The organism is Pseudoalteromonas sp. Bsw20308, assembly GCF_000310105.2.
Lineage (GTDB): Bacteria > Pseudomonadota > Gammaproteobacteria > Enterobacterales > Alteromonadaceae > Pseudoalteromonas > Pseudoalteromonas fuliginea.
On sequence record NZ_CP013139.1, the window covers coordinates 865,069 to 906,103 of the forward strand.

Below are 41,035 nucleotides of genomic sequence, written 5' to 3' on the forward strand. Positions count from 1 at the left end.
TTTAATACCTTAATTAAGAGTAACCTTATGTTTAAACAATTAATTTTACTGTGCGCTTTAAGCATGCCGCTTGTAAGCTGCGCTGCTACAGCGCCATTTTCGGGCGAGATAAGTACGCAAGCACTGCTAAGCGACTACGACAAGTTTAACGAGCACTACAAGACGTATACACCAACAGCACAAGACATTGCCCTAATGCAAAAGCTAGAAGGCAAAGAGCTTATTGTATTATTTGGAACGTGGTGCCACGACAGCGAGCGCGAAGTGCCAAAGCTTATTAAGTTACTTGATGCATCGAAAGTACAACTTGCAAGCATTGAATACGTGGCCGTGGGTTACAACAAGCAAGACGATGCAGGCATTGCACAGGCTCACGACTTGCAATACACACCTACCTTTATTGTTAAACAAAATGGTAAAGAGTTAGTACGTGTAATTGAAAAGCCAACGGGTACGTTAGCACAAGACTTAACGCAGGGTTTGTAAGGTCAGCTTGATCGTATTTGGGTTTACTTATTTAGCTAATAGGTTTATAAGTTTGCAGGTGTGCTGCGATGAGTAGCCCCTGAATACTTTAATGTGTGAAGTCGAGGTTTGGTTTTTCCATGATGGGTTTGATCTCGCTAACATAAGTGAAGTGAAATATATCAGGCGCCGCTTGGAAATTTGCTCACTGGCGTCGTAGTACGCTACATCAGATGCCTCATGGCATGATATGTAGCGTATTGGTAATATTTAAAGTAAAATAAAATTATAAAACATTATTTTGGGGGCGTTATGAAAGCTTTGTTAGGTAGTTTAGCTAAGAAAATTAAAGGCGATCCCTTGGGAAGCGAGCAGTTAAGGGCTTTTATTTCTAGTAGTTCAAAAGATAGTGAAGTTATTACTTTGTCAAACGGCAAGAAGTACCGTGTTTCTACTTCTCCTAAAGAGAAAGCAGTTGCATGAATATAGCTTTTCCTGCTTTTTTTATTTTAGTACTAATAATTCCAGGTTTTATATTCCAAAATTCTTATGAAAAAGTAGAAAATACTAGCATAGAAAAAAAGCCATTTGATGTATCTTCATCCTTGGCTTTTTTTTATGCCTTAATTTTACATACTTTCCTAATTTATATGTTGGTACCTTTATTAGGTAATGAAATTAACTATGAAATTTGTCTAAAATTACTAACTGGTTCTAAATCTGTGTCGGAATCTGATTTAGAAATTGTAAGTGCTAGTATCCCTAAAATCATTTTATATTTTTCTAGTTCATTTTTACTCGCATATATTTTGGGAAAAATATTTCAAAAGCTAATTTTTCACTTTAATCCATATAAATCTTCCAGATATGCCTTCGATACTCCATGGTACTATGAGCTTACTGGAAAATTATCTGAAACTCAGGACGCAGAGTTAATCAAGTTATCTTGTTTAGTAGAGTCTAAAAATGTTTCCTTCTTATATTATGGTGTACTTGAAGACTTTTATCTTGATTCTAGTGGACAGCTAGATCGTGTTGTTTTATCTGATGCCATGAGAAGACCTATAGAGTCAGATAAATCTTCATCTACAGCTTCCCCAACTACGCGTTTTTACGAGATTAAAGGAGATAGGCTTATTCTCAAGTATGAAGACATTAAAAATATAAATATTGAATATCTTTATATTATTGAAGAAGAATAAGCAACCAACAAAACGTGTAGTAGCGCTGCTCCTTATTGGAGAACAAATGCGATTTATATATCGCGTATATACTTACTCATATAAAAATCATTCACTAAATAGGCTTTTCTCGAATGCTTGCGCAGCATGTGAAGAGGGTCTGTCTTTGTAGTGTAATTGGTATAATGGTCTTGATAACTCGACGTTACTTGGCTGTTTTAGCCGTGTTAATTTACCTAACTGCACTAAATCTTCAGTGACCACATTAGGCAATAACGCAACGCCCATCCCTTGTGCTACCGCTCTTGCTATAGCCTCGTTGCTGCCCAATTGCATACTGCGCTCTGCTATTACGCCATGCTCTGCTAATAACTTAACCGACATTTCTAAAGTACCCGAGCCAGGTTCGCGCAGTAGCCAAAATTGATTGTTTAACCATGCTTTTAAGTTTTTAGCGGGTTTTAAGTTACTCGGTATAACAACACTCATTAAATCGTTTTGCCAGTGCTTACTTAATATATGCGGCTCGGTAGGTGTGCCTTCAACCAGTGCTAAATCGATAGTGCATTCAAGTATGGCGTGCTCAATTTGCGCTGTATTAGCCACTTGTACTTCTACTTTTATATCTGGGTACTGCGCGCAAAATTTAGCTAAATAGGGCGGTAGCCAATAGCTGGCAATGGTTGTACTAGTGCCTATAACGAGCGTGCCACGCTTAAGCCCTGTGCGTGATTTAATATCTTCAATGGCGGCTTTTTCAATGGCAAAAATGCTACGTGCATGATCATACAAGGCTTGGCCGCCGTCGCTTAAGGTAAGTTTTTTGCCTTTAGATGCACGCTCTATAAGTTGAATATTTAATTGGTGCTCAAGCTCTTTTAGCGCTTTAGATACAGCGGGTTGGCTTATAAAAAGCGCCTCGGCTGCGCCTGAAAAACTACCAAGCTTTGCTACCGTATAAAACACCCTAAGTGCATGCAAGTTCATTATGCCTCTCAAATCACATAACTTTAAGTTATCGAATCATGATTTTAATGTATTGGAGTTATATTTTGCGCTTTCTTAAAATGAAGTCAACAGTTTAACGTTGTTCAATTGAGAGAATATTATGCTTAGCGCTATTAAAAATTTGGGTATTAATACTAAGCAATACGGCGATACGCGCTGGTGGTTAGGTATGCTGCTGGTGGCTGTTTTGGCGGGAGCATCTGTTGCATTAAGTAAGTTACCCGTAATGCAAAGTGCCCAGTTTAGCTCTTTAACGATTGGTATTGTGCTTGGCATTATTGTGGGTAACAGTGTGTTTTCGCGCATTGCTACGCAAACCGATGTGGGTGTTGATTACGCTAAAAGTATATTGCTTAAAGCGGGGGTTGTGTTGTTTGGGTTTAGAATTACCTTTGCGCAAGTAGCGGGCGTAGGCTGGGAAGGCTTATTAACCGATGTTGTAATGCTGTTAGGCACATTTATTTTGGCAGTGCAGCTAGGTAAGCGCGTATTTAAGCTTGATGAACAAACAACCATATTAATTGGCGCGGGTAGCTCTATCTGTGGCGCAGCAGCTGTAATGGCAACAGAGCCGGTTATAAAAGCACAGGCGCATAAAGTATCGGTAGCGGTGGCAACGGTGGTGGTGTTTGGTACGTTAAGTATGTTTGCCTACCCAATAATGTTTGAGTTTATGGGGTTGAGTGAGCACGCTTACGGTATTTTTGTAGGCTCAACCATTCATGAAGTAGCGCAAGTGGTTGCAGCGGGCACAGCTGTAAGCGCCAATGCTGCAGATACCGCCGTTATAGAAAAAATGCTAAGGGTGATGATGCTTGCACCATTTTTAGTGGGCTTATCGTTTTGGCAAAGTAAAAAGCATGCTAAAACAAACAATAACGTGCATGGCGGCGAGCAAAAAGCGGGTATTACAATCCCTTGGTTTGCGGTGTTATTTATTGTGGCAAGTGGTGTACATTCGCTATCAGTTATTCCTCAAGTCGCTACAAGCGCAGTTGTTTGGTTTGATAATATATTACTCACCATTGCGATGGTGGCTTTAGGCTTACGCACACATGTTGGGGTAATTCGCCAAGCGGGTATTAAACCGCTGTTACTGGCGCTGTGTTTATTTTTGTTTTTAACCTTGGGTGGTTACGCTATTAATATAGGCATTGCTGAGCGGTTTTAAATTTTTGATGAATAACTTGAATTCTGGTTAAGAGATTTAAAAACGCTATAAATAATAACGATATTTAAGCTTGTTTCTCTCTAGTTAGAAATTTTTGGTGAGAACAAGGCGACTTTACGCGTCAATAGCTGGCTTATTGCAAGTAAATTCAACGCAGTTAGCACTAAAAATAGCTGCTTGAGATAGATTTATTATCCAGAACTCAGGTTAACTAGATTGGCGGCTCAAATTGGCCAATCAACTTCGTTTAAGGTATCCAGCTGTGTGCTGGTATTTTTATTGCCTTGCCATTTATTAGTGTAAACAGCGTGCGGGTCAAGCTGTAACGTTTGTTTTTCAATATTGAAGTGCCTACCACCACGCGGATCTACGCCTACACCTGCTATATATTGCCAATTACCCCAATTAGCGGCTACATCGTAATCAATCAGTTGCTGTTCAAAATAAGCTGCCCCATAGCGCCAATCGAGGCCAAGCTCGTTCACTAAGCAGCTTGCTGCAATTTGCCTTGCTCTATTTGATATATAACCCGTAGCGTTTAGCTCGTTCATAATGGCATTGACTAATGGGTAGGGTGTAGCGCCATTACACCATGCAGCAAATCGGCTTGGCATAAATGTAGTGAGGGGTTTGGTTTGCTTTTGGCCTTTAAAGCTAAACAGGCTTTTACCTGCCTTAAGTGCATGCCATTTAAAATATTCTCGCCATAGCAATTCAAATTTAATCCAGTAGGTAGACTCGTTTGTTATTTGGTTATGTTCGTACGCCTCAACGGCGTTATAAACTTGCCGCGCACTTACACAACCAAAAGCAAGCCAGGTGCTAAATTTTGTGGTGTTATTAAAGCCATCAAGCTCGTTTCGAGTTATTTTATAAGTACTTGGCAGCAAGCCTGAAAAGTATTGCTTTAAATGTGTTTGCGCACTTTTAAACCCGCCATGCATTACGCCATTATTTGCTATACGCTCTAAAGGTTTTTTAGCGCACAAGGTTATTGGCTGAGGGAGCAAACCGTTTGGTAATGTTGAAAGTGAAATGGGGCTAGTGGCGGCCTCTACCTTTTTACGAAACGGGGTAAAGTGTTTAGGTAATTCGCTTAAATCAAACGGTAGGTCACTTTGTTTATAAAGCGTGTCTTGCTGCGTTCCTGTAAATTTTGTACTGGGGCAATGTGATTTGAGTAAGTTTATTTGGCGTTGCTCGTACACACCAAATTGCTCGCTGTATACAACTTCATCTATATTTTGCTCATTAATACGCGCTTTTAAAAGCGATACAGGTTCGCCTTCAAGTACATGCAGTGTTTGCCCGCGATCAATAAGCTCTTGTTGCAGCTCATACAAGCTTTGCATTAAAAACTGCTGTTTATGCACGCCATATGGCTTTTGTTGGTAGTTATTATTTTTAAACCAGTGTGGGTTTATAACAAATACAATATCTAGTACGCATTGCTGCGACACAAGGTCACTAAAAATAGCATTGTCGGTTAGACGTAAATCGTTTTGTAGCCAATATAAAATGCGTTTGCTCATAGGTTAGCTCAGGTTTTTGTAATCATTAACTTTACGAAGCAAAAGCGGGTAGAGATTAGTTTTGAGGTGTTTAAGAGGGTTTTAAAAAGAGGCGGCAAATAATACCGCCTCCTTTAATGTTAAATAGCTGATTTTTGCTCTGCTATCCAATCGTTTATTACGTCTTCTAATACTTCCATAGGCAGTGAACCTTGACCTATAACGGTGTCGTGAAAGCTGCGTATATCAAATTTAGCGCCTAGTTCTTTTTCAGCTTTTGCGCGTAGTTCGCGTATTTTTATTTCGCCCATTTTGTACGAAAGCGCTTGGCCTGGCCATGATATATAACGATCTATTTGATCCTCCACCGCACTTTGTGGCAAAGCAGTGTGATCTGCCAAGTAGTCAATAGCCTTTTGGCGGCTCCAACCAAACGCATGAATACCGGTATCAACAACAAGCCTCACAGCACGCCACATTTCGTAGCCTAAACGACCAAAGTCGCTGTAGGGGCTTTGATAAAAGCCGGCTTCTTTACCTAAGCGTTCTGTGTAAAGTGCCCAGCCTTCGCCAAATGCTGAGTGGCTAAGTGTGCGTCTAAACTGGGGTACATTTAACTCCATTGCAATGGCGTTTTGTAAATGGTGCCCTGGTATTGCCTCGTGAAGGCTTAGTGCTTCTAAATTATACAAAGGCTGTAGCTTAGGTGTTGAGGCCAAAAAGTAAGTGCCAGGGGAGCGGTTATCAGCAGGTGGCATATAAAACGCACCACGACTCGCTGAGCCTTTAATAGTAAAGGTGTTACGCGGTAAATTATTAAAGTAGGCTGGTAACTTGCCATACATTTTTTGCGTAATAAAGGCTGTTTTTTCAAGCAGGTCTTGCGCGTCTGTTGCGTAAAATTGCTCATCGGTTGCTAAAAATTCTAAAAAATCGCTGTATGTGCCATCAAAACCTACTTCATCAATAATGTTTTGCATTTGCGTTTTTATACGCGCGACTTCTTTTAAGCCAAGCTCATGAATTTGCTTTGGTGTGGCATTGGTTGTGGTGTAGTAATTAACTGCATATTTGTAATACTCAAGCCCGCCTTTAACGCTTGCAATACCCGGCTGGGCTCTACAGTTTGGCATGTAATCGTTTTCAAAAAAGTCGTAAAAATACTGATAAGCAGGGACTACTTTTGAGCTGATTAAGGCCTTTGCTTTATTTTGGTATGTGGCTTTTTGCTCTGCTGTAAACGTGTTTGGTATACGTGTAAAGGGCTCGTAAAGGGCACTGTTTTCAGGTTGCTTAACAATATGCGCGCTAATGCTTTGGCTGTAATTTTCAAAGGTTTTGCAGTAATGAGTAAAGCCTGTTTTTATACCTTCTTTCATTAAATCAATATTTTGCTGATTAAATCGAGGGTAGTCGGCAAGGCTGATTAAAAATGCGTTGTAATCGTCGGGTGTTAAAAATGCCATGTTAGCCGGTGCTTCGGCAAAATAAGTATGCCAGCCACTTAAAAAATTAACCGGAAAATACTTATCTTGATAAAGGTAGCTTTGCTGCTCTGTTTCTCGCTCATATTTAAATAAGCGGTAGTTCATTAGCTGCTCGTTGTTGAGCGTTTTTGGGTCAATGCTGGCTAAGCTTTTTAGTACGCTGTTGTTATAAGCTTGGCGCTTTGCAATGGCTTGCTCGCTCCAATTTGGCAATGTACCGCTGGGTTTCCAGCCGTCTGGGTCGGTACGAAAAAATATTTTTTCGGTTTTGGCATTTTGCCAATGGTTATCAATAATGGTTTTTAAATCAGTGTTACTGTCGGCTAAGCTTGGTAGCGATACAACCGCTAAGCATATAGCTAGAATACTTTTTTTAAACATAGTCATCCGTTATTGGCGAGTTAGTTATTATTTATCGCGCTTTTTTATTTTAATTTGTGCTCAATATAGTACCAAGTTAACTTAATCAATGCGCTTACTTTTATAACCAGTACCTCTAGGTTTTACTGTTGATTGAACAAATTTCACTGCGTAACTGATTGGCGTACTAGTTTATTGTTTTATCAGCGTTTAGAATGATTAAAACTTATTATAAAAAATGACCGTCATGTTTAATAAAGTAATTACCTTAATTGATGAAGCTAATAACCAAGACCCAAATAGTGAACAGCACAATGGACAACGCTTTCCTAAAGAAAGTTTATACGCCTTGCGCATGAGCGAAATGTTAACTCGTTTTAAACCAGATGCCGATGAACTCATGCAAATTGCAGTGCGCGGGCAGCATATACAACGCTGGAAGTCGCCACGTAGTGACTTTGAAATGAATAAGCAGGGCTATCATCAATGGCGCAGTGCACTTTATATATTTCATGCTAGCAGTGTTGTTGCGCTCATGAAGCAAGCTGGTTACGATGAAGCTGAGCAAAACCGAGTGTACGATGCAGTCGCTAAAAAGAATATTAAACGTAATCCAGACAGCCAGCTTGTTGAAAATGTGGCTAGTTTGGTGTTTATTGAACATTATATGCTTGGATTTGCCAATGCAAAACCAGATTACAATGAGGAAAAGTGGATTGGTATAATTCGTCGTACTTGGCAAAAAATGTCAGATGAAGCGCATGAGTTTGTACTTGCAGGTAATATTACATTACCCGCACCACTTGTTGGGCTTATTCACAAAGCGCTTGAGTAAAGTAGTATAAGTTAAGTATTAAAATAAAAAGGAGTTTTAAATGCATTGCCCACGTACAAATGCCTCTCTTGAGCCGTTATTAATTGGCGGTATTACTGTTTACACTTCAGCGCAAGGCGGCGTATTTTTTGATAACAGCCAAATTTTTAAATTTAGCTCGCCAGAGCTAAAGCATGGTCAGGTGTTGCTAAAGCATTTGAGTGAACATAGCGAGAGTGAATACGATGTATCGCTACGAATTAATTGCCCAAAGTGCAAAAAAATTGTAATGATGCGCAGGTATTTTTCGCCAGTAAAGGCCGTTGAAATAGATGAATGCCCAGGCTGTGCAGGAATATGGCTTGATAGTGGCGAGCTGGCAAAAATACACGAAAACCACTTAACACCCAAAGAGCGTAAGCTATTAGCTCATGAAATGGCAACCAATCATGGGTTTATAACTATTAAATCACCTACTTCTAGGTTTACGCCAACTAATAAAAATAAAAGTGCGCATGAAACCACCGTTGAGAACTTGGTTCGCTTAGCTTTACTTAGTTTGTGACTGTTAAAAACATATTAAAACAAAAACGGCGTACTAAAAAGTACGCCGTTTTTATTACAATAAACTAATTTTTAACGAATTTATTTATTACGATTTTCTTTAGCAAATGCACGTATTTTACGCTTTTGCGACAGTGTTACTTTATTAACACGACCAGCAAATGGGTTTTCACCTTCTCTAAATTCAATTTTGATTGGGGTGCCCATAATTTTAAGCGCTTTACGGTAGTAGTTCATCAGGTAGCGTTTATAACTATCTGGTAAATCTTTAACTTGGTTACCGTGAATAACAATACGTGGTGGGTTATAACCACCGGCATGCGCATATTTGAGCTTAACACGACGACCACGAACAAGTGGCGGCTGGTGATCGGCTTGAGCCATGTCCATAATACGACGCAACATTGCAGTACTTATACGTTTAGTTGCAGACTCATACGCTTCGTCAACAGATTCGAATAAATGACCAACACCTGTACCGTGTAGTGCAGATATAAAGTGTAGGCGTGCAAAGTCAATAAAGCCTAAACGGCGATCGAGCTCTGATTTAATACGATCTTTAACGTAATCGTCTAAGCCATCCCATTTGTTCACAGCAATAACCAATGAACGACCTGAGTTAAGGGCAAAGCCAAGCAAGCTTAAGTCTTGATCTGAAATACCATCGCGAGCATCAACAATCAATAACACAACGTTACAATCTTCGATTGCTTGAAGCGTTTTAATTACAGAGAACTTCTCAACTACGTCGCTTACTTTTTTACGTTTGCGAACACCGGCTGTGTCAATTAACACATATTCTTTTTCATTTCGCGTCATCGGAATGTAGATAGAGTCACGTGTTGTACCAGGCATATCGTATACAATTACGCGTTCTTCACCGAGTATGCGGTTAGTAAGTGTAGACTTACCAACATTAGGACGACCAATAATAGCAAGCTTTACAGGTTTGTCTGCAAATGCCTGGTGATCGGTGTCGCTGTCTTCATCTTCTTCGTAAAGATTAATAAGCTCTTCGTCATCGCCTGTTACGTCTTCGTCTTGTGCAGCTAATTCAGCAATAAGCGGCTGAAGTGTTTGCTCAAGTAATAACGTAATACCACGACCATGGGATGCTGCAATATGATGAATTTCACCTAATGATAATTGGTAAAATTCAGCACAGTTTGAATCTGCATCAATACCATCGGTTTTGTTGGCAACAACAAAACACTTTTTATCTTGCTTGCGTAAGTGATTAGCAATTGCTTGGTCAGCTACGGTCATACCTACACGAGCATCTACTAAAAACAGAACAATGTCGGCTTCTTCAATGGCTAGCAGAGATTGATCTGCCATTTCGATTTCGATGCCTTCTTCTGAGCCATCAATACCACCCGTATCTACCACGATAAATTCATAGCCATCATAACTAGCTTGGCCATATTTTCTATCTCGTGTTAAACCAGGGAAATCGGCTACGAGCGCATCACGAGTACGTGTTAAACGGTTAAATAATGTGGACTTGCCCACATTGGGTCGCCCAACTAGAGCGATCACGGGAAGCATAAACTACCTCTTTAAAAAACAACAAAAGGCTTCGCAGTGCGAAGCCTTACAAAAAATAATTAACTATTAGCAGGTTATACTAATAGTAGTAAGTTAGTTCGGTATTTTAACCGCACTAACTTCACCATCACGGGTGTATAAAATCAGTTTATCGTCGGCAACAACAGGCTCAATAAAAAATCCTGAACTGTCAAAGTCTTCACGAGATACTAGCTCGCCAGTTTCTTTATTTAACCAATGCAGGTTACCTTCTTGGTCGCCTATAGCTAAATGGCTACCAGCAACTGTAGGGCCTGTTAAGTACCAACCACGTAGAGCGGGTTGGCTCCAACGTTCAATACCTGAATCTTTATCCAATGCGTAAATAACACCATCGCTATCTACTACATAAATACTCTGTGCGTCCATTGCAATATCGCGGTAGCTACTGTATTCACGTTTCCAGACAATATTACCTGAGCGAATATCAATAGCTGCTAAGTTACCATTATAAGCAATAGCATATGCGTATGGGCCGCTAATAAGTGGTTGAGTATCTACGTCAACTAGGCGTTCAAACTCTGATGCACCTTTAGCTACCGCTATTTCTGCGCTCCATGCTGAGTAACCACTTTCTGAAATCAAAACGTTTAACTTGCCTGTTTCAAGGCCAACTAATACACCACCGTTAGCAACGGTTGGCGAGCTTTGTCCGCGCAATGTTAGCGGCGGTACTTCTTGTTCAAAGCTCCAACGCTGCTCACCTGTATCTGGGTGTAGCGCTAATAATTTACCAGACGCTAAATTAACAAAAACTAAGCCATCGCCAGCAGTTGGTTTTGATAGCGATTCACCAGGTACATTTTTACGCCAAACTTCTTCGCCTGTTTCACGGTCAAGGGCTATAATGAAGCCATGTTCAGAGCCAATATAAATCTTACCATAAGCTTGTAAAATACCGCCTGATAATTTTGCTGTACCGTTGTCACTCCATGGCCAAAATGATAAATCCTGACGCACGTCAGTTTCCCATTTTGTGTCGCCATTCGTAAGCGAAAGTGCTTCAACTTGGCCTTCACGGCTAGCAATGTATACAGTATCTTTATAAATAGCAGGCGTTAGACGAGAGAAATAATGCTCTACACCGTCACCAACTGATTCTTGCCAAACAACGTCAGTTTCAAACTGGTTTACAATTTCAGGAAGTACTAGTTCGTCTTCATCATCACTTGATGAACAACCCATCAGTGTTGCCATACATAGGGCAAGGGTTGCAGTCGTTAATTTTCTCATGCCTAAAACCTTAAGCCGCTGGGCTAGTTACTGCTAGGTCATCTAACTTAACTTGTAATAGTGGGTTACTGGTTAATCCACCTGCATCTACAGCTGCTTGATAAGCAGTGCGAGCCTGATCTTTATTACCTTGCTGAGCGTAAATATCGCCTTTAAGTTCGGCAACGTTTGCGTTAAATGCTTCTGGTAATGGTGCATTTAATGTATTTAATGCATCGTCATATTTAGTTTGTGCAATTTGAATGCGGGCTAAGCGTGTAATCGCAATTGCTTTTAGTTCTGTATTTTGCACATTAGATACGATCCAACTCAGTTTCTCGCTTGCTACATCTAACTTTTGCGCATCTACAGCATCTTTAGCAGCAACAAACGCGGCTAATGTTGCGTAGTTTGTGTCTTTATTTTCGCTGATAAACGTATCTGCTGAAGATAATACATCATCACCTTCAACAAGCTTAGTGAAAGAGTTTGATGCTTTCTCAGCTGTTGTGATTTGGTTTTGGTTATACGCTTTCCAGCCATACAAACCACCTAAGCCAACAACTATACCTAGTGCAAGTGAAACGCCGTTTTCACGGAAAAAACGTTTAATGGCTTCTGCTTGTTGTTCTTCTGTTGAATAAATATCCATGTTTACCTCTAATGTCAGCTTAGCCGTTAATAAGCTCAGCTAATAGCGTTTTAGCTTGTTCTAATTCTAATGTGACTTGTTCTTTACGTTCACGTAAGTATTTTATAGTCACAACGCCTTTTTCTAATTCATCTTCACCGATAATAACAGCAACAAGTGCATCGCTCTTATCAGCACGTTTTAATTGTTTTTTAAAGTTACCGCCGCCAGCATGTACCATAACACGTAAACCAGCTACGTCACGACGTAGTTCAGAGGCAATAATAGGTGCTTGAATACTTGCTTTGTCGCCCATCGCTGCTAAATATACATCAGCATTGCGACGAATGTCACCCACACACTCAATAGCCTGTAGCAATAATACTAAGCGTTCTAGGCCCATTGCAAAACCAACCGCTGGGGTTGCTTTACCACCTAGTTGCTCAACTAAACCATCGTAACGACCGCCAGCACAAACAGTGCCTTGTGCGCCTAAACTGTCGGTTACCCATTCAAATACGGTACGGTTGTAGTAGTCTAAACCACGTACTAATTTTTCATTAACCGTGTATGAGACGCCTGCAGCGTCTAAACGTTCACATAAATTTTCAAAATGTTCTTTTGATTCAACATCTAGGTGCTCAGATAATTTAGGTGCGTCGGTTAATATGGCTTGTACATCTGGGTTTTTGCTATCAAGTACGCGTAATGGGTTTGAATACATACGACGTTTTGAGTCTTCATCAAGCACATCTATGTGTTGTTCAAGGTAAGCTACTAATGCATCACGGTAATCGGCGCGCGCTTCGTTAGATCCTAATGAGTTAAGCTCTAAGCGTACGTGCTCAGTAATACCAAATGCTTCCCATAGTTGCGCTGTTAATAAAATAACTTCGGCATCTATATCGGCTGTGGCAATACCAAATGTTTCTAAACCAAATTGGTGAAACTGGCGGTAACGACCTTTTTGCGGGCGTTCATGGCGAAACATTGGTCCCATATACCAAAGACGCTGCTCTTGGTTATATAATAATCCATTTTCGTTACCTGCGCGCACACATACAGCGGTGCCTTCAGGGCGCAGTGTTAATAAGTCGCCATTGCGATCTGCAAAGGTGTACATTTCTTTTTCTACTATATCGGTTACTTCACCAATAGAGCGTTTAAATAAGTCGGTTGATTCTACAATAGGAAAACGAATTTCTTGATAACCGAACGATGCTACTGTCTCGCGTAAAATGCTTTCTACTTTCTGCCAAACTTGTGTGTCGCCTGGCAGACAATCGTTCATACCGCGAACTGCCTGAATTTGTTTTGCCACTGATAAATCCTAAATGCTGTTTATGTGTAATAAAAAATGCTTACACAACAAGAATGCTAAAAATTGACCCGCTATTATATACCCAAACTACCCCAAGATGCGACTTTCAGTTGGAATTAAAAGCGATTTAGGCAAGGCATTGATTGCAAATAATAGAGGTTCTATTGTTAAAATCAACAACGTAGTATAAATCGCTTTAAAACCAACCCATTGGGCGGTTCACAGATCGTTGTTACTTTTTAAAAGGGATTGCCATACTTGCAAAGTAACGCCTTGATATTAAATCCCTGTGAAACGCTGAGTTCTGTATTTTGAGGTGGTTTGGGTATCCACTTGCTATAAAGGTCAACGGCAAACAGCGTTGTTTGCCACTAAATACGGTATTTATTCGACTATTTTTATGTCGATAGGTGTTTGGTTTTGCTTTTGGGCTATAAAGTCACGTACATAACCTTCGAGTTGTTCAACAATATTATTGTTATCGATACGTGCTTTTTGACGCTCGCCATTAATATATAAGCCAGAACGACGGTTTGCACCCGCAAGACCTATATCACTAACGAGTGCTTCACCTGGGCCATTTACAACACAACCAATTACCGAAACCGATACAGGCTCAATAATATCTTCAAGGCGTTCTTCAAGCTGGTTCATGGTGCTAACTACATCAAACTCTTGGCGTGAGCAGCTAGGGCAGGCAATAAAGTTAATACCGCGTGAGCGTATACGCAGCGATTTTAAAATATCAAAGCCTACTTTGATTTCTTGTACTGGGTCGGCTGCAAGTGATACTCGTAGTGTGTCGCCAATGCCTTCAGCAAGTAACATACCTAAACCAACGGCTGATTTTACCGAACCTGAGCGCATGCCGCCTGCTTCGGTAATACCTAAATGCAGTGGTTGGTCTATTTCTTTAGCAAGTAAGCGATAAGCGCCTACCGCTAAAAATACATCTGATGCTTTTACTGATATTTTAAATTGGTCAAAATCAAGACGGCGTAATATATCTACATGGCGCATTGCTGATTCTAATAAGGCTTCAGGTGTAGGCTCGCCGTATTTTTCTTGTAAGTCGCGCTCAAGTGAGCCGCCATTTACACCAATACGAATAGGAATGTTATGCTCGCGAGCTGAATCGACCACGGCTCTAATACGTTCTTCGCTGCCTATATTACCTGGGTTTATTCGTAGGCAATCCACGCCGTATTTTGCCACTTTTAAGGCTATACGGTAATCAAAGTGAATATCGGCTACTAAAGGGATAGTGACTTGTGCTTTAATACTTTTAAATGCATCTGCTGCATCCATTGTTGGCACTGACACACGCACAATGTCGGCACCGGCATCTTGTATTGCCTGAATTTGTGCCACGGTTGCATCTACGTCCATGGTATCGGTATTGGTCATTGATTGCACTGCAATCGGTGCACCATCACCAATAGGTACATTACCTACATTGATACGAGTTGATTTTCTGCGTTTAATTGGAGATTCTGAAAACATAGCGACTACTCTGCTAGTGGTAATTTAAATTTAGCTAAACGATTTTTAGGAAAAGCCGAAATGTCGATAGGCTCACCATCCAAGGTAATACTTACAACGTCATGCTTACCTAGTACAACAGAAAAAGGAGGAGTACCGCTAACCGTCATCTGGTAGCCTGCTTTTTTAACACCAAAAGCGACTTTTTCACCCTCACCGTCATAAACTTCAACCCAGCTTTCATCGTTAAAGTTCATCACGATTGTACTTATACCTGGTGTTTTATCCAGATCAGTAGTTACTGTTTCTACGGGTTGTTCTACTGAATCATTTAATGTTTCGCTTTGCGGTTGTACCGTTTTATTAGTATCTGCTTGTTGTTCTTGTTCAAAAAAAGGAGATTGTGCTGCTTGTCGCTCACTCATAATTGAGTTCTCAACATTAATATTACTTGTTTGTTCTTCAATTGGCGTGGCATTTTGCCAAAACCAAAGTGCAGACGAACCAATGACGATCGCTAAAATAATATAACTCACGAACATTAATCGGCTGTCATTGGCTTCTTTTTCCGTTCGGCGTGAAAAGCTTTGCATGTTCGCGGGTTTGGCCGGCTCAGGTGGGGCTGGCATCATAGCTAGAATCGGCGTGCAATCAACTTTTAATTCTCGGCAATAGTTTTTAATATAACCTTTTACAAACGTAATAGGACCGAGTAATTGAAATTCATCGTTTTCAAGACGCTTTATTTGTAGTTCAGATAGTTTTAACGGCTTAGCAATTGCTTCAATGCTCACATTCGCTTGCTCACGATGTGCTTTTAGTATTTGACCAACCGTTGGTTGTTCGCTCTGTGTTTGCGTATTGTCTTCATTCATAATGTGTATGAGTCTGGATCCACTAGTAAAAGTCTATGCCCTGGCGTAAGTGCTATGTCAGGACTTAATTTATTCCATCGCATTAATTGATCAATTAATACACGCCGCTGGGTAGCTATTTCGTAAAGGGTGTCGCCAGCTTTAATTTCGTAATAAACATTAGGATCGTTTAGGTAAATTTTACTTCCATTCATTACCCGATCCGACTCTTTTAAACCATTCCATTGTAGAAGTTTTTGTAGTTTAACATTGTATCGCACCGAAATGCTAAATAGGTTTTCACCGAATTGAATTACATGAAATGGGATGCTTAAAGTTGGTACTTTAGGGTTAAGCATTGGTGGTTCAATGTGTTCACTTGCCTCATAACTCTTAAACTGTATGTCATTATTATTTTGGCGACTACTTTCAGCAAACACGTTAGTATCTTTCGTTGCAGTGTAAAAAACAACATCAGAATCATTCTGTTCTATAGGAGCCTTTATTACAGGGGGAGTTTGCTGCGAATTAAAGTTTGCATCTTTAGGGGCGCCAAAAGAAATTATTTTAATGCTGTCATTTGGTTTAGTTAATGTTTTTTCGGCTTGTTTTTGCGATTTAGGTACTTGTGTAGCGGCGACCGTTTTTTGCATCGTATTAGTTGAATTATGACCATTTGTTAAAGCAAGCATGATAGCCGATGTATCGGTTTTAGTACTTGAACTAGTTACTGTTGGTGTCGTTTCTTTTTCTGAAATAGATGATGGGGGCGCGCTTGTATAAGTATTTCCTTTATTAATTGGATTAACAGTACTTGCAATAACTGAACTTGCATTATCCATTTGAGTTTGGGGTGCTAAACTTATGCGTTTGTTATCGTTGGTAACTAAGCTTGTTGAATTATCTCTAGCAATGTGTTTTTTCCGGGTGATTTTTATTTTTGGTTTAACACTAATTTGTCCACCATTACTTGTTTCTTGTAATTCATCAAGTTTAGCTTTTCGGTATTTTTCTCTTAAAATTTCAAATTCGCTTAACCGTACTTTTTGCTCTCGAATTACGTATGCTTCATTACTCGTTGGGTAGGTCTGTGAAATAGTGGTCGCAATTTTTTCTGCATCTTCTATTTTACCCATTCGATTTTTTATTAAATAGTTAAGCATCAAAGCCCGAGATGAAACTTTGCCTGTATCGTCATAACGCTTTAAAAGCTCACTTGCTTTGTGTAAATCACTTTTAGCATAAAACAGTGCAGCTAAACTGATTAAAGTAGACGTTCTTTGCGAGCTGTGGTTCATGGCTTGTTTAAAATAACTTTCAGCATTATCAAAATCGTTAAACTCAATGGCACATAAAGCTAAATTTTCGTAGCTTTCTGCAACACGAATGTAGCTAGGGATTTCTATTGCTTTTAAAAATTGATCAGTGGCTCGGTCGTATTCATTTATGCCACATAAAAATACACCGTAGTTATTTAAGGTATTTGGATCGTCTGGTTTTATGGCGAGTGCTTTTTGGTAGGCTTTATCGGCCAGTGTATTTTCACCAACTTGTTGATAGTAATAAGCTAGAGAGTAATGAACCTCTGGTAAATTTGGTGCAAATTCGGCTGCACGCTCTAGATTATATTTAGCCTGAGAATTATTGCCTGTATTTAGGTATTGTAATGCTAGAGCAATGCGCGTTCGCGCTGCGCCTATATTATTAATTTTATTTTCGACGACGGGTTTGTCACTGCCGTTATAACTATTTTCGGTTACACACCCGCTTAGAGCGAGTGCCGATATAGTTAAAGCAAGTAAAGATCGCATTACCTTATCTCTGTATTTTAATCCATATCTTCTATCTTACCTAAAAGCCTTTATGTTGCATCATATATTTAAAAATAAACGAATTAATATAAAGGCTTTAAGTATTTTACTAAAAGTTATGCTTGATGAATGTTTACACTAATCGCATTATCATCACGCATTTTCTTTTTAGCTAAGCGCTTAGTACGATCCACTACATCACCCACTAGTTGTCCACAAGCTGCATCAATATCGTCCCCTCGAGTACGACGAACAATACAGGTAACGCCAGCTGCTTGTAATACCTTTGAAAAGCGATCAATACGGCTGTTACTTGAGCGAGTGTACTCATTACCTGGGAACGGGTTAAACGGAATAAGGTTTACTTTAGATGGTGTGCCTTTTAACGTTTGCACGAGAGCATGCGCCTGATCGGTGCTGTCGTTAATACCGTTAAGCATAACGTATTCAACTGTTACGTCTTTATTAGCTTTTGAACCGTCGATATAACGACGACACGCGGCTAAAAATTCTTCAATTGGGTACTTTTTATTAACGGGCACTAAAATGTCACGCAGTGCGTTATCTGGTGCATGCAATGAAATAGCCAGTGCTACGTCAATTTTCTCTTTTAGTAAATCAAGTGCAGGTACAACGCCTGACGTACTTAATGTTACGCGGCGCTTAGATAAACCAAAGCCCCAATCGTCCATCATTAGTTCCATTGCTGGCACTACGTTTTTAAGATTAAGTAAAGGCTCGCCCATACCCATCATTACAACGTTAGTTACAGGGCGCTTTTCGCTATGGCCATCAAGGCCTATATCTTTAGCTACACGCCAAACTTGGCCAATAATTTCAGATACTTTTAAGTTACGGTTAAAGCCTTGTTGAGCAGTAGAACAAAAAGTACATTCAAGCGCACAACCCACCTGTGATGATACACATAAAGTAGCGCGTTCTTTTTCAGGGATCCAAACAGCTTCTACTTCTTGGCCGCCTTCAAGAATAAGTGCGTACTTAATAGTGCCATCGCTCGCTTGTTGGCGAACGGTGATTTCTGGCGCAACAATTTCGCACTCAGCTTTAAGCTTTTCTTTAAGCTTTTTATTTACGTTGGTCATTTCGTCGAAGTTATCTACGCCAAAATGATAAATCCATTTCATCACCTGGTCACTACGAAACGGTTTTTCACCGAACGATGCAAATAGCTCGCGCATTGCATCTCGGTTTAAATCTAATAAGTTAATCTTTTTTTGCTCGGTCATGAAACAACCTCAATCGGTGACGGTGGAGATAAAATTTACGAGGACGAATTGTACACAATTCACTCACTTTAATCATTAAGTAAAACATTATTAGTTTACTGATTAATACTTTACGTAATGACTAAAAAAGGGCCCGAAAGCCCTTTTCAATATGTTAACGAATTCGAATTAACGAGTACGTGAACAAAGCTCTTCGTCAGCGAAGAAGTACGCGATTTCGCGAGCAGCAGATTCAACAGCATCAGAACCGTGAACAGCATTTTCGTCGATGCTATCAGCGTAGTCTGCACGTAAAGTACCAGCTAGTGCTTCAGCAGGGTTAGTAGCACCCATGATTTCACGGTTTTTAAGAACAGCGTTTTCGCCTTCAAGAACGGTAACCATTACTGGACCAGATGTCATGAAAGATACTAAAGCACCGAAGAAAGGACGTTCGCTATGTTCTGCGTAGAAACCTTCAGCTTTCTCTTGTGAAAGGTGAACCATTTTAGCTGCAACGATTTTAAGGCCAGCAGATTCGAAACGGTTGTAGATAGCGCCAATGTGGTTTTTAGCAACTGCATCAGGTTTTACGATTGAGAAAGTACGCTCTAAAGCCATCTTTATGCTCCAATAATTTTAAGTAAAAGTGTGAATATTAACGGGCGCGAATTATACGCGTTTTAAGTGAAAAATCCTAATTTTATTAAAAACCAGTTTGATTGCAGTTTTGTGATCTTGATCAAAAGCACAATGCTTGGCGGATTTATAATGCCGCGCTCGTAAATTAATTAATCATGCAACCGACTTATACTCGGTTCGATGTATGGAGCGCACATGTCACCCATTATTTCTTCAACGCCTTTTACTCCTGAACTATTATGCCCTGCAGGCACTTTAAAAAACATGCGCTACGCGTTTGCTTATGGCGCAGATGCGGTTTATGCGGGGCAACCCCGCTATAGTTTGCGTGTGCGCAATAATGAGTTTGACCTAGACACGCTGCAAATTGGTATTAGTGAAGCACATGCGCAAAATAAAAAGTTTTATGTGGTGTCTAATATTGCGCCGCATAACGCGAAAGTAAAATCGTATTTACGTGATATAGAGCCAGTTATAGCAATGAAACCCGATGCGCTGATTATGTCAGATCCTGGTTTGATCATGCTGGTTCGTGAAAAATGGCCGGCGATGCCTATTCACTTATCGGTGCAAGCAAACGCCGTTAACTTTGCAAGTGTGCAGTTTTGGGCGAAGCAGGGCATTGAGCGGGTTATTTTATCAAGGGAGCTGTCGCTTGAGGAAATTAGTGAGATACGCACACTTTGCCCAAATACTGAGCTTGAGGTGTTTGTACATGGTGCATTATGCATGGCGTATTCTGGGCGTTGTTTGCTCTCTGGTTATATAAACAAACGCGACCCAAACCAAGGTACCTGTACCAATGCATGCAGATGGGATTACGATGTTAAGCCAGGTGTTGAGAAAGAAACCGGCGAAATGGTGCATAAAATTGATCCCAAACAGGTTATTCCTACATTGGGAGAAGGGACGCCGAGTAACGATGTATTTATGTTAGAAGAGCAAGGCCGCCCTGGCGAATACATGCCTGCGTTTGAGGATGAACACGGCACGTATATTATGAATTCCAAAGATTTACGCGCTGTACAATATGTAGAGCAGCTCACAAAAATGGGTGTACATAGTTTAAAAATAGAAGGGCGTACTAAGTCATTTTATTATGTGGCGCGCACTGCACAAGTGTATCGTAAAGCAATAGATGATGCGGTTGCAGGCAAGCCGTTTGATGCGGATTTATTTAAAACATTAGAAAACTTAGCGCATCGTGGCTATACCGAAGGCTTTTTAAAACGCCACGCCCATCAAGATTATCAAAATTACGAATACGGTCACTCTGTATCAACTAAGCAGCAATTTGTGGGTGAAGTACTTGGGCGCTGCGAAAATGGCTTAGTTGAAATAGACGTTAAAAATAAATTTTGCACAGGCCACTCTTTAGAGCTAATGACGCCAAAGGGAAATATTAGTTTTGTGCTTGAATACATGGAAAACAAAAAAGGCGAAAGTATTAGCGATGCTAAAGGCTCTGGTCACATTGTAAAAATACCGCTAGATGAGGGCGTTAACTTAGCGCACGCTATTTTAATGCGTAACCTAGACGCGCACCAAGATACCCGAAATCCATTCAAAGAGGTCAGTTAGGATCCACTCTAATAACTGCTCAAAGCTATTTTATTAAATAGAGTGACGCTGAGCAGTTATATCTTCATCTGCTATTTTTTAGATACCATTTATGGAATTTATCTTATCATTAATGCTTATTTATAAAATTTTAAAAGCGAATATAATGGATATTCGTACTTAACACGTGTTGTTAAATCGCTCCTCACTGTTACCCCATTACTTTTTAAAGGAATCATTTTTGTATGTGGATAATTTTTGCATTACTCGCAACCGTTTTTTTTGGTGCTCGAGGAGTGCTGTATCAATGGACGTCGCAGAAAAAAATTAACCGTAACTTATTATTATTAGGTGTATTTTTTGTAGGATTTGTCATTAGTGCGCTAGGTACAGTGGTATTTGAACATACATGGTATGGCTGGGCAGACATTACGGTTGGGCTAGCGTTAGGGTTTGGCTCTTTTGCTGCTAATGGTTTGTTGCATAAGGGGTTTTCGGTTGGTAAAGCGTCTTTAATTAGTATTTTATCGGGATTAACGCCTCTGTTTGTCCTTTTATTTGCTTTTTTATTGTGGCAGGAGACCTTAACAACAATTCAATTAATTGGCTTTTTCATTATTTTTGGTGGCCTTTATATCATTCGTTATTCAAGCGATATTTCGTTGAACAACCTACAAGGTGCGCAATGGGGATTACTCGCTGCACTTGCCTTTGCATTTAATGATTTAATGGGTAAGCAATCAACACTTCTTGAGGCCGATACATTTGCAACGCTAACGTCTATGTTTGGTTTTGGTAGTTTTCTTTTTGCTGTTAGTTGGTTAGTAAAGCGTAAAAAAATGCTAGCAGAGCAAGGCACTTCTCAAGGGTATTGGTCTGCGAGTAAAACATTTTCATGCGGATTACTGATTGGATTAACAAACGTGGCAGGTATGGTGGCAATAATATCGGCTTTTGCAATTGGTAATACAGGGCTCGTGTCGGCAATTTCAGGGATGAACATTTTAATTATTTTGCTCTACTCACGCATCATTCTAAAAGAGTCTTTTACCCGCCAAGAAGTGATAGGATTAGCAACAGCATTTTTAGGTGTAATTGTACTTAGGCTTAGTTTTTAAACGTTTAAAGCTTTCTTTTTAAAAGCATACATTGCTACTTTTCGTTGAAGTGTTGCAATGTATGCTCTATTAATAGTCGTACCCGATAAGGTACTTGTTTTCTGTCGCGATAAAGCATAGAAAATGGCTGCCCTTCACTTTGCCAGTCAGGAAGAATACGTTTAAGCTTTGTGGCTTCAATAAGAGGCAATGCTATATAATCAGGAATGTAACTAATGCCCACACCAGACTCAACGGCTTGTTTCATCATTTGAATTTCATCAACTTCTAACCGGACATGCGTGTTTGGATTAAAACTGTATTCTTCACTCGTTTGCTGATTTTTTAACTGCCACGGAACTAACCCAACGCACGTAACTTTTGGGTGTTCTTCTAATTGCTCCGGATGAGTGATGGGATGATGAGCATAATTTGGGTGAGCACACAGCAGGTTATGAGTAAGCTTAAGTTCTCTAATAACCCAGTTATCAGTGGCTGGGTTTCTTACTCTAAACACGATATCAATCCCTTCTTTTCAATATCAATAAGATTATTTGAAAAGCGTAAATCTAATTGAATATCGGGATATTGCAGTAAAAATTCATAAAAAATAGCACTTAAAAAGTGTTTACCCATGTAAATGGGTGCAGAGATCCTAATTTTCCCTTTAGGTTGGTCTTTCTCATCACAAAGTGCTTGCTCAATACACTCTACTTCTTCAAATAACTTGCGGTAGCGGTCGTAATATAATTCGCCAGTATGCGTAAGTGTAACTCTATGAGCATCTCGATTTAGTAACGTAAATCATCGAGAGAATAAATAGCTGCCATCAGAACTACTTTATTATTTAGGCAATATTAACAGCGGTACTTTAAAATTTCACTAGAGATTAAGGGGTAAGAACTGAAGTTAGGCAATAAAATTTTATATAACTTTGATTTCATAATTCTTCATAAAGGTACTGGTAAACAACGTAACTCAATCTGTTCAGCAAATAAATTAAAAGTAGTTTTAAGTCATGCTTGTTAAAGCCATTGAAAATAGATTTACATCAAGTGCTTTATTTAATTAAGTGAATTTATACGTCGTCTTTTTTGATGAGCCCCTTAAGAATAATGAGAGGCTCCACACGAAAGTGGAGCCTCACTTTTATAATTTAGAAGCGATAACTTGCACCTAAATAAACAGTACGGCCATTTACCGTCGTATTGTATAAACGATCATTAGAGTCTGAATATTGCTCTTCTCGTTCATTAGTCAAATTACTGGCTTCTATAGTGAGCTTTAGTTTTTCATTAACCTGGTAAAAGGCTGATGCATCTATATATGTACTGGCATGAAAACCATTTTCGTCTTCATCGCCGTTACCCGCTTGTACCGATGCAATATAGTCACTTCTATAAGCTGCTGCAACGCGTGCGCCCCATGAATCAGAATCGTAATATACTGTAAAGTTACCCGAATGCTCTGACAGGCCAGGGAATGATTTATATTGATCAATACCTGAATTACCTACATTACGGTACAGTGCTTCACCATCAGCAAATGTATAATTAGCAATAACACCTAAGTTATTAAATGGGGCTGGTAAGAAGTCTAGGTCTCGTTGAAAAGCGAGTTCCCAGCCACTAATATCACTTTCATCTAAGTTTTGAGGCTGAATAACAGTAAAAACAGTATTTGCTGTTTGCGGATTACCGTTTTCGTCTACGTCGCCTAAAAAGCTAAGAGGATATCCGGTTTGACTGTATGGAATATCATATGTTTCGGTGATAATGAAGTTATCGATAGATTTATGGAAGTAACTTACGGCCGCGTACCCAATGTTTTCAAAATAATACTCGACTGAAAAGTCAAAGTTAACAGATTCGTAAGGTTTAAGGTTTGGGTTTCCTGAGCTGAGACTAAGGCCATTGGTTGATGTGGCATCATTTTGTACAACACCTGTTGGCACTAATGCACCGAGCGAAGGGCGGGTTAGGTTTTCCCCATAGCTTGCACGCAGTACTAAACTGTTATTACTATCCCAAACTAAATTTATAGCAGGCAAAAGTCCTGAGTAGGTGTTTTCAACATCAACTACTTCTCCATTTATTAAACCTACGGCGTTGGTTTTAGTATCGTAATGGCGTACACCAGCATTTCCCATTAAATAACCTGAGCCCAATTCCCATTCAGCTTCGTATTGCAAATAAGCCCCAAAGGTTTTTTCTTGTACGTTATCGGTAAAATCAGGATCATCTAAATTAGGATCGATGTTCATACTTGCTAGGGTGCCTAGTACATCGACACTTACCCATTGTTGTTTATTGTGCGCGGCATTTGTAAATGTCAGGCTTGAGTCGACTGTGTCATTAAGTACGCCATTTTCCCAATCGCTGCGGTTAACGTTATCAGATTTAGTTTCACCGTTTTCACTTTCAAACTTTTTATTAGAGATGCCGAACTTTATATTTGAAGTATTGTTAAGCGTGTAATTAAAATCTAATTTTATAGAGTCAAATGTATTGGTGATTTCTTCTTCAGATATATCAATTTCGTGATAGCGGAATAAACTACTGTCGGTAGGATCAAACCCATATGTATTTTCCCCATAATAAGCATCCTTGCGATAATCAATAGTTTCATCGCCAAATGTCTCTAGGTAAACTTTAACACTGCCTGTATTGAACTTGGTTTGTGAACGCCCAACTAAGGCGGTCATATTTAAATCTTCTGTAATTTGCCAATCACCATCTAATACAAACTGACTTATTTGGGTATCAGCATATTGGCTACGGCTTTCTGAATGAATAGCTGCATTTTCAAATACTGAATAAATAGCATCGTTATTTTCGTTTATTTCAAGTGTTGTGAGCTTTGAGCATATTTGCTCGTTATTGTAAGCCGGTCCAGTACAGCCAATAGCTGTTGAACTTGAGCCCCTATTTTGTAAGTGGTATTCACTGCGGTCATTATTCAGTTCACCATATAGAGCGTCAAAACCAAATTCAAGGTTATTACTTGGGCGATACTGCAGGGCAAGTGTTGTACCTAAGCGTTCTTGATCATTCTCAAATAACGAATAGCGACTACCGCGTGAAAAGCTCACTTCTTCGTTATTTATTTTGTCTTGTAGTTCACCTGAAAGATTTGAGATATCAGAGCCTGAAGCATTTTTTTTGCGCCAGCGATACGTATTGTAACCTTGCTCATTTACATCACGTTTGCTGTATGCAATTGAAAATAATGCGCCAAACTTATCATCCCAAGTATCTGAGATCAGAGCTGCAAAACGTGGACTAACATCATCAGTTTGTGAATTGTCACCAAGTTGACCTGATATTGCAGTATTAAAACCATCAAAATCAAATGGTTTCGCTGTATGAAGCCCAACAGTTCCGCCTATACCACCTTCATCCATTTCGGCTGAAAAAGATTTTTTTACGTCAACGCGCTGAAATAGCTCAGAAGCAAATATGTTAAAATCAAAGGCGCGTGATCTGCTGACTGAGCCTCGGCTATCCATTGCCGAAGAAGACGTACCCAAAGCCTCCATACCGTTAAGTTGTACTTGTGTAAAGTTTGGTCCTAAACCTCGTAATGAAATTTGTCGGCCTTCGCCACCTTCTCGGGTAATCGCAATGCCAGGCACTCGTTGTAGTGAGTCAGCTAGGTTTAGATCCGGAAAATCAGCAATATCTTCAGCGACAATAGAGTCTTGTGCGCCCACAGAGTTTCGTTTTAAATCTTTCGCTTTTAACAAACTGTTGCGATAACCCTGTACAACAATTTCTTCTACTTCTGTTTGAGCTGATTGTTCTGCATACACATAATTAGACGCGCCTAATGAGCTCATTATAGCCGTTGCTAAAAGCGTACGTGATGGTTTGTTTAACATGATGCTTCCTTGGTTTTTAATTTAAAGTTGATTATTAATAAAAGGGTTCGTGCGTACTAAATGACCGTCATCAAATTGCACCACATAGTTAAAGCGTGCCTGTTGTGGCGAGCCTGGTATAAAGTCTGTTGAAATTACTTGTGCGCCGCTATTTTTCGCGGCATTAAATTGGATTGTTCGCTGAGAATTGGTTGCACTTAAGGTTGCATCTGCGCGGGTACGCACCATGTAACCTTTAAGTACAAGTTGCTGAATTTTATAAAAGTTGCGTGTAGGATTGTTCACAACCATAAAAGCAGCTTCGGGCTCGCTTTCATCATAATTGGCAAACATACTAGCCCCTTTTAACGAAGGCCTACTTTGTTTATAAAGTGCCGATTGCTGTGCATTGCCATCAAATAAGAATATGAACTTACCAGCCAAGGCACGTGTACTTGGCCACCCAAACCTAACGACTGTTTGGTTTAAAGATAACGGTATTTTACGTAAGTTATCGGGCGTGAATAATGAGTTAGGTAACGATTTTTGAATTACTTCATCGAGTAAATAATAATCGTTCGGTGTAAATTTAAGTGGATTATTGCCCAGCACTACATCTGATCGCGTTTCTTTTACATTGAGCATTACAACAATAGGAAAGTGCTGCGGGTTTGCCTCTGACCATGTTTTGAGTGTATTCAAACATCCACTAAGCAATACACAATGGCTTTGCACATCAATATCAGGAATGTGCATTACTTTAAATCCTGGGGTCGCTAATTGCTTTTTTTCTAACTCATTAAATAAAGGAGTCGTTGCAAAAGTATTAGCCCAAGGTTTTATGTATAAGTCACCATTAGGGTCTTTTAAAACGTCAATTTCTAAATGGCGAACACCGCTATTTAACTGTTTAATAATGGGAGAGTGACCGTAATCAATACGGGCCATTAGTTTAGGATTTAGAGTGTTTAATTTATTTTTAACGCCTACGTTTAATGTTTTTTTATAGCTGTTATGTGAGCCAATCATCTGAAAGGTATTTAATGGCATAGCGTTAATGCTAGTTACATAACCTGCAAAAATAATAAAAATAAAAAGTGGCATACCACGTCTCAATTGTTGAGTTTGCTATCTAAGAGCGAGCATTTATAAATTAGGGGACACAAAAATATGGATTTAATAAAAGCTTCATAATTGAAAAGCATGTTTATAAAATTTTATGTCCCCTTTTATCCATTACCGCGCTCTAAATAATAAGTTGAGTGAAAACTGGATAAAGCCATCATGATTAGAGTCAAAGCACTATGGTTAGCACTATGGATTGGGTTATGTATTACATTTAAAGTGAGTGCTACCTCGTACTACGAGGTTAAAAGTGCAGTGAAGGTGGAGACGGTTAAAGTTGCATTTTTAGCTGATATTCATCTACATGATATTCTTGCTAATTTACATAATACAGACAATATAGACTTACCAAAGGATGTAGGGTCAAAGCAACCATTACTAGTGCGAAGTATGTATGCGCAGCTTCACTCAACGCGACTTTTCAATGAAAATTATTTTGTTTTTTTACATGTATTAGATGAGCTAGTAGAAAAAGAAATTAAGCTAGTCGTTTTACCTGGCGATTTTACTGATGACGGGCAACCCATTAATGTAAGGGCTCTGGCACGTATTTTAGGCCATTATGAAAAAACATATGGGATGCGTTTTTTTGCGATTCCAGGCAATCATGATCCTGTAAAGCCATTTACAACACCGGCAGGTAAAGCTGACTTCTTAACGGCTCAAGGTAAAGAGTTTGGCGTGTATAGTTATCAACATGAAAAGTGTATGACTAAGCAGTCTGTATGTGATGATGGTTTAAAAAACTGGGGATACACTGAAATATTAAGCACACTCAATGACTTTGGATTTAGCAAACATAAAAGTGACGTGCTATATGAAACACCTTATAAAAACCGAGAGTTTATATGGTGTGACCCTAATGATGTTAATCATTGTATAACGATGCCAGATGCGAGCTACTTAGTTGAGCCCATAAAAGGTGTTTGGCTAATGGCAATAGATGCCAATGTGTATGCTCCACAATGGAAAAATTCGCCCCTCACTTTTAAAGGTTCGTCTAGTGCTGGCTATAATGCTTTAATTGATGCAAAGCCTTTACTGTTAAAGTGGATAAAAACGGTTGTAGAAAGGTCAAAAGAGCAAAACAAAACACTGATCGCATTTAGCCACTTTCCAATGGGAGAGTTTTACGATAATGCGAATGATGAATTACATAAAGTGTTTAGTCGTGGCCATTTTTCCCTACCTAGAGTGCCTACACCCCGTACAACACAAATACTTGCAGATACAGGATTAACACTACATTTTGCAGGACATATGCATCTAAATGATACTGCGCTGGTAACAAGTAATCGAGACTCTCAGTTAGTTAATGTACAAGTGCCAAGTTTAGCTGCTTATAAAGCTGCATATAAGATTGCAGAGCTAAACTTAGCTAAGCACACCGCATTGGTAAGTACTCATACATTAGACGATGTTCCTGGTTTCAATGATTTATTTGGTTTATATGAAGAGGAATGGCTGTATCGTGAACAACATAATCTTAGTAATTTTGACCGAACTATTTTGAACTCAGAAAGTTATGGTGATTTTACTAAACAGCATTTATTTGGACTTATTAGTCAGCGTTTTTTAAAACGCGATTGGCCAAAAAATTTAGTGGCATGGCTAAACGATAATCACTATTTAGCAGATTGGTTTACAGATATGCAGTGTTTAAATAAAGTCTCGTCTAATTTGCTAATTCAACTTAAAGCTGTATCAACAAAAGAATGGCTTCAAGATTTTTATTTATTAAGAAATGGCGATGTAACTGCAGATATAACGCCTCAAAAGCGTATTACTTATCAACTGCTAAATGAGTTTTTAGCTAAATCGACATGTAAAACAGATACGCAAACACAGCAGTACTTGGCTTTGTTAATAAAAATAATGGCAAAATTTAGTAAGTATACCCAAGGTGAGAATTTTAGCGTTGATCTAAAAACAGGGGAGATTATCTAATTGTGATAACTCAACCCCAAGTAATAAGTGCGACCACTTGTGGTTGAGTTGTAGGCTCTTAGTGTTGAGTTACTGTATTGTCGCTCTTGTTCATTGCTGAGATTAAATGCGCTAAATTTAAGTTTCCAATGATTAGAAAAATAATAATTTATGTTTGCATCCCAATAAACAGTTGGCATAAACCCTGTTTCGTTTTCATCGAGCAAAAGACTGCCTGCCCGAACTAAATATTTATCTCTAAAAATAGCGCCTAGTTTAAAATTGAACTTAGGGTGATCGTAAAAGATCATACTTGAGGCGGTTATTTTAGATAAAAAAGGTAGGTTTTTTTTAAATAAAGCTGAGCCATTATTTGAGTCGTAATACGTGACTTTGCCTTTATTGTAAGTTGTTTGTAGGTTGATACCCCAGTCAGAATTATGTATTAAATAATTTAAACTTATTTCCGCTCCCCACTGATAAGCTGATTCTGCATTACTTAGCCAAAGGTTGTTAATATCGGGGGTTGTAGACTCTGAAGTTTTTGATAAAGGGACTTGCGTTGTAACTATGTAATCATCTAAATCTTTATAAAAGAGTGATATATTAAACGTACTACGACTACTAAAATCTGCTTCTAAGGAAATATCGGTATTATAAGATAAGTAAGGTTTTAGACTTGAGTTAAATGTATATTTTGTATTATTTGGGGTATCGTTTGAACCATCAAAACTTAGTGAGTTCAGTAATGGTTTTGAATAGTTTTTAGAAAGTCCTACACGTAATCGCCACTTATCGTTTATAAAATATGATCCATTGAAAGTTGGAAGCCAAAGGCTATATGAAATAGGAGAGTAAGGGGCTTGAGTGTGAGATGTTATGGATTCAGCTTGGTAACGCAAACCTATATGAGCTTCCCATTGTGCCTGCTCTGTACTTATTAAAGTATAGGCTCCTCTGCTATATTCTTGTATATGCTCAGCTTCAGTGGTAATTGATGAGCTATTGTTTTGTATATTAAATGGGTCGATGCCATAAAGTTTAAGTGCTTCATTGGTGTTTATTTTTAACCATTGTAGATTTTTATGTGCATTTTGCGATGAAACATACGACGTAGGAAGGTCAGTTAATTGTTGTGGTGTATTAGTTAATTCATTTAAAAAAATATCGTTTTGCTGTGCGTTATACATTTTATTTTCAAACAGAGTCCAATCAGCTCCAAATTGAAGGGTTATTAAACTATTAATGTCATATTGAAAATCTAATTTTGCGAAGGTGTACTCACTATTTGAATTGTATTGTTCTATATCACCATGATGCATTTGCCACATTGTAGGGTTTTTTAAATTTTCACTGTAGTTAATATCTGCATAAAATGGAGTTTTACGATAATCAATCGTAACGTCACTTATGCCTTGGGTATAAATCTTATTGCTGTAAGGAATGTCATACTTTGATTGTTCTTTTCCTAATATGGCGCTTACTTTCCAATTTTTATTCACTTGTTGCGTAAGTGATAGCACACCTTGCTGATATGCCGTATTTATTTCTTGGGTTCTACTTTCGGTTGCGACTCGTGCATTTTCGTAACGTGCATACACTAGCTCATTATTTTCATTCGTTTGAATGTCTGTAATTGTGGTTAGCCCTTTAATTATAGGCGTAGACTGCTCCCCTCTAGGGTATAAATGATATTCATACCTATCTCCTTTTAAAAAACCTGAGAGCATATCAAAATCAAAATGGGTGGTTTCATTTTTATACTCTACAGATAGATTTGCCCCAAATCGCTGCTGTGTAGCTTGCCATACCGAGTACCGATTACCACGAGGAACTATATAATCGCCTTGAGGCAAATGCAGTGCCTGCGATTGGGTTAAAGCCGATAGGTCTGCCCCATCTATTGCGATATTACGCCAGCGAAATGTATTAGCACCTTGCTCTAACGACTCTCTGGTTGTGTATGCAACGCTTGCAAGTACCCCCCAATTATTCCACGTGTTAGAAATTAAGCTTGAATAGCGTTTTGCGCCTGTACCCACATAGTCGTTGTAGCCAACTTCTGGGGTAATAATAAATTTAAACCCCTCATTATCTAAAGGGTTTATAGTTTGTAATGCCATTGTTCCAGATATTCCACCTGCAATTTTATCGGCGGAATATGCTTTAATTACATGGATTTGTTTAAAAAGTTCGGCAGGTAAAATATTGAAATCGAAAGAACGATCGCGCTGTTTTTGTACTCGGCTATCCATCGGTGAATCATTATTTGCTAACACAGGCATGCCGTTGAGTGTCACCAAGCTAAAATCAGGATAGTTACCTCGTATTGAAACTTGGCGACCTTCGCCTGCTTCGCGAGTAATTGCTACACCAGGAATATACTGTAAGGCCTCGGCCAAGTTAGTATTGGGAATATCGGTAATATCTTGTGCTGAAATTGCTTCACTAATCGTTTTATTATTGTGTTTTAAATTTCGTGAGCTAGCTAATGAATAGCGAATACCCTTTACTGTTATTTCTTCAAGTATTTCGTTATTGGTTGTTATTTTTTTTTGAAAAATAACAAAACCCTTGTCTTGAATTTTATATGTTAACTCGCTGCCTCTTAATAAAAAATCGAGTGCTTGAGCAAGTGTATGATCGCCCACTAAGGTGGACGTAGTTTTGTCGTTGATAAATGAAGGGTTACTACTAAAAGAGACTGCATATGCATTTGCTACCTCTCTTAAACTATCACTGAGAGAACCCGCTGGTATATAAATAAAGGTATTTATATTTTTTGCCGCACTAGGCAGCGTTGTTAAACAACTAGCACCGATAAAAAAGTACACTAAAATACTTTTATTTAATGTACGTACCTGTTTTAGCATAATCGTTTAATCAAAGTAATACAGTCGTATTTTTTACTCATTTAAGGTAGCGTTAAATGAAGTACGTTGTTCTTCTTATCTACTTTCCAGTTATAAGTTGATGCAATGAGCATAAGGCTTTGTTGTGGCGTTTCGAGATTAAATCGTCCGCTAATTAGTGTATTATTTAGTGTGTTATCTACTTTAATTACCATAGGACTGTAACGCTGCAATTGTTTAATAACACTGGTTAGAGGTTCTTTTTCTGCATCAATCCAACCCATTCGCCAAGCAGGGAGCTGTGCTAACTGCTGGCTATAATCTACAGTTATATGGCCATTTTTTATAATAGCTTGTTGAGAGGGAGTTAATATCACTTTATCTAAAGCCGACACTTCTACTTTGCCTTCGTACACAGTTACCACTACTTCATTTTTATTGCGTTCTACATCAAAAGAAGTACCCAGTACTTTAATGCTTGCTTGTCCTGAATTTATTATAAATGGCCGTGTTTTATCTTTGGCTACATCAAAAAAAACCTGTCCTTTTTTTAATTCGATTTGCCTTGAGTGTGGTAGCAAGTGCGCAGTTAACTCACTATCTGCATTTAAGTGCAAATATGAACCGTCATTTAATAACTGCGATACGCGTTCACCTAAATGCGCTTCTAAAAGCTGAGGCAGGTTAGGTTTAACTGCGGTTTTTGCAATCGGTGTTGGTGTAAATACCTGTTGAGATATAGCAAGCCAGTACACTGCAAAAGCAATAGCGCTAAAACTAGCTGCTAAGGCGAGCATAGGGAAAGCCCTAGAACGTTTTGCATTAGGCGTAATTATTGGAGTCGGTAAACTATATTGTTTAGTGTAAATGTGTAAAGCCTGTTTAACAGCAGGATCGCCAAATACATTAGCTATTTTTTCGAATGCATTCTTATTTTCTGTGCATTTTAACCAAAGCGATAGCTCTTCACGGTCATGATCATTTAAATCATTAATCCGATCTACCCAATCTGCTGCCTGTTCTAAGCGTTGTTCATTCATTAAAAAAACCTAACCTGCGTTGATTAAATATAAAGAGCGTAAAAGTGTAATAAAGGGGACATTTTTATTGATTTTTTTCTATGTGAAGCGTTATTTGTATCATTGCGCGTGTAATATGTTTTTTTACAGATTCTTGGCTCATATTTAACTGCAGACTAATTTCTTCGCGACTTAATCCGTCAATACGTCGAAGCTTAAATACTTTTCTTCTTAAAGGTGGTAACTCTTCCAACGCACTTTTAACAAGCTCGAGCTTTTGCTCTGTAATAGACTGCGCTTCTGGATCGCTATTATCATTTGTAAAAAGCTCAATATCTTCTGCATTATTTGGTTGGCTTTTATTTTTTTGCCAATCACTATACATAACAGACTTTGTGACTTGATTTATATACGCCTGAAAGTTTTCAATTTCTAATGTGTCATTTCTATTTAATGTTCTTAGTAGAGCTTCTTGCACAAGATCGTCTACGTCATCTGTATTATTGGTTCGACGACTAATGAATTTACGAATATGGCTGATAACGTTTTTTACATCGCTTTGTTCAGAAAAAATATTTAAATTCGATGGCAGGGGGCTTTTAAAAGTCTTCATTACTCAGTCTAGAATTTTATTTTAAATAAATACTAAGTGAATAATATGACCAATTGATTACAGCCAGGTTGATAGCGATTAAGTAAATTGAAGTGATGACACTAAGAATAAAGTATCATTGAGATCATCTTAACGTTTTAAATAGGGTTTAATTTTAGGCATAGAGTATTTGCGCAAATAACACTTTGAAAAAGCTAAATTTTTGGAGGTACTACATTCACTTGTTATCCTTATTTGAATGTTATTTTGACGGGATTAGCATATAAGTAGAGGGCCAAAGCGCTTTTGGGCAGGTCAGCTAATTTTATATTAATTTAAACAAATGACTTAGGAAAGCTAAAATAATAATATCAAACTTAGTAAAAGTGCGGCTATTTCTATTGATTAAGATCAACAAAGCAACATAGAAAAATAGGCATAATTAGCGGCTGTAATTTACACCTAAAAAATAAAGGTTTTTTATTAAACTAAAGTTGTTTTAAATCAGTCTAATTACATCTATTTTTATTTTATCTATATGCTTTATATAGACTTTAATTGGAAAGGCTAAATAGTGGCTCTACTCATAAATAGTAAATGCATTAACTGCGACATGTGCGATCCAGAATGCCCTAACGAAGCCATTTACATGGGCGCTAAAATTTACCAAATAGATGCAAGTAAATGCACCGAATGCGTAGGCCACTACGACAAACCAACCTGTGTCAGCGTATGCCCAATTGACTGCATAAAGCCCGACCCAGCCCATCGTGAAAATATAGACGAACTGGCTGAAAAATATGTGTTGTTAACTAACTAATAACTTGTTCAGGTATTTTGCTAAGCCGTCTTTTACTATCGACTAAAAAACTATCTACGTTACTTATTTAGCTTGCAGCTAAAGCCCGCTATCATGCATTTTTAGTTTCAATCAAATTTTATTACCTTCATTAATTATCAATTATATTGTGTTACTTTAAGGCTTTATAAACTCAAGTATTAATCTAAGTTTTAGATTGCATTTTGCATTCTATAGGAGTCTATTTTGGATATAGGTATCAACGCTATTCAGGTTGTATCTTCAAAACAAGCAATATTTATTAATGATGAGTGCCGAGTATTTGTAATTGGCGATCTTGATGGTGATTTACCGGCCTTAAAAAACGCACTTAATAACGTAAATTTTAACCCACAAAGAGACACTTTGTTTTGCCTAGGCGATTTTGTTGATCGCGGGGATAAAACATATGATTTATTTACATACTTACAAGCCATTAGGGCATGTATGATATTAGGTAATCATGAGCATTTAATGTTGGAATCATTATTAAGTAATGATGAAGCAGCTTTTAAATTATGGACTGACAATGGTGGCAATTGGCACAAGTCGGTATCAAGTGAACAGCTCAGTGTTATGTGCGATGAGTTACTAACTAAACCGCTTTCAATAGTACTTGAGTATCGTGGTTATAAAATTGGGTTGTCTCATACATTTGCACAATCGTGGGATTGGGAAAATTACCCTGATGATAAATCGCTAATTGTGCAATCTTTATTGTGGGATCGCGAAGTAGTTAAACAAAATAAGGTAGTTAAAAGTCATGGAGTCGACTTTTCAATACATGGACATAACTCAACTAAAGCGCCTTTTTGGGTTGGCAATAGTTATCACATAGATACCAACTATTACGGTGGGAAACCAACTCTTTTAAAACTCGATGAAGTTATTAAATGTATAACTACAAGCTAAAAGTATAGTCTTTCAGCTGTTTTTCGCTTGATTAGGCTCTATTTGGAAAGAAATCGATAACTCTGTAGTGCGACTGGTAATAAATGTAGAGCAAAATTTGCAAGTAAAAGTAAAGTAGATGCAGGTACTATTATATAGCTCAGTACTGTGGGTATTGATGCAGTGTCTAAAGGCGCAAAAGTATTTATTCAGATGCCTTTAATAATGGCTTTTACACAAACTACACCTAATAACAAAACCAATAAAGCAGATGTAACCGTAAATAGTGAAGAGTTTGGTCAGTCGGCATTAATAGGTAGTGCAAAGTATCAGTACAACACTTCTGTTTACTATAAAGGTGACGCCTTTAATATATGTGCATCATATAAACGAAGGGTTAAGTTTATATGATGCCATCATTAATTTAACTAAGTCTGAATCAGTAACGCGTTTAGGTGATGCATACAGATGCACGATTACTTAACTCAAGCTATTCAGGGCGATGCTATTACGCAGGCTTTAATTATAGTTTTTGATTAACAGCATACGTAATACTTTATTATACGCCAACCAATAAACTGTAACTGGCTTAATCAAACAGCAGTAAATATTTCAAATTTATATATACACCTAGTTTTACTGCTCATGTGTTGGCTGTTTAATAGGCTAAATAAGCCCTGCAGCCCTTTGCTTGTATGGATTTCATACTAAATTCATTTAATTGACAAAAAGCTGAAATAAAACATTGACCCCCGCTCGAATCTCCCTATAATGCGACCCCACTGAGACGGGAAACGCCAACGCATAGCGGGGCACGAACAACTCAGGGTGTTAAGTAAAACTTAAATTGAATCTTTTTAGAAAGTTTAAATTTAAGTGTTGACAAAAAAATAGGAAAGCGTAATATGCGCAGCCCTAGCGAGATAAAGTTCAACTTTATAATCGCAACGTTCTTTAACAATATAAAGCAATCATCTGTGTGGGCACTCGTACAGATTGAGTTCTAACAGCCAAACTACTTACTCTTTATGGGTAATTAGCGAGGCAAACAAATTAGAGTCTCAATTGAAAACTGAGTGACCAACAGAATAGTTATTTCGGTAATTATTCGGCACAGTCAATTCAATATCGAAAGATATTAAAAAATTCAGAATTCATTGAGCTGTCGAAAGACATAAAACTTTTTAATTGAAGAGTTTGATCATGGCTCAGATTGAACGCTGGCGGCAGGCCTAACACATGCAAGTCGAGCGGTAACAGAGAGTAGCTTGCTACTTTGCTGACGAGCGGCGGACGGGTGAGTAATGCTTGGGAACATGCCTTGAGGTGGGGGACAACAGTTGGAAACGACTGCTAATACCGCATAATGTCTACGGACCAAAGGGGGCTTCGGCTCTCGCCTTTAGATTGGCCCAAGTGGGATTAGCTAGTTGGTGAGGTAATGGCTCACCAAGGCGACGATCCCTAGCTGGTTTGAGAGGATGATCAGCCACACTGGGACTGAGACACGGCCCAGACTCCTACGGGAGGCAGCAGTGGGGAATATTGCACAATGGGCGCAAGCCTGATGCAGCCATGCCGCGTGTGTGAAGAAGGCCTTCGGGTTGTAAAGCACTTTCAGTCAGGAGGAAAGGTTAGTAGTTAATACCTGCTAGCTGTGACGTTACTGACAGAAGAAGCACCGGCTAACTCCGTGCCAGCAGCCGCGGTAATACGGAGGGTGCGAGCGTTAATCGGAATTACTGGGCGTAAAGCGTACGCAGGCGGTTTGTTAAGCGAGATGTGAAAGCCCCGGGCTCAACCTGGGAACTGCATTTCGAACTGGCAAACTAGAGTGTGATAGAGGGTGGTAGAATTTCAGGTGTAGCGGTGAAATGCGTAGAGATCTGAAGGAATACCGATGGCGAAGGCAGCCACCTGGGTCAACACTGACGCTCATGTACGAAAGCGTGGGGAGCAAACGGGATTAGATACCCCGGTAGTCCACGCCGTAAACGATGTCTACTAGAAGCTCGGAGCCTCGGTTCTGTTTTTCAAAGCTAACGCATTAAGTAGACCGCCTGGGGAGTACGGCCGCAAGGTTAAAACTCAAATGAATTGACGGGGGCCCGCACAAGCGGTGGAGCATGTGGTTTAATTCGATGCAACGCGAAGAACCTTACCTACACTTGACATACAGAGAACTTACCAGAGATGGTTTGGTGCCTTCGGGAACTCTGATACAGGTGCTGCATGGCTGTCGTCAGCTCGTGTTGTGAGATGTTGGGTTAAGTCCCGCAACGAGCGCAACCCCTATCCTTAGTTGCTAGCAGGTAATGCTGAGAACTCTAAGGAGACTGCCGGTGATAAACCGGAGGAAGGTGGGGACGACGTCAAGTCATCATGGCCCTTACGTGTAGGGCTACACACGTGCTACAATGGCGCATACAGAGTGCTGCGAACCTGCGAAGGTAAGCGAATCACTTAAAGTGCGTCGTAGTCCGGATTGGAGTCTGCAACTCGACTCCATGAAGTCGGAATCGCTAGTAATCGCGTATCAGAATGACGCGGTGAATACGTTCCCGGGCCTTGTACACACCGCCCGTCACACCATGGGAGTGGGTTGCTCCAGAAGTAGATAGTCTAACCCTCGGGAGGACGTTTACCACGGAGTGATTCATGACTGGGGTGAAGTCGTAACAAGGTAGCCCTAGGGGAACCTGGGGCTGGATCACCTCCTTATACGATTTAGAACTTATTTGTTCGTAGTGTCCACACAGATGATTGTTAATTAGTGCTTGTCCCTTTGGGATAACTAATTAATATGCTCTTTAAAAATTTGGAAAAGCTGATAATAAAATTCTGATGAATACATTGTATTTATCAAGAGTTTTCAAAAGTAAAAAAACAATGGTAGCAGTACCATTGAGTGCCATTTAGTTAACTCTTATGAGTTAATTGATTGGTATCTACTTTAGTATTCAATATTGACTTCTGGCGAAGTTAAACTGTCACAAAACAAAGACCCGTTTGGGTTGTATGGTTAAGTGACTAAGCGTACACGGTGGATGCCTTGGCAGTTGGAGGCGATGAAGGACGTATTAACTTGCGATAAGCCTAGTCAAGCTAGTAAAAAGCGCTTGAGACTAGGATTTCCGAATGGGGAAACCCACCTGCTTGCAGGTATCGTTAACTGAATACATAGGTTAACGAGGCGAACGCGGAGAACTGAAACATCTAAGTACCCGTAGGAAAAGAAATCAACCGAGATTCCGAAAGTAGCGGCGAGCGAAATCGGAACAGCCCTTAAGCTTATTATGTGTTAATGGAAGGCTGCTGGAAAGCGCCACGATACAGGGTGATAGTCCCGTACATGAAAAGACATTTTAAGTGAAATCGAGTAGGTCGGAGCACGTGAAACTTTGACTGAATATAGGTGGACCATCATCTAAGGCTAAATACTCCCAACTGACCGATAGTGAACCAGTACCGTGAGGGAAAGGCGAAAAGAACCCCTGTGAGGGGAGTGAAATAGAACCTGAAACCGTGTACGTACAAGCAGTAGGAGCCCACTTGTTGGGTGACTGCGTACCTTTTGTATAATGGGTCAGCGACTTATATTTTGTAGCGAGGTTAACCGAATAGGGTAGCCGTAGGGAAACCGAGTCTTAACTGGGCGAATAGTTGCAAGGTATAGACCCGAAAACCCGGTGATCTAGCCATGGGCAGGTTGAAGGTTGAGTAACATCAACTGGAGGACCGAACCCACTAACGTTGAAAAGTTAGGGGATGACCTGTGGCTAGGAGTGAAAGGCTAATCAAACCGGGAGATAGCTGGTTCTCCCCGAAATCTATTTAGGTAGAGCCTCGGACGAATACTTACGGGGGTAGAGGCACTGTTAAGGCTAGGGGGTCATCCCGACTTACCAACCCTTTGCAAACTCCGAATACCGTAAAGTAATATCCGGGAGACACACGGCGGGTGCTAACGTCCGTCGTGAAGAGGGAAACAACCCAGACCGCCAGCTAAGGTCCCAAAGTCATAGTTAAGTGGGAAACGATGTGGAAAGGCCCAGACAGCCAGGAGGTTGGCTTAGAAGCAGCCATCCTTTAAAGAAAGCGTAATAGCTCACTGGTCGAGTCGGTCTGCGCGGAAGATGTAACGGGGCTAAACTATGCACCGAAGCTGCGGATTCAGAATTTATTCTGGAGTGGTAGGGGAGCGTTCTGTAAGCGGTTGAAGGTGTACCGGGAGGTATGCTGGACGTATCAGAAGTGCGAATGCTGACATGAGTAACGATAATGGGAGTGAAAAACTCCCACGCCGGAAGACCAAGGGTTCCTATCCCATGTTAATCAGGGTAGGGTAAGTCGACCCCTAAGGCGAGGCCGAAAGGCGTAGTCGATGGGAAACAGATTAATATTTCTGTACTCGATATAATTGCGATGGGGGGACGGAGCAGGCTAAGCAAGCATAGCGTTGGTAGTCTATGTGAAAGTGAGTAGGGCGTTTGTTTAGGTAAATCCGGACGAACATTAAACCTGAGACACGAGACGAGTCACTACGGTGATGAAGTTGCTGATGCCATACTTCCAGGAAAAGCCTCTAAGCTTCAGATTATATGGAATCGTACCCCAAACCGACACAGGTGGTCAGGTAGAGAATACTAAGGCGCTTGAGAGAACTCGGGTGAAGGAACTAGGCAAAATCGTACCGTAACTTCGGGAGAAGGTACGCTCCTATCTGTGATGAGACTTGCTCTCTAAGCGGACGGGAGCCGCAGTGACCAGGTGGCTGGGACTGTTTATTAAAAACACAGCACTGTGCAAAATCGCAAGATGACGTATACGGTGTGACACCTGCCCGGTGCCGGAAGGTTAATTGATGGGGTTATCCTTAGGGAGAAGCTCTTGATCGAAGCCCCGGTAAACGGCGGCCGTAACTATAACGGTCCTAAGGTAGCGAAATTCCTTGTCGGGTAAGTTCCGACCTGCACGAATGGTGTAACCATGGCCACGCTGTCTCCACCCGAGACTCAGTGAAATTGAAATCGCAGTGAAGATGCTGTGTACCCGCGGCTAGACGGAAAGACCCCGTGAACCTTTACTACAGCTTGGCACTGAACATTGAACCTACATGTGTAGGATAGGTGGGAGACTTTGAAGATGAGACGCTAGTTTTGTTGGAGTCAACCTTGAAATACCACCCTTGTAGTTTTGATGTTCTAACGTTGGCCCCTGAATCGGGGTTACGGACAGTGCCTGGTGGGTAGTTTGACTGGGGCGGTCTCCTCCTAAAGAGTAACGGAGGAGCACGAAGGTTGGCTAAGTACGGTCGGACATCGTACGGTTAGTGTAATGGTAGAAGCCAGCTTAACTGCGAGACAGACACGTCGAGCAGGTACGAAAGTAGGTCATAGTGATCCGGTGGTTCTGAATGGAAGGGCCATCGCTCAACGGATAAAAGGTACTCCGGGGATAACAGGCTGATACCGCCCAAGAGTTCATATCGACGGCGGTGTTTGGCACCTCGATGTCGGCTCATCACATCCTGGGGCTGAAGTCGGTCCCAAGGGTATGGCTGTTCGCCATTTAAAGTGGTACGCGAGCTGGGTTTAGAACGTCGTGAGACAGTTCGGTCCCTATCTGCCGTGGGCGTTTGAGAATTGAGAGGGGTTGCTCCTAGTACGAGAGGACCGGAGTGAACGAACCGCTGGTGTTCGGGTTGTCATGCCAATGGCATTGCCCGGTAGCTACGTTCGGAACTGATAAGCGCTGAAAGCATCTAAGCGCGAAGCAGGCCTCGAGATGAGTTCTCACTAGACTTTTAAAGTCTCTGAAGGGCCGTTGAAGACTACAACGTTGATAGGCAAGATGTGGAAGTGGTGTGAGCCATTAAGCTAACTTGTACTAATTACCCGTGAGGCTTAACCATACAACGCCAAACGCGTTTTATGTGATAGTGAAACA

At 39.8% G+C, this 41,035-nt stretch carries 31 protein-coding genes and 2 rRNA genes; 14 read left to right on the plus strand and 19 right to left on the minus strand.

Translation table 11 applies throughout. The annotated features are described in order from the left end of the window. Positions 1 to 27 precede the first annotated feature (27 nt). The 3 genes from D172_RS20975 (at position 28) to D172_RS20980 (ending at position 1,667) form a co-directional block, all read left to right on the plus strand. Positions 28 to 486 (plus strand): TlpA family protein disulfide reductase, encoded by a 459-nt coding sequence (locus D172_RS20975; RefSeq protein WP_007377425.1) that lies wholly within the window; start codon positions 28 to 30, stop codon positions 484 to 486. 291 nt (positions 487 to 777) lie between these two features. Continuing rightward, positions 778 to 948: a hypothetical protein gene (locus tag D172_RS21550; protein ID WP_007377426.1), complete on the plus strand. Its 171-nt coding sequence runs from the start codon at positions 778 to 780 to the stop codon at positions 946 to 948. Next, positions 945 to 1,667: a hypothetical protein gene (locus D172_RS20980; RefSeq protein ID WP_007377427.1), complete on the plus strand. Its 723-nt coding sequence runs from the start codon at positions 945 to 947 to the stop codon at positions 1,665 to 1,667. Before D172_RS21550 ends, D172_RS20980 begins: the two co-directional genes overlap by 4 nt. 87 nt (positions 1,668 to 1,754) lie before the next feature. Here D172_RS20980 and D172_RS20985 read toward each other — a convergent pair whose 3' ends face one another. Next, positions 1,755 to 2,633 carry a LysR family transcriptional regulator gene (locus D172_RS20985; protein ID WP_007377428.1) on the minus strand — a complete coding sequence of 293 codons (879 nt, stop codon included), beginning with the start codon at positions 2,631 to 2,633 and terminating at the stop codon, positions 1,755 to 1,757. A gap of 121 nt (positions 2,634 to 2,754) precedes the next feature. Between D172_RS20985 and D172_RS20990 the strand changes: the two genes are divergently transcribed. Continuing rightward, positions 2,755 to 3,825: a YeiH family protein gene (locus D172_RS20990; RefSeq protein WP_007377429.1), complete on the plus strand. Its 1,071-nt coding sequence runs from the start codon at positions 2,755 to 2,757 to the stop codon at positions 3,823 to 3,825. A 224-nt stretch (positions 3,826 to 4,049) separates the two neighbouring features. Here the strand turns inward: D172_RS20990 and D172_RS20995 are convergent, their stop codons facing one another. After that, the gene (locus D172_RS20995) at positions 4,050 to 5,357 is read right to left on the minus strand and encodes a DASH family cryptochrome (RefSeq protein WP_007377430.1); all 1,308 of its coding nucleotides are present in this window, start codon (positions 5,355 to 5,357) and stop codon (positions 4,050 to 4,052) included. Between the two features lie 119 nt (positions 5,358 to 5,476). Continuing rightward, positions 5,477 to 7,204 carry a DUF885 domain-containing protein gene (locus D172_RS21000; protein ID WP_007377431.1) on the minus strand — a complete coding sequence of 576 codons (1,728 nt, stop codon included), beginning with the start codon at positions 7,202 to 7,204 and terminating at the stop codon, positions 5,477 to 5,479. A 226-nt stretch (positions 7,205 to 7,430) separates the two neighbouring features. On the opposite strand from D172_RS21000, the gene D172_RS21005 reads away from it, so the two are divergent. Both D172_RS21005 and D172_RS21010 read left to right on the plus strand, forming a co-directional pair. After that, positions 7,431 to 8,018: a DUF4202 domain-containing protein gene (locus D172_RS21005; RefSeq protein WP_007377432.1), complete on the plus strand. Its 588-nt coding sequence runs from the start codon at positions 7,431 to 7,433 to the stop codon at positions 8,016 to 8,018. Between the two features lie 40 nt (positions 8,019 to 8,058). Continuing rightward, on the plus strand, positions 8,059 to 8,562 hold the full coding sequence (locus D172_RS21010) for a zf-TFIIB domain-containing protein (protein ID WP_007377433.1): 504 nt from the start codon (positions 8,059 to 8,061) through the stop codon (positions 8,560 to 8,562). An 80-nt stretch (positions 8,563 to 8,642) separates the two neighbouring features. Here the strand turns inward: D172_RS21010 and der are convergent, their stop codons facing one another. From der to ndk, 9 genes are all read right to left on the minus strand, one after another. Continuing rightward, positions 8,643 to 10,109, minus strand: coding sequence for a ribosome biogenesis GTPase Der (gene der / locus D172_RS21015; protein WP_033017497.1), 1,467 nt, complete (start codon positions 10,107 to 10,109; stop codon positions 8,643 to 8,645). A gap of 93 nt (positions 10,110 to 10,202) precedes the next feature. Further along, positions 10,203 to 11,381, minus strand: coding sequence for an outer membrane protein assembly factor BamB (gene bamB, locus D172_RS21020; RefSeq protein ID WP_007377435.1), 1,179 nt, complete (start codon positions 11,379 to 11,381; stop codon positions 10,203 to 10,205). 10 nt (positions 11,382 to 11,391) lie between these two features. Further along, positions 11,392 to 12,012, minus strand: a complete 621-nt coding sequence (locus D172_RS21025) for a YfgM family protein (protein ID WP_007377436.1) — start codon at positions 12,010 to 12,012, stop codon at positions 11,392 to 11,394. 19 nt (positions 12,013 to 12,031) lie between these two features. Further along, positions 12,032 to 13,312 (minus strand): histidine--tRNA ligase, encoded by a 1,281-nt coding sequence (hisS, locus tag D172_RS21030; protein WP_007377437.1) that lies wholly within the window; start codon positions 13,310 to 13,312, stop codon positions 12,032 to 12,034. Between the two features lie 384 nt (positions 13,313 to 13,696). Next, on the minus strand, positions 13,697 to 14,815 hold the full coding sequence (gene ispG / locus D172_RS21035) for a flavodoxin-dependent (E)-4-hydroxy-3-methylbut-2-enyl-diphosphate synthase (RefSeq protein WP_007377438.1): 1,119 nt from the start codon (positions 14,813 to 14,815) through the stop codon (positions 13,697 to 13,699). A 5-nt stretch (positions 14,816 to 14,820) separates the two neighbouring features. After that, on the minus strand, positions 14,821 to 15,669 hold the full coding sequence (locus D172_RS21040; protein WP_007377439.1) for a RodZ domain-containing protein: 849 nt from the start codon (positions 15,667 to 15,669) through the stop codon (positions 14,821 to 14,823). After that, on the minus strand, positions 15,666 to 17,459 hold the full coding sequence (gene pilW / locus D172_RS21045) for a type IV pilus biogenesis/stability protein PilW (protein WP_007377440.1): 1,794 nt from the start codon (positions 17,457 to 17,459) through the stop codon (positions 15,666 to 15,668). Before pilW ends, D172_RS21040 begins: the two co-directional genes overlap by 4 nt. 116 nt (positions 17,460 to 17,575) lie before the next feature. Continuing rightward, on the minus strand, positions 17,576 to 18,706 hold the full coding sequence (locus tag D172_RS21050; RefSeq protein ID WP_007377441.1) for a bifunctional tRNA (adenosine(37)-C2)-methyltransferase TrmG/ribosomal RNA large subunit methyltransferase RlmN: 1,131 nt from the start codon (positions 18,704 to 18,706) through the stop codon (positions 17,576 to 17,578). A gap of 168 nt (positions 18,707 to 18,874) precedes the next feature. Further along, complete coding sequence (gene ndk / locus D172_RS21055; RefSeq protein ID WP_007377442.1) at positions 18,875 to 19,306, minus strand: nucleoside-diphosphate kinase; 432 nt, start codon at positions 19,304 to 19,306, stop codon at positions 18,875 to 18,877. Positions 19,307 to 19,522: 216 nt separating this feature from the next. Between ndk and yegQ the strand changes: the two genes are divergently transcribed. After that, positions 19,523 to 20,908, plus strand: a complete 1,386-nt coding sequence (yegQ, locus tag D172_RS21060) for a tRNA 5-hydroxyuridine modification protein YegQ (RefSeq protein WP_007377443.1) — start codon at positions 19,523 to 19,525, stop codon at positions 20,906 to 20,908. Between the two features lie 224 nt (positions 20,909 to 21,132). Continuing rightward, a complete protein-coding gene (locus D172_RS21065) occupies positions 21,133 to 22,005 on the plus strand; it encodes an EamA family transporter (protein ID WP_007377444.1) in 873 nt (290 codons plus the stop codon). Positions 22,006 to 22,039: 34 nt separating this feature from the next. Here D172_RS21065 and D172_RS21070 read toward each other — a convergent pair whose 3' ends face one another. The 4 genes from D172_RS21070 to D172_RS21080 form a co-directional block, all read right to left on the minus strand. Further along, positions 22,040 to 22,501 carry a LysR substrate-binding domain-containing protein gene (locus tag D172_RS21070; protein ID WP_007377445.1) on the minus strand — a complete coding sequence of 154 codons (462 nt, stop codon included), beginning with the start codon at positions 22,499 to 22,501 and terminating at the stop codon, positions 22,040 to 22,042. Beyond that, positions 22,489 to 22,620, minus strand: coding sequence for a hypothetical protein (locus D172_RS21835; RefSeq protein WP_007377446.1), 132 nt, complete (start codon positions 22,618 to 22,620; stop codon positions 22,489 to 22,491). The genes D172_RS21070 and D172_RS21835 overlap by 13 nt, the downstream gene beginning before the upstream one ends. A gap of 520 nt (positions 22,621 to 23,140) precedes the next feature. After that, positions 23,141 to 25,864, minus strand: coding sequence for a TonB-dependent receptor (locus D172_RS21075; protein ID WP_007377447.1), 2,724 nt, complete (start codon positions 25,862 to 25,864; stop codon positions 23,141 to 23,143). Between the two features lie 21 nt (positions 25,865 to 25,885). Beyond that, positions 25,886 to 26,947, minus strand: a complete 1,062-nt coding sequence (locus D172_RS21080; RefSeq protein ID WP_007377448.1) for a Ca2+-dependent phosphoinositide-specific phospholipase C — start codon at positions 26,945 to 26,947, stop codon at positions 25,886 to 25,888. Between the two features lie 180 nt (positions 26,948 to 27,127). Here D172_RS21080 and D172_RS21085 point away from each other — a divergent pair, with 180 nt between their 5' ends. Continuing rightward, a complete protein-coding gene (locus tag D172_RS21085; RefSeq protein WP_083503363.1) occupies positions 27,128 to 28,915 on the plus strand; it encodes a metallophosphoesterase family protein in 1,788 nt (595 codons plus the stop codon). On the opposite strand, the gene D172_RS21090 is transcribed toward D172_RS21085, so the two are convergent. The 3 genes from D172_RS21090 to D172_RS21100 all read right to left on the minus strand — a co-directional run bounded on the left by D172_RS21090 (position 28,912) and on the right by D172_RS21100 (position 33,378). Then, positions 28,912 to 31,767 (minus strand): TonB-dependent receptor, encoded by a 2,856-nt coding sequence (locus D172_RS21090; protein WP_007377450.1) that lies wholly within the window; start codon positions 31,765 to 31,767, stop codon positions 28,912 to 28,914. The genes D172_RS21085 and D172_RS21090 overlap by 4 nt on opposite strands. 41 nt (positions 31,768 to 31,808) lie before the next feature. Then, on the minus strand, positions 31,809 to 32,786 hold the full coding sequence (locus D172_RS21095) for a FecR family protein (RefSeq protein WP_007377451.1): 978 nt from the start codon (positions 32,784 to 32,786) through the stop codon (positions 31,809 to 31,811). A gap of 64 nt (positions 32,787 to 32,850) precedes the next feature. Continuing rightward, positions 32,851 to 33,378 carry an RNA polymerase sigma factor gene (locus tag D172_RS21100; RefSeq protein ID WP_198022393.1) on the minus strand — a complete coding sequence of 176 codons (528 nt, stop codon included), beginning with the start codon at positions 33,376 to 33,378 and terminating at the stop codon, positions 32,851 to 32,853. Positions 33,379 to 33,931: 553 nt separating this feature from the next. Between D172_RS21100 and D172_RS21105 the strand changes: the two genes are divergently transcribed. From D172_RS21105 to D172_RS21125, 5 genes are all read left to right on the plus strand, one after another. Further along, positions 33,932 to 34,177, plus strand: coding sequence for a YfhL family 4Fe-4S dicluster ferredoxin (locus tag D172_RS21105; RefSeq protein ID WP_033023735.1), 246 nt, complete (start codon positions 33,932 to 33,934; stop codon positions 34,175 to 34,177). A 225-nt stretch (positions 34,178 to 34,402) separates the two neighbouring features. Further along, the gene (locus tag D172_RS21110; RefSeq protein ID WP_007377454.1) at positions 34,403 to 35,107 is read left to right on the plus strand and encodes a metallophosphoesterase; all 705 of its coding nucleotides are present in this window, start codon (positions 34,403 to 34,405) and stop codon (positions 35,105 to 35,107) included. A 147-nt stretch (positions 35,108 to 35,254) separates the two neighbouring features. Then, positions 35,255 to 35,497, plus strand: a complete 243-nt coding sequence (locus D172_RS21815) for a hypothetical protein (RefSeq protein ID WP_007377455.1) — start codon at positions 35,255 to 35,257, stop codon at positions 35,495 to 35,497. A gap of 774 nt (positions 35,498 to 36,271) precedes the next feature. Beyond that, positions 36,272 to 37,807: ribosomal RNA gene (locus tag D172_RS21120) — 16S ribosomal RNA — on the plus strand. A gap of 299 nt (positions 37,808 to 38,106) precedes the next feature. Then, positions 38,107 to 41,000 (plus strand): 23S ribosomal RNA (locus D172_RS21125). Together the 16S and 23S rRNA genes form the textbook arrangement of a ribosomal RNA operon. Positions 41,001 to 41,035: the final 35 nt, after the last annotated feature.

What these genes read in the sequence shown, in the direction of transcription:
- D172_RS20975 (WP_007377425.1), top strand. Translation starts at nt 28, where the DNA reads ATGTTTAAACAATTAATTTTACTGTGCGCTTTAAGCATGCCGCTTGTA.
- D172_RS21550 (WP_007377426.1), top strand. Translation starts at nt 778, where the DNA reads ATGAAAGCTTTGTTAGGTAGTTTAGCTAAGAAAATTAAAGGCGATCCC.
- D172_RS20980 (WP_007377427.1), top strand. Translation starts at nt 945, where the DNA reads ATGAATATAGCTTTTCCTGCTTTTTTTATTTTAGTACTAATAATTCCA.
- D172_RS20985 (WP_007377428.1), bottom strand. Translation starts at nt 2,633, where the DNA reads ATGAACTTGCATGCACTTAGGGTGTTTTATACGGTAGCAAAGCTTGGT.
- D172_RS20990 (WP_007377429.1), top strand. Translation starts at nt 2,755, where the DNA reads ATGCTTAGCGCTATTAAAAATTTGGGTATTAATACTAAGCAATACGGC.
- D172_RS20995 (WP_007377430.1), bottom strand. Translation starts at nt 5,357, where the DNA reads ATGAGCAAACGCATTTTATATTGGCTACAAAACGATTTACGTCTAACC.
- D172_RS21000 (WP_007377431.1), bottom strand. Translation starts at nt 7,204, where the DNA reads ATGTTTAAAAAAAGTATTCTAGCTATATGCTTAGCGGTTGTATCGCTA.
- D172_RS21005 (WP_007377432.1), top strand. Translation starts at nt 7,431, where the DNA reads ATGTTTAATAAAGTAATTACCTTAATTGATGAAGCTAATAACCAAGAC.
- D172_RS21010 (WP_007377433.1), top strand. Translation starts at nt 8,059, where the DNA reads ATGCATTGCCCACGTACAAATGCCTCTCTTGAGCCGTTATTAATTGGC.
- der (WP_033017497.1), bottom strand. Translation starts at nt 10,109, where the DNA reads ATGCTTCCCGTGATCGCTCTAGTTGGGCGACCCAATGTGGGCAAGTCC.
- bamB (WP_007377435.1), bottom strand. Translation starts at nt 11,381, where the DNA reads ATGAGAAAATTAACGACTGCAACCCTTGCCCTATGTATGGCAACACTG.
- D172_RS21025 (WP_007377436.1), bottom strand. Translation starts at nt 12,012, where the DNA reads ATGGATATTTATTCAACAGAAGAACAACAAGCAGAAGCCATTAAACGT.
- ispG (WP_007377438.1), bottom strand. Translation starts at nt 14,815, where the DNA reads ATGTTTTCAGAATCTCCAATTAAACGCAGAAAATCAACTCGTATCAAT.
- D172_RS21040 (WP_007377439.1), bottom strand. Translation starts at nt 15,669, where the DNA reads ATGAATGAAGACAATACGCAAACACAGAGCGAACAACCAACGGTTGGT.
- pilW (WP_007377440.1), bottom strand. Translation starts at nt 17,459, where the DNA reads ATGCGATCTTTACTTGCTTTAACTATATCGGCACTCGCTCTAAGCGGG.
- D172_RS21050 (WP_007377441.1), bottom strand. Translation starts at nt 18,706, where the DNA reads ATGACCGAGCAAAAAAAGATTAACTTATTAGATTTAAACCGAGATGCA.
- ndk (WP_007377442.1), bottom strand. Translation starts at nt 19,306, where the DNA reads ATGGCTTTAGAGCGTACTTTCTCAATCGTAAAACCTGATGCAGTTGCT.
- yegQ (WP_007377443.1), top strand. Translation starts at nt 19,523, where the DNA reads ATGTCACCCATTATTTCTTCAACGCCTTTTACTCCTGAACTATTATGC.
- D172_RS21065 (WP_007377444.1), top strand. Translation starts at nt 21,133, where the DNA reads ATGTGGATAATTTTTGCATTACTCGCAACCGTTTTTTTTGGTGCTCGA.
- D172_RS21835 (WP_007377446.1), bottom strand. Translation starts at nt 22,620, where the DNA reads ATGGGTAAACACTTTTTAAGTGCTATTTTTTATGAATTTTTACTGCAA.
- D172_RS21075 (WP_007377447.1), bottom strand. Translation starts at nt 25,864, where the DNA reads ATGTTAAACAAACCATCACGTACGCTTTTAGCAACGGCTATAATGAGC.
- D172_RS21080 (WP_007377448.1), bottom strand. Translation starts at nt 26,947, where the DNA reads ATGCCACTTTTTATTTTTATTATTTTTGCAGGTTATGTAACTAGCATT.
- D172_RS21085 (WP_083503363.1), top strand. Translation starts at nt 27,128, where the DNA reads ATGATTAGAGTCAAAGCACTATGGTTAGCACTATGGATTGGGTTATGT.
- D172_RS21090 (WP_007377450.1), bottom strand. Translation starts at nt 31,767, where the DNA reads ATGCTAAAACAGGTACGTACATTAAATAAAAGTATTTTAGTGTACTTT.
- D172_RS21095 (WP_007377451.1), bottom strand. Translation starts at nt 32,786, where the DNA reads ATGAATGAACAACGCTTAGAACAGGCAGCAGATTGGGTAGATCGGATT.
- D172_RS21100 (WP_198022393.1), bottom strand. Translation starts at nt 33,378, where the DNA reads ATGAAGACTTTTAAAAGCCCCCTGCCATCGAATTTAAATATTTTTTCT.